The organism is Streptomyces sp. NPDC030165, assembly GCF_055573595.1.
In genome coordinates this window covers 113,393-161,559 of sequence record NZ_JBVIBD010000002.1, presented here as the reverse complement: position 1 = coordinate 161,559, position 48,167 = coordinate 113,393, and the positions used below count along the sequence as shown (strand labels likewise).

Genomic DNA, 48,167 nt, shown 5'->3' with positions numbered 1-48,167 from the left:
CCCCCCCCCTCCCCCCCCCTCCCTCCCCTTCTCTCCCCCCCCCCCCCCCCCCCCCCCCCCCCCCCCCCCCCCCCCCCCCCCGACGCCGTGTGTCCGGGCACGCAAACCCCGGCCGCAACCCGCGCCTACAACGCAGCGAACGTCGCCCCCAGCAACACCGTCCCCATCAGCCCCATCACCCAGGCCGTACGCCGCAGCTTCATGCCGCCCGCGACCACCAGAGCCGCCAGCAGCAGCGACCCCGCGAACGGCACCCACGCATGCAGAACGCCACCCGCACCGATGCGTACAGCCCGGTCCGTACCCGGCTTCACCGTCACCTCGACCTGCTCACCCCGGTCCGGAGCGGCCGCGGCGGCCATCGACACCTGCGTCCGGCGCCGACTGCCCTCCAAAGGCAGATACGGGCCCGAGCACCGGTCCTCATGGCAGGCCGTCACCGTCATCGTCCCGCGCTCCCGCGCCTCCACGAGCATCGCGTACCGCGCCGTGTTCCACGACGTCCAGACACCCGCCACCAGCAGCAGCAGCGCCAGCGCACCCATCAGCCCCATACGGGCGACGAGCAGCAGCCCGTAGGCACTCTCCCCCATCTGGCGGGTACGGCTGCGTTTGACGGGGCGGCTGCGCTTCTTGCTGCTCGTGCGGCTCTTGGGCATGGCGGCGATCCTTGGCCATATGACTGCGCGCGGTCAACCTGGGACGCCGGCCCGTTCAGGAGTTGTACGTACCCTGCGCCCGCTCCAGACCGTCCACGATCAACCCCTCCACCGCATCCGCCGCCCGGTCCACGAAGTAATCCAGCTCCTTGCGCTCCGCACCCGAGAAATCCTTCAGCACGAAATCCGCCACCTGCATACGCCCCGGAGGACGGCCGATACCGAAACGCACCCGGTGGTAATCCGCACCCAGCGACTTCGTGATCGACTTCAGACCGTTGTGCCCGTTGTCACCGCCACCCAGCTTCAGCCGCAGCGCACCGAAATCGATGTCCAGCTCGTCATGCACCGCGATGATGTTCGCCACCGGAACCTTGTAGAAATCCCGCAGCGCCGTCACCGGACCACCCGACAGATTCATGTACGTCATCGGCTTGGCGACCACCACCCGCCGGCTCCCGGGCCCCGGCGGACCGATCCGGCCCTCCACCACCTGCGCCCGCGCCTTGTGCGCCTTGAACCGCCCACGCATCCGCTCCGCGAGCAGATCCGCCACCATGAACCCCACATTGTGGCGATTGGCCGCGTACTCAGGGCCCGGATTACCCAGCCCCGCGACCAGCCAAGGCCCCCCGGCGTCCGTCGTCATCCTCATGTCTCCTTGCAACGACCCACAGCGATCCACAGCCACCCGCCGTGAAACGGCTCAACCGCCGCCCCGCACGAACACGGCGGGGCGGCGGTTGACAGTAACGCGAGTTACGGGAGCGATCAGCCCTCGGCGGACTCGTCGCCCTCGTCCGCCGCCGGCGCCTCGGCCTGCGCCGCGACGACCTGGAGCACCACGGTCTCCTCGTCGATCGCCAGCGTCGAACCCGCCGGCAGGGTGATGTCCTTGGCGTGCACCGAGTCACCGGCGTCCAGGCCCGCCACGGAGACGGTCACCGACTCCGGGATGTGGGTGGCCTCGGCCTCCAGCGGCAGGGTGTTCAGCAGGTGCTCCAGCAGGTTGGCACCCGGCGCCAGGTCGCCCTCGGTGTGGATCGGGATCTCGACGGTGACCTTCTCGCCCTTGCGCACGGCCAGGAAGTCCACGTGGACCAGGAAGCCACGGATGGCCTCACGCTGCACGGCCTTCGGGATGACCAGCATGTTCTCGCCGTCCATCTCCAGACGGATCAGCGCGTTCGGGGTCTTCAGGGCCATCATCAGCGCGTGGTTGTAGATGGCGACGTGCTTCGGGGCGTCACCGTGGCCGTAGATCACGGCGGGAACCATGTCCTCGCGGCGCGAACGGCGGGCGGCACCCTTACCGAAATCGGTACGGATCTTGGCTTCGAGCTTGACCTCGGCCATGTGGCACTCCTCGTAGTCGGCGCGGTCGACGGACGACCGGACGGATCTGTGGGGCGTCACCCGGCCCACGACAGACCTGCTACGAAGAGCGCGTCGATAACGGACCGCCGCACCACAGAAAAGTGCGGCCTCCCTCGCCGAGCAACTCCACGAGTCTACCCGGCGGGGAGGCCGCCCCCAAAGTCGATCTCCGTAAGCCCCCAGAGGCTACGGAATCCGGCTCACTGCTCCTCGAAGAGGCTGGTCACCGAACCGTCCTCGAACACCTCACGGATCGCCCGCGCGATCGTCGGCGCCATCGACAGCACCGTGATCTTGTCCAGCTCCAGCTCGGACGGCGTGGGCAGGGTGTTGGTGAAGACGAACTCACTGACCTTCGAGTTCTTCAGCCGGTCCGCCGCCGGACCGGACAGGATGCCGTGCGTGGCCGTCACGATGACGTCCGCGGCACCGTTGGCGAACAGCGCCTCCGCCGCGGCACAGATCGTGCCACCGGTGTCGATCATGTCGTCGACCAGGACACACACCCGGTCCTTCACGTCACCGACGACCTCATGGACGGTGACCTGGTTCGCCACGTCCTTGTCCCGGCGCTTGTGCACGATCGCCAGCGGCGCGTCCAGCCGGTCGCACCAGCGGTCCGCGACCCGCACCCGGCCCGCGTCCGGCGAGACCACCGTCAGCTTCTCGCGGTCCACCTTGGCGCCCACGTAGTCCGCCAGCACCGGCAGCGCGAACAGGTGGTCCACCGGGCCGTCGAAGAAGCCCTGGATCTGGTCCGTGTGCAGATCGACCGTGACGATCCGGTCCGCACCCGCGCACTTCAGCAGATCCGCGATCAGCCGCGCCGAGATCGGCTCCCGGCCGCGGTGCTTCTTGTCCTGACGGGCGTACCCGTACGACGGGATGACCACGGTGATGCTCCGGGCCGAGGCCCGCTTCAGCGCATCGATCATGATCAACTGTTCCATGATCCACTTATTGATGGGAGCCGTGTGGCTCTGCATCAAAAAGCAGTCCGCACCACGCGCCGACTCCTGATAACGGACATAGATCTCTCCGTTGGCGAAGTCGAACGCCTTGGTCGGGACCAGCCCGACACCCAGCTGGTGGGCGACCTCCTCAGCCAGCTCGGGGTGGGCGCGGCCGGAGAAGAGCATCAGCTTCTTCTCGCCGGTCGTCTTGATCCCGGTCACAGCAAATCTCCTCGAATCCGTTTGCGTGCACTTATCACGGTACGCCCCGCACGACGCACCCGAGCACGATCACTGCTCGCCGTCGGACTCCTGGCCAGCAGCAGACGCAGCCTGCGCGGCGGCGCTTCCGGGACGCTTACGGGCGACCCAACCCTCGATATTCCGCTGCTGGCCGCGCGCGACCGCCAGCGAACCCGGGGGCACATCCTTGGTGATGACCGAGCCGGCCGCGGTGTACGCACCGTCCCCGACCGTGACAGGAGCCACAAACATGTTGTCCGAGCCCGTCTTGCAGTGCGACCCGATCGTGGTGTGGTGCTTCGCCTCACCGTCGTAGTTCACGAAGACGCTCGCCGCGCCGATGTTGGTGAACTCACCGATCGTGGCATCGCCCACATACGACAGGTGCGGCACCTTCGTGCCCTCGCCGATCGTCGCGTTCTTCATCTCCACGTACGTACCGGCCTTCGACTTCGGCCCCAGATCCGTACCCGGACGCAAGTACGCGTACGGCCCCACACTCGCCCCCGGACCGACCTTCGCGCCGTCCGCGACCGTGAACGACACCGACGCGCCCTCGCCGACCGACGTGTCCTTCAGCCGCGCATCCGGACCCACCTCCGCGTGCGCCGCGACATGCGTACCGCCCAGCAGCTGCGTACCCGGGTGCACCGTCGCGTCCGCCTCGAACGTCACCGACACATCCACCCACGTCGTCGCAGGATCCACGACCGTCACACCCGCCAGCATCGCCCGGTGCAGCAACCGCTCGTTCAGCAGCCGGCGCGCCTCCGCCAGCTGCACACGGTTGTTGATCCCCAGAATCTCCCGGTGGTCGTCCGCCACCGCAGCGCCGACCCGGTGACCCGCCTCGCGCAGAATCCCCAGCACGTCCGTGAGGTACTCCTCACCCTGGCTGTTGTCCGTACGCACCTTACCCAGCGCGTCGGTCAGCAGCTGCGCGTCGAACGCGAACACCCCGGAGTTGATCTCCCGGATCGCGCGCTGCGCGTCCGTGGCGTCCTTGTGCTCCACGATCTCGGTCACCGCGCCGGTGTTCTCGTCCCGCACGATCCGGCCGTACCCGGTCGAGTCCGGCACCTCGGCCGACAGCACCGTGACGGCGTTGCCGTCCGCGGCGTGCGTGTCACCGAGCTTCCTGAGGGTCTCGCCGGTCAGCAGCGGAGTGTCGCCGCATACGACGATCACCGTGCCGTCGAGGGTGACACCGCTGTTGCCCAGCTCCTCCAGGCCCATGCGGACGGCGTGGCCGGTGCCGTTCTGCTCGTGCTGGATCGCGGTGCGCACGTCCGGGTCGATCTCGGCGAGATGCCCGCCGACCTGCTCACGGGCGTGACCCACGACCACCACGAGGTGCTCGGGGTCCAGCTCACGGGAGGCGGCGACGACGTGCCCCACGAGGGAGCGACCGCAGATCGCGTGCAGAACCTTCGGGGTCGACGACTTCATGCGGGTGCCCTCACCCGCTGCGAGAACGACGACGGCGGCCGGGCGGTTGGCGCTCACGGGGATGCCCTTCGGCTTCTTCGGGTGGTGGACACCCGAAGGATACCGGTGCGGTTTGCGGCCGAAACGCGGGCGGGTCCCGACCTGGGGGTCAGGACCCGCATTTGGCTTTGCTCCCCCGTCAGGACTCGAACCCGAACAGATGGCACCAAAAGCCACAGTGCTGCCAATTACACCACGGGGGATTATTACGGTCTAAACCGGACATTGCGTCAGGCTGTCGACCGGACTCCCAACACTATGCCGTACCACCAGCCTTCAATGCGACGGTAGAGGTCGGCTCCTTGCCGAACTCGGACCACGAGACAGCCTCGGTAGCCCTCGCCCACGTTCTTGCGCACCGTTTTCGGGTTGTGTTTCTTCAAGGTCGTCTTGCCGAGATCCGCGACATCGGTACCGACCAGGTCTGCCCAGTACCGCTCGGCCGCGGCCGCATCGGCGGACTCGTGGATCATCACGTGGAACCGGAGCCGTTCGGGCTCGACGTCCAGCAGCTTCAACCAGGCGAGGAAGACCTCGATCATGGTTGGGTCGCTGTTGACGAACTCGACGGTCTCCGCCCTGCGGTGTGGCTTGCTCTTCGTCCCCTCGGACCAGTAGAGCCCGACGCCCACCAGCATCAGTTCACGGTCGGAGAGCAGGCCGATCTCGCCCTTGGCCGTGGCCTTGGTGTGCTGCCGTTCCCTGTCCCGGATCTCCAGCTCGTGCTCCCAGCGTTTGCGAGCGGCGAGCTGGGCCTGCTCCGTCCGGGTTCGCCGAGGTGGCGGCTTGGGCAGGTCGCGGACCCACAGGGAGATCGAGCTCTTCGAGCAGCCCAGTTCCACCTGGATCTCGTCGTACGTCTTGCCTTGCGTGCGAAGCTCCCGCGCCCTCCCCCGGAGGTCGTCCTTCGCGTTCGGGCGCCGGGTCCAGTCCGGGGGTGGTTCGCCTTCCAGGAGGCGGTTGAGGATGTCGTTGTTGTGGACGTGTAAGCGGTCGCGGATCTGGCGGCGGCTCAAGCCCGCGCGCCGGAGCGTGACGGCCTGGTCGCGCAGGGACTCGAAGTCCGCTCGTGTGTGGTGGTGCATGCGCTCAGCTTCGGGCCGGACGCTGTACAAAGAGGTCGAAAATGTGGGCGATTCAATAGTTCGAGGGAATACGGGACGGTACTGGTCCGTAACGGTGTACTCGCGTGCAGAGCGCTCGACGGAAAAACGTGTGCGAGCGCCCGTAGGCTGGTTGGTATGACCGCAACGGGGGCAATCGAAGCAACGGGTGCGAGGGACGCGCCCGCCGGGCCGTGGTGGTGGCCGCGGCGGCGCAGCGCCGTGCTGGATGTGTCGCTGGCCGTCGTCTCGACGCTGGAGACCGTGGTCGAGGGGCTGGACTTCGCGCACGACGCGGGGCTGCCGTCGTGGGCGGGTCTGCTGCTCGGGCTGGTCGTGGGTCCGGTGCTGTTGTTCCGGCGCCGCTGGCCGGTGGCCGTGGTGCTGGTGTCGGTGGCGGTGACGCCGACGCAGATGGGTGCGCTGCTGGGTGTGATCGGTCTGTATTCGCTGGCGGTGTCGGACGCGCCGCGGCGGGTGATCGGGCTGCTGGCCGGGATGTCGGTGGCCGGGACGCTGGTCTCCAGCTTTTTCACCATCCGGCAGGACGTGGGGGGTGAGCCGGATTTCCATCCGCCGACGTGGTTCGTGCTGGTGATGGCGGCGGCGGTGGCGCTGGTGGTGTCGGCGCCGCCGGTGTTGTGGGGGCTGTACGTGGGGGCGCGGCGCCGGCTGGTGGAGAGTCTGCGGGAGCGGGCGGACGGACTGGAGCGGGAGCTGTCGTTGCTGGCCGACCGTGCGGAGGAGCGTGCGGAGTGGGCGCGTAACGAGGAGCGGACGCGGATCGCGCGGGAGATGCACGACGTGGTGGCGCACCGGGTGAGTCTGATGGTGGTGCATGCGGCGGCGTTGCAGGCGGTGGCGTTGAAGGATCCGGAGAAGGCGTCGCGGAATGCGGCGTTGGTGGGGGACATGGGGCGGCAGGCGTTGATGGAGTTGCGGGAGATGCTGGGGGTGCTGCGGACGGCGGAGGGGGTGTCGGGGCGGTCGTCGGCGCCGGTGTCGGACGAGCCGGAGCGGTTGGTGGCGGTGGCGTCGAAGGTGAAGAGGAAGGCGGCGGGGGAGGCCGCGGGGGAGGCTGCGGGGTTCGGTGGTTCCGGGGGGCGTTCCGAGGTGTCCGTGCAGGTGGCGGAGGCCGGTGGTGGGGTGCGGGGCGGTGCCGCGGTGGTGACGGTGGAGGCGGAGGGTGAGGGGCCTTCGCTGGCGGAGCTGGGGGATCTGGTGGGGCAGTCGCGGGCGGCCGGGATGGCGGTGGAGCTGTCGGTGGACGGTGTGGCGGGGGAGGGGGGTTATCCGTCGGGTGTGGAGCAGACGGTGTACCGGGTGGTGCAGGAGGCGCTGACGAATGTGCACAAGCACGCGCCGGGTGCTGAGGCGCGGGTGCGGCTGGCGCATCGTGAGGGTGAGGTGGCGGTGCAGGTGGAGAACGGTCCGTCGGAGCGGGGTGCGGCGGATGTGGGGTTGCCGAGTGGGGGTAATGGTCTGGTGGGTATGCGGGAGCGGGTGGCGGGGCTGGGTGGGGTGTTCGTGTCGGGGCCTACGGAGGCGGGTGGTTTCCGGGTGTCGGCGGTGCTGCCGGGGCGCGGGGGCAGGCGGGAGTAGGAGGGCCGGGCGGGCGGTGGGGGCAGGTCAGGGGCGGGGTGGGCGGAGGGGGTGTGGGGGCCGGTTCAGCTGTCCGGTGTCGCCGTGGGGGTGAGGCGGGTGGGGCGGATGCCGAGGACGAGGGTGTTGAGGGCCTGGTCGATGTCGGGGCCGAGGTACCAGTCGCCGGTGTGGTCGAGGCTGTAGACGCGGCCTTCGGTGTCGATGGCGAGGACGGCTTGGCCGCCGGCTTCCTGGCCGAGGGGTGCGACGTGGGTTTCGAGGGCGCGGCCGAGGTCGCCGAGGGTGCGGGCGAGGTGGAGGCCGTGGAGGGGGTCGAGGGTGAAGGGGGTGGGGGCGATGTGGCGTCCGGGGCCGGTGGGGGTGATGTCCAGGCCGCCGAATTCGGCCCAGGCCTCGACGGCGGCGGGGAAGACGGTGTGGCGGTGTCCGGCGGGTGAGGTGTGGGCGCGCAGGGCGTCGGCCCAGTGTTCGGCCTGCTGTATGTCCCAGCGGCCGGTGCGCCAGCCGGCGTCCTGGAGGGCGGCGTCGACGGCGACGGGGAAGCGGGTGGCCGAGGTCCGGTCGTAGGAGTCGTAGACCGGGGCGACGGGTGCGGCGGTGGCCGGGGCGGTGGAGTCCGCGGACGGTGCGGTGGGGGGCATGGTGCTGGTCAGCTCCCTGCGTGCGTACCGATGGGCATGACGCCGAAGAAGGCGAGGAGGGCGTCGCAGGAGCGACAGGGGGGAGCGTAGCTGCCGTGCTGGGGGTCGCCGTCCTCGCGGATGTGGCGGGCGGTGATTTTGGAGTGTTTGAGGGAGCGGCGGGCTTCGCCGTTGGTGAGAGGTTTGCGGGAGGCGCGTTTGCCGCGGTTGGCTTCAACGGCGGTGAGGTGGCGGCTGAGCAGGACCGCTTCGGGGCAGCGGCCGGTGAAGCGTTCGCGTTGGGCGGTGGTGAGGGTGTCGAGGAAGTCCTGGACGAGGTGGTGGAGCACGGGGGGTTGTTCGGCTTTGCTCGCGGTGCAGGTGAGGGTGCGGCCGCGTACGGACAGGGCGGCGCCGACGGTGGGGAGGATGCCGTCGCGGCGGTGGCGGAGGGCGGGCGGACGGTCGTCGTCGGTGGTGCCGCTCCAGCCGACGCGGGGGTCTCCCGCGGTGGCGGTGTTGTGGTGTGCCGTGGTGCGCATGGTCAGTGCTTTTCCCTCCCCGAATCCCCGGGACGCCGAAGGTCCCCCGCAAGGGTAGGGGGAGGGTCAGCCTGCCAAATGCCCCGGGTGTTGGGGAAGTCGGGTGGGCTGTCGGTGATGTCACGGTTGTGTCCGGGTCCGGTACCGGTCCGGTGGGGGGTGGCGGGTGGGTGTGCGGTGGGGGCGTGCGGTGAAGTGGCTGTGTGGCGGGGGGTGTTGGGCCGGGGCTGGTGGGAGGTGGGCCGGCGTGCGCGGGAGGGTGGGTTGCGGCACGGCATAGGCTGTGCCCAGTAGCCGGATTCAGCCAGGGAGCACCGCCATGACGTCAGGTCGGCACGGGCTGGGGGCACCTCCCGGCCCTCAGGTCGCGGGCCACGCCGCGCCACCGAACACGGCCTATTCCGGGCAGGTCGTGCATTTCCCGGATCCGGTGCGCGCTGCGCGGTATCCGAGGGGGGTGCCGGTGGACGGGTCCGGGTTCCCGGATTTCTCGTCGTACGCGCGGGCGGCCGCGGAGATCGCGGAGCCGCCGGAGGGTTTCGGCGTGGACGAGTTGCGGCTGACGGACTATGTGTCGGCGAATGTGGCGTTGCATGCGCAGGGTCATGAGCTGTGGGAGGACGTGCCGCCGGTGGCGACGCCGCACGGCTGGACGTGGCATCACGTGGCGGGGACGCGGCGGATGGAGTTGGTGCCGGTCGAGGTGAAGGCGCTGTTGCGGCATCACGGTGGGCTGGCGACGGCGGCGGTGGATCACGGGAAGCGGGGGACGCGGCCGTTGCAGGACACCCGGCCGGTGCATTTCGGGCTGCCGCACCGGGAGCTGTCGGTGTCGGAGGAGCAGGTGCGGCAGGCGGAGGAGTCGCTGGGGTACCGGCTGCCGGGTGCTTATCGTTCGTTCTTGAAGGCGGCGGGCGGGTGTGCGCCGGTGGGGGTGGGGTTGCACGCGGATCTGGGGCTGCTGGTGGATCAGCCGTTCTTCACGGTGCGGGACGAGGCCGCGATGAATGATCTGGTGTACGTCAACAAGTGTCTGCGTGACCACTTCACCAAGGATTACCTGGGGGTGGGGTTCGTGCAGGGTGGGGTCATGGCGGTCAAGGTGCGGGGTGAGGCGCCGGGGTCGGTGTGGTTCTGTGCGTACGACGATGCCCGGGACCGGGACGGCTGGCCGGTGCAGGAGCGGGTGGAGCATTTGTTGTTGCCGTGCGGTGCGGATTTCGACGATTTTCTGCAGCAGTTGGCGGGGAGCCCGCCGGAGCTGGAGACGGTGGCGGGTCTGATGGTGGACGGCGGCTTCGCGCGTGTCGTTCCGGTGGAGGGGTGAGGCGCGGTGGTGACGTTCGCGCAGGCGCAGGAGCGCGCGGAGCGCTGGGTCAACGGGGATGTGCCGGGTCCGTTCCAGCGTGAGGTGCGGGTGCGGGAGTTCGATCTGGGGTTCGTGGCGTGGGCGGAGGACCGTGAGGGCGGACCGTCCACGGATGGCGGGCGGGCCCGTTTGGTGATCGCGCGGGACAGCGGGGAGACGACGCTGTGGCCGGGGCTGCCGGTGGGTGAGGTGATCCGGCGGTACGAGGAGGAGTACGGCGCGGTGGCGGAGGCCGCTGTGGAGGCTGCGCCGCAGCGGATCGATCTGGAGGCGACGTCGTTCCTGCTGACGCCGCCGGAGTGGCTGCAGGAGGCGGCGGACCAGATCGGGATGGGGGAGCGGCGGGCGTCGGGTGCGGGGGCGGCGGCTTCCGGTGTGCCGGATGCGCCGGATGTCTCCGCCGTGCAGGGCGGGGGCCCTGCTGTTCGGGACGAGGCCCCGGCTGTCCGGGATCAGGTGTCCGAGGTGCGGGACGAGGCGCCGGGGCGGGCTCCGGAGCCCGTCGACGCCACCCCGTGGACGGGTACGGACGTCCGGGCGGACGAGGACGCCGGCGACCGTTCGGTGGGGCTGCCCGCGACGGTCTTCGCGCCGCCGCTCGCCGGGTCCGACGACGAGGGTACGCCGCCGCCGGACGCGCGGGCGGAGGCCAGGACGGAACTGATCGCGGGCGGCAGCCGGTTGCCGCGGACGATGATGGCGCCGGCGGTCGAGGAGCCGGGGCAGGGCGGGCCGGTGGCGCCGCCGATGCCGTCGTCGCCTCCGCCGGGTCCGCCCGTGTCCGGTCAGGACGCGGGGGCCGCGCCGTACGGCGGTCCGGTGCCGTCGGCGGACGCGGCCGGTCCGGATGCGGCCGGTAGGGCCGCGTCCGTGCCGGATACGTCCGGTACGGATGCGGTGGGGCTGTCGGAGCTGCCGCCGCCGTCCGGGCCGCCGATCGCCGATGTGCCGCCGCCCCCTGCGTACGCGGGGCCGGGCGGCGGGTCCGGCGCGCCGGGTGCCGAGGGTCCCGGTGCGCCGCCGCCTCCGCCGTCCGCGCCGCCTGCCGCCGGTCCCGGCGGTGGTGTGCACGCGGCGGCGACGATGCTGGCGGACGGTTCGGCGCTGCCGGGGAGCGCGGGCGGTCCGCCGCCTCCCGGTGTGCCGGGTTCGCGCGCCGGCGACCGTACGGGTACGGGCGCGCCGGACGGTGGTGCGGACGAGGCCGCGCGGCCTTCCGCCTCCGTGCCCGCGCCGTCTTCCGCCGCTCCGGCGGGCGGGTACGTCCCGACGCAGCTCGTCTCGCAGCTCGACGCCGATCAGCTGGACCTGAGTGCGGTGGACGGTCCGGACGCGGCCGCGTCCGAAGGGGAGCAGGGCCCGTCCGCGCCGCCTGCCGCCGGTCCTGGTGGTGTGCACGCGGCGGCGACGATGCTGGCCGGTGGTGCCGCGCTGCCGTCCGACGGGTCCGCTTCCGGTGGTCCGGGCGGCGGTCCCGGTGTGCCGCCGCCCGTGGCGCCTCCGGTCGCGCCGCCCGGCCCGCCCGGTGGCCCGAAGGCTGCTGGTGTGCCGGGCAAGCCGGCCGCGTCCGGTGACGCGGGCGGTCCGCCCCCGCCGCCGTCAGCTCCGCCGTCCGCGCCGCCTTCGGGTGGTCCGGGTGGTGGTGTGCACGCGGCGGCGACGATGCTGGCCGACGGTGCGGGCGGTCCGGCCGTGCCGGGTCCGGGTGCGCCGGGTCCCGGTGTGCCGCCGTCCGCCGTCCCGGGCCCGCCCGGGACCGGCCCGGCCGCGTCCGTTCCGCCCGGCACCGGCTCCGCCGCGCCGCCCGTCTCCGGCTCGTACGGCTGTCCGCAGGCGCCGCCGTCCGGGCAGCCGACCGTCGGCCCCGGTTACATGGCCGTCCTGAGCTACCGTGCGCCGGACGGTTCGGAGCAGAAGATCGTGCGGCGTTCCGCGCCGGGCACCCCGCATCCGGAGTGGCAGCTGCTGCACGAGCTGCGCGGGATGAACGTGCCGCCGCAGCAGGTGCTGGAGCTGCACACGGAGCTGGAGTCGTGCGACCTGCCGGGCGGGTACTGCGCGCGGATGGTCCGTGAGACGTGGCCGCAGGTGCGGATCAGCCACACCGCGCCGTACGGGACGGAGCACGCCTCGCGGCAGCAGGGCATGCGTCATCTGCTGGCGCATCAGGGTGAGTTGCACCAGGTGGCGGACGGTCCGGCGCGGCCGGCTCCGGTGCGGGTGCCGTTGCCGCACCCGTCCCAGGTGCAGCCGGTGCCGCCGGTGCCGCCGCAGGTGTCCGGGCAGGAGCTGGAGCAGGCGTTCGGTCCGCAGGGGGTATTCCGTTTCGACCAGCGGGCGGTCTCGCGGCAGGGGGTGCCGGAGGTGGTGGCGCAGACGCTGGTGTGGGCCGGGCTGCCGGTGGACTTCGGGCCGTTCTTCTGGGCGCAGGCGCAGCCGGGCCGTCCGGTGCCGACGCTGGCGGAGCTGGCGGCGGAGCGGGGGGTGCGGCCGGCTGCCGACGCGGGGTCGTACCTGGTCATGGGCAACGACTTCGGGCGTCAGCTGTGTGTGCAGTACGGGACGGCGCACATTGTGGCGGTGCCGTTGGACGGCGGCGCGCAGGGGCCTGGCGGGCAGCCGGCGGTACCGCAGTTCGTGAACAGCGGGCTGCCGGAGTTCGTGCGCTGTCTGGCGATGCTGGGCCGGATGTGGCGGCTGCGGTACGGGCTGACGCCGGAGCAGGCGGGGCGCTGGACGGTGGACTTCCAGGCGCAGCTGGTGGCGTTGGACGCGCCGGCGCTGGGGTCGCCGGAGACGTGGTGGTCGGTGCTGCTCGAACAGATGTGGGACGGGCTGTTGTAGGGCGCGGTACGGCGGGGCGGGCGGCGCGCCGGTGGCCGGTGTGCCGCCGGTGGCGGCGCTCGACCTGCGGGACGGGCGGGTCACCATGATCCTTCGTATATGGATCAGCCGTCAGGGCCGCCGCAGCCTCCGTCGCCGGAGGGTGCGTCGACGCTGTACCGCGCCGGGCGTGGGGGGCGCTGGGGCCGTCGTACGGGCGGGCGGCGTCGGCTGTCCTGGCCGAAGCGGATCGCGTTGGTGCTGCTGGTCCTGGTGGTGCTGGCGGTGGCGGGTGGGGTGACGCTGTACGTGTGGGCGGGCGGCCAGGTGCGCCGTACCGACGCCGTCGCGGACTACGAGGGCCGGCCGCCGCCGGGCAAGGGCACGAACTGGCTGCTGGTCGGTTCGGACAGCCGTGAGAGCCTGACGCAGGAGCAGCGCGAGCGGCTGCACGTCGGCAACGACGAGGGCCTGAACACCGACACGATCATGGTGCTGCATCACGGGGACAGCGGCCCCTACCTGGTGAGCCTGCCGCGGGACAGCTACGTGGCGGTGCCGGGCCACGGCCGGAACAAGGTGAACGTGGCGTTCGCCGAGGGCGGACCGAAGCTGCTGACGCGCACCGTGGAGCTGGCGACGGGGCTGCGGATCGAACGCTACGCCGAGGTCGATTTCCTCGGCTTCGTGAAGGTGGTGGACGCCCTCGGCGGGGTACGGATGTGCCTGGACAAACCGCTCAAGGATGAGAAGTCGGGTGCCGACTTCCGGGCGGGTTGCCAGGAGATGGACGGAGTGCGGGCACTTGCGTACGTACGGGCGCGTTATACGGACCCGGAAGGCGACCTGGGCCGGGTCAGGCGGCAGCGGCAGCTGATCGGCGCGCTCGGCGACAAGATGCTCGGGGCCGGTGTACTGCTCAACCCGTTCGCACTGGTCCCGGCACTGGACGCGGTGCTGTCGGCGCTGACGGTGGACCGGCGGGCGGGCGTGCCGGACCTGGTGCGCCTGGGCTGGTCGATGAAGAAGATCGCGGACGGGGCGGGTGCGGCGACCACCGTTCCGGTGGCGAATCCCGGGGTGAACCTGGGCGGTCTCGGTGATGTGGTGGAGTGGGACGAGCAGGGAGCGCGGCGGCTCTTCCAGGCTCTCCGCGAAGATGTCCCGATTCCGACTTCTGGCAGCAATTGACGCATCCTTGGACGATGGAAAGGGGCGGAGTGTCGCGTAACGGTCGCTTCGAATCGATCCAGAAAGATGTGCGCGGAATCGCGTCGCACGTCGGAGAGGGGCTTGAGGGATGAGTGCATCGGTTTCGCCTCACGGGTTCGAGATCGTACGAGGACGTGGCTACCGTCCCGAGGATGTCGACCGCCGGGTGGAAGGGCTCTCGGTCGACCGCGACTCCTGCTGGGAGCGCGCGGCGCGGCTGACGGTGCTCGCCAACGAGATGACGGCCGAGCTGGCGGAGCTGCGGGAGTACGTACGGCAGCTGCCGCCGCAGACGTACGAGTCGCTGGGCGACCAGGCGCGGCTGATCCTGACCACGGCGGAGTCCGAGGCGGTGCGGCTGCGCAAGGACGCCGAGGAGGCGGCCGAGCAGGCGCGCGAGGAGGCCGAGGCGTACGCGCGGCAGATCCAGGAGGCCGCGGACCGGGCGGCGCAGGAGCTGCGGGACGAGACCGAGGACCAGGCGCGCCGCACGGTCGAGGCGGCGTGGGCCGAGGCGGACGGCATCGAGGCCGCGGCCGTCAAGGACGCCGAGCAGTGGCGGGCCGCGGCCCAGGAAGCGCTGCACGAGATGGAGCAGCGCACCACCGCGATGCTGCGCGAGCTGGAGCAGGAGCAGACCGAGGAGTGGGAGGCGGCCGGCCGCGATCTCGCCGCGCAGGAGGCCGACCTCGAACTGCGGGTGGCGGAGCTGGAGGAGCTGGGCCGCGCCAAGGTCGCCGAGGCGGAGCGCCTCCTGGCGGAGGCCGAGGAGGCGGCGCGGCACCGCGACGAGGACGCCGAGGCGCGCGCCGCCGACCTGCTGGCGCAGGCCAGGGTCGAGGTCGAACGGATCGAGCGGGCCACCGACCGGATACTGCGTGAGCACACGGAACGGCGCGAGAAGGTGCGCGAGCACATGACGCACGTCCGCAACACCCTGGCGGCGCTGACCGGCAAAGCTCCCGACGAGGACGGGGACGAGCCGGTGGACGGCGCGGCGGCCGAGGGCGCCGGGGACGTCGGGGGCGCGGGGGCCACGACGAGTGTGGACGGCGGCACGGTGCTGCTGGAGAAGGCCGGTGACGCGCCGGGCGACGAGGGCCGGGACCCGGCGGGCGCCGGGACGGGTGAGGCCGGCGTGATCGACGAGAGCGACGTGGAGTCTGTCGCGTCCGGTGCCGGTGCGCCCGCCGCCGACACGCGGGCGCCGGTGGACCCCGACAACGAGGACACGCTGGAGACGAAGCTGCCGCAGGTGCCGGGGGAGCCGCGGTGATACGGGCCGCGAATCCCGCGGGGAAGGCGGCGGGCGCCGGGCGGCGGCCGTCCTTTCCCCGGCGGGCGCCGTAAGAGCCCTCGTCATGGCCCCGGCCCTCCAGCCACCGCTGCGGGGTGCCCCCGGGCGCGCACCCTGATCGTCAGGCGTCGTCCGGCTCACCTCCCGGTCCGCCGCCGGTCTCGCCGTGGACCGGAAAGCGGCGCGGCGCGAGCAGCAGCAGGATCAGGAAGGCGAGCGCGGCGGCGGCCGCGGCGCCGAGGTAGACGTGCTCGACGGTGACGTCCACGGCGCGCCGCAGGTGGTCGGCGGCGCGGTCGGTGAGGGCGCCGGCGCGGGCCAGCGCGTGCGAGACGGAGTCCAGGTCGCCGGGCAGGCCGGGCCGGATGTCCGCGGGGGCGGCGGTCAGCCGGCCGTTGAGGGTGGTGTTGGCGACGGCGCCGAAGAGGGCGGCGCCGACGCTCTGGCCGACCTGGCGGCAGAAGAGGACCGAGGCGGTCGCGGTACCGCGCTCCTCGAAGCCGACCGAGGACTGCACGCCGATGATCAGCGGCAGCTGGAAGATCCCGAGGGCGGCGCCGAGCGCGAACATGACCAGCGCGGGCTGCCAGGCGGCGCCGGGGTAGGGGAGCAGCGGGAAGGCGAGCAGCACCAGCGTGGCGGCGCCGATGCCGGTCATGGCGCAGGCGCGGATGCCGACGCGGTTGTAGACGTGGCTGCTCAGGGCGGCGGACACCGGCCAGCTCAGGGTCATCGCGGAGAGTACGAAGCCGGCCGCGATCGGGCCGAGGCCCAGCACGGCCTGGGCGTAGGTGGGCAGGAAGACGGTCGGGGCGACCATGAGCAGGCCGACGGCCCCGAGCGCCAGGTTGACGGCCGAGATCGCACGGCGGCGCCAGACCCAGCCCGGGATGATCGGTTCGGCGGCGCGGCGTTCGACGACGACGGTGGCGGCAGCGCACACGGCGCTGCCCGCGAAGAGCAGCAGTGAGGGCGCGGAGAGCCAGGGCCAGGCGACGCCGCCCTGGACGAGGGCGGTCAGCAGCAGGCCGCCGCAGGCGAAGATCGCGAGTGCGCCGGGCCAGTCGATGCGGGGGCGCCGGGTGCGTTCCCGCGCGGGCAGCGATTCGCGGAAGTGCCGTACGACGAGCCAGAGGGCGAGGGCGCCCACCGGCAGGTTGACCAGGAAGATCCAGCGCCAGTCGGCGTACGCGGCGAGCAGGCCGCCGAGGGCGGGCCCGGCGACGGAGGAGGTCGCCCAGACGGTGGACAGCCTGGCCTGGATTTTGGGGCGTTCCTTCATCGGGTAGAGGTCGGCGGCGATGGTCTGCACGGTGCCCTGGAGGGCGCCGCCGCCGAGCCCTTGCAGGACGCGGAAGGCGATGAGGGAGGCCATGTTCCAGGCGGCGGCGCACAGCAGCGACCCGGCGAGGAAGATGATCACGCCGGTGACGAGGACGGGCTTGCGGCCGAAGGTGTCGGAGAGTTTGCCGTACACGGGCAGGGTGACGGTGACGGCGAGCAGGTAGCCGGAGAAGAGCCAGGAGAAGACGGCGAAGCCGCCGAGGTCACCGACGATCTGCGGGACGGCGGTCGCGATGATCGTGGCGTCGAGCGCGGCGAGCGCCATACAGAGCATCAGGGCGGCGACGACGCGGCCGCGCTCGGTGGGGGCGGCGGCCGCCGGGAGGGCCGCGGGGCCGGGGGCTTCCGCCCTGGGCGGCGGGCCGCCCGCCTTGCGCGAGGGGGCACCCGCCTCGGGCGCGGGACCGCCCGTCCCGGGTATCGGGCCGTCCGCCTCGGGCGCCGTGCCCGCCTCCGTCCCCGCGCCCTGACCCCTGGTGTCGTGGCTCACGTGCTGCCCCCCTCGGTTACTGCGTGTACGTAACACCCTTCCATGGGGGCGGCGCCACCGGAACGGTGTTTCGCGGCCGGCCGGCCCGGTCGCCGGGGCGAGTGGAACGCGGGTGTCAGCAGGGAGTCGTACTCTTGGGGAAACCCGGCCCGTCACACGTGCCGGGCTGCTCGCGTTGTTCGCCTCACCGGGACGGAAAAGCCATACTCATGAGCCTGACTGGTCTGCTCGACGCCGTCGTCCGGGACCCGGCGCTCGCCGAAGCCGTGCGAGCCGCGGCCGACGGCAACCGTCCCCACGTGGACCTGGTGGGCCCGCCCGCCGCCCGCCCGTTCGCCGTCGCCGCCCTCGCGCGCCGCAGCTCCCGTACGGTCCTGGCGGTGACCGCCACCGGCCGGGAGGCCGAGGACCTGGCCGCCGCGCTGCGCTCGCTGATGCCGGCCGGCGAGGAGAACGCGGTGGTGGAGTACCCCTCCTGGGAGACGCTGCCGCACGAACGGCTCTCGCCGCGCTCGGACACCGTCGGCCGGCGGCTGGCCGTGCTGCGCCGCCTGGCCCACCCCAGCCAGGACGACCCGGCGGCGGGCCCGGTCCAGGTGGTCGTCGCGCCCGTACGGGCCGTGCTCCAGCCGCAGGTCAAGGGCCTGGGTGACCTGGAGCCGGTGAGCCTGCGGTCCGGGCAGACGGCGGACCTGGAAGAGGTCGTGGACGGGCTGGCGGCGGCCGCGTACGCGCGGGTCGAACTGGTCGAGAAGCGCGGCGAGTTCGCGGTGCGCGGCGGCATCCTGGACGTGTTCCCGCCGACCGAGGAACACCCGCTGCGGATCGAGTTCTGGGGCGACGACGTCGAGGAGATCCGCTACTTCAAGGTCGCCGACCAGCGGTCCCTGGAAGTGGCCGAGCACGGCCTGTGGGCGCCGCCGTGCCGTGAGCTGCTGCTGACCGCCCAGGTGCGGGCGCGCGCCGCGGACCTCGCGGAGCAGCACCCGGAGCTGGGCGAGCTGCTGGGCAAGATTTCCGAGGGGATCGCCGTCGAGGGCATGGAGTCGCTGGCGCCGGTGCTGGTGGACGACATGGAGCTGCTGCTGGACGTGCTGCCGCAGGGCAGCATGGCGGTGGTGTGCGACCCGGAGCGGGTGCGGACGCGTGCGGCGGACCTGGTCGCCACCTCGCAGGAGTTCCTCCAGGCGTCGTGGGCGGCTGCCGCGATGTCCAGCACGGACGAAGTCCGTTCCACCAAGGGCGATGGCGGGCGACGGGCGGGCGGGGGAGCGGCCCCCATCGACGTGGGCGCGGCGTCCCTGTGGGGCATCGCGGACGTCCGGGACCGGGCGCGTGAGCTGGGCATGATGTGGTGGACGGTGAGTCCGTTCGCCGCCGACGAGGAGCTGGACGAGGACACCCTCAAGCTGGGCATGCACGCCCCGGAGACGTACCGCGGTGACACCCAGCGCGCGCTGGCCGACACCAAGCGCTGGATCGCGGACGGCTGGCGGTCGGTGTTCATCACCGAGGGGCACGGCCCGGCCGCCCGTACGGTCGAGGTACTGGGCGACGAGGGCATCGCGGCCCGTCTGGACCCGGAGCTGGGCGAGCTGTCCCCGTCGGTCGTGCACGTCTCGTGCGGGTGCCTCGACAACGGGTTCATCGACCCCGGTCTGAAGCTGGCGGTGCTGACCGAGACGGACCTGACGGGCCAGAAGTCGGCCAGCAAGGAACTGGGCCGGATGCCGGCCCGCCGCCGCAAGACCATCGACCCGCTGACCCTCCAGGCGGGCGACTTCATCGTCCACGAGCAGCACGGCGTCGGCCGCTACATCGAGATGGTGCAGCGCACGGTCCAGGGCGCCACCCGCGAGTACCTGCTGGTGGAGTACGCGCCGGCCAAGCGCGGCCAGCCCGGCGACCGCCTGTACATCCCCACCGACCAGCTGGAGCAGGTCACCAAGTACGTGGGCGGCGAGGCGCCGACGCTGCACCGCCTGGGCGGCGCCGACTGGACGAAGACCAAGGCGCGCGCCAAGAAGGCCGTCAAGGAGATCGCCGCCGACCTGATCAAGCTGTACTCGGCGCGGATGGCGGCGCCCGGCCACACCTTCGGCCCGGACACCCCCTGGCAGCGCGAGCTGGAGGACGCGTTCCCGTACGCGGAGACGCCCGACCAGCTCACGACGATCGCCGAGGTCAAGGAGGACATGCAGAAGTCCGTCCCGATGGACCGGCTGGTCTGCGGCGACGTCGGTTACGGCAAGACCGAGATCGCGGTGCGGGCGGCGTTCAAGGCCATCCAGGACGGCAAGCAGGTCGCGGTGCTGGTGCCGACGACGCTGCTGGTGCAGCAGCACTTCGGTACGTTCACCGAGCGGTACGGCCAGTTCCCCGTCGTGGTCAAGGCACTGAGCCGGTTCCAGACGGACACCGAGGCCAAGGCCACCCTCGAAGGCCTCAAGGACGGCTCGGTCGACCTCGTCATCGGCACCCACCGGCTGTTCTCCTCCGAGACCAGGTTCAAGGACCTGGGCCTGGTCATCGTGGACGAGGAGCAGCGCTTCGGCGTCGAGCACAAGGAGCAGCTGAAGAAGCTGCGCGCCAACGTGGACGTGCTGACGATGTCCGCCACGCCCATTCCGCGAACGCTCGAAATGGCGGTGACGGGCATCCGCGAGATGTCGACGATCACCACCCCGCCGGAGGAGCGGCACCCGGTCCTGACGTTCGTCGGGCCGTACGAGCAGAAGCAGATCGGCGCCGCCATCCGGCGTGAACTGCTGCGTGAGGGCCAGGTCTTCTACATCCACAACCGCGTCGAGTCCATCGACCGGGCCGCGGCCCGGCTCCGCGAGATCGTGCCGGAGGCCCGCATCCGGACCGCGCACGGCCAGATGGGCGAGGCGCAGCTCGAACAGGTCGTGGTCGACTTCTGGGAGAAGAAGTTCGACGTGCTGGTCTCCACGACCATCGTCGAGTCCGGCATCGACATCTCCAACGCCAACACCCTCATCGTCGAGCGCGGCGACAACTTCGGCCTGTCCCAGCTGCACCAGCTGCGCGGCCGCGTCGGCCGCGGGCGGGACCGCGGTTACGCCTACTTCCTCTACCCGCCGGAGAAGCCGCTTACCGAGACCGCGCACGAGCGCCTGGCGACCATCGCGCAGCACACGGAGATGGGCGCGGGCATGTACGTCGCCATGAAGGACCTGGAGATCCGCGGCGCGGGCAACCTCCTCGGCGGCGAGCAGTCCGGGCACATCGCGGGCGTCGGCTTCGACCTGTACGTACGGATGGTGGGCGAGGCGGTCGCCGACTACCGGGCGTCGCTGGAAGGCGGCGAGCAGGAGGAGCCGCCGCTGGAGGTGAAGATCGAACTGCCGGTGGACGCGCACGTCCCGCACGACTACGCGCCCGGCGAGCGGCTGCGCCTCCAGGCGTACCGGGCGATCGCCGCCGCCTCCTCGGAGGAGGACATCGCGGCCGTCCGCGAGGAGCTGACCGACCGTTACGGCAAGCTGCCCGAGCCGGTCGAGAACCTCCTGCTGGTCGCCGGCCTGCGCATGCTGGCCCGCTCCTGCGGCGTCACGGACATCACCCTCCAGGGCTCCAACGTCCGCTTCGGCCCGGTCGACCTCCGCGAATCCCAGGAACTGCGCCTCAAGCGCCTGTACCCGCGCACGGTCCTCAAGCCCGCCACCCGCCAGATCCTGGTCCCCCGCCCGTCCACCGGCAAGATCGGCGGCAAGCCGCTGGTCGGGCGGGAGCTGCTGGCGTGGGTGGGGGAGTTCCTGACGACGATCCTGGGGTCGTAGCGGTGCCAGGACGGTCCGGGGGCGTAGCGGCGTGACGGCGCGTCCCTGGGACCGGGCGGCGTGACGATCCCGGGCGCGTAGCGTCGTTTGTGGCGTCTTCTGCCCTATTCAGGCATCTTGGCGGTGACCGGTGGGAGACATCGCTCTATGGTCGGGCTGCCCCGTGTGTCTCGCGGGGCTTCCGACCATCGAGAACTGGACATTCCCACCGTGATAAGACCCCGCCGTGCCGCCCTGTCCGCCGCCTCCCTGATCACCGCGGCCCTGGTCGCCCTCTCCGGCTGCACGCCGGACGGCGGTGCGGACAAGGACGGCGCGGCGAGCCCGTCCGCGAAGGTCTCCGCCTCCGCTTCGCCTTCGCCGTCCGCTTCGCCGTCCGGGAGTTCCAGTCCGTCGCCGTCGGCGACGCCCGAGGCCGCCGAGCCGCCCGCGCCGACGCGGGCCGCGGCGCCGGTGCCGACGCGTAAGACGTACGGGGACGGGTCGGGCGGGTCCCGTTCCGGCGGGACTTCCGGAGGGTCCGGTTCCGGCAGCACTTCCGGAGGGTCGGGGTCCGGTTCCGGCGGGTCCGGCAGTGACGCGGACGGCGGTGTGATCCTCGCGCCGTCCGGCAACCACTACCGCCGCGGCCAGTTCTGCAAGAAGGCCCACCTCGGCCTGACCACGAAGGACTCCCACGGCGCCACGCTGACCTGCGACCTGCAGAGCGGGCGCCCGCACTGGCAGTGATCGCGGTGAGCGGTACGGGCCGGGCCGCCCGCCTCAGACGACGTACGCGGCGATCCGCCGTGCGCAGGTGAGCGGATCGGTGACGGTGGTGTCGACCTCGATGTCGTAGGTGACGCCCTGGTGGACCAGGTCGGCCTGGGACTCGGCCATGCCGGTGACCCGGTCGCCGCGTGCGGCCTCCCGGGCGGCGGCCGTCTCCGGGGCGCAGCGGACGCCGACCCACAGCACCGACAGGCCCTTGAGCGTGCGGCGCCAGCGTTCCTGGCCGGCGCCGCCGCCGAGGAAGACCTCGTCCAGGAGGACGCCGGTGCCCGTGCGGGCGACGGCCGCGACGCCTTCCTGCCAGTCGGCCTGGAGGGCCTGGAAGACCGGCCCGACGGTGATGCTGCCGTCGGGGGCGAGGCCGAGGCCCGGTGCGGTCTCGGACGCCTCCGGGGTGACGAGCGACGGTGGCAGCGCCTGGATGAAGGAGTCGACGCCGAACGTCAGCCAGGGCCGGGGCAGTATGTCCTGGAGCTGCCGGATGAGGGTCGAAGTGCCGGAGCTGGAGCCGCCGTTCAGGACGACGACGTCGGTGCGCGGGTGCGGGTGGCCGGTGGTCATCGGGACACCGTAAGCAGCAGGGGCCGGCCTGTGCGCGGCAATTGTGCGGCCGGAGCCACCGCGCTGCGCGGCCGGAGCCGCCCGGTCACGCGGTCAGAGCCGTCCCGTCCGCTGGAACACCGCCACGTCACCGGCGGCGCCGAGGATGCCGTACACGGCCTTCGGGTGGCGTTTGCGGGCGTCCTCCAGGGCCTGTTCGGGTTTGCGGCCGTCGTGCAGTTCCACGGCGACGTAGTCGGGGGCGATGCCCTGGGTGTCCCCTATCCAGAAAACCCGGGTGCGGTCGGTCAGTCGGGAGATGGGCCGTATGTCGGCCTCGACCGTGGCGCCGTTGGGGATACGTTCCAGCAGGTGTTCCGCGGCCGTCACGGACGGCGGTTTGCGGTAGGTGCCGGTCTCGGTCAGGCGGGCGAGCGGCAGCGTGGTGGTCAGGGCCAGCGCGGCGGCCAGTACGGCGGCGGGCAGGTGGTGGGCGTAGGAGCGGAGCCAGGGGCGCGCGGAGACCAGCGTCCGCGGCAGCGCGTCGGCCAGGGCCAGGAAGACCACCGGCATCAGGACGGCGTTGTAGTGCCAGTCGATGCCCCAGTAGTGCGGCTCGTGGGAGATGAACCGCCAGCCGAGGGTGGGCAGTGCGGCCAGCAGCAGGGGGGAACGCAGCGCGAGCAGGCCGGTGGTCGGCAGCAGGATCCACAGCAGGGTGCGTACGGCGGTGTCCAGCGGGATGCGGGGGGCCGGACCGCCGTCGCCGCTGAGCTTGTTCCAGTAGTCGTACGAGCCGGAGCCGTTGAAGCCGGGGATGACCACGCCGAGGGTGACGGCGGTGGCGGCGAGGCCGAAGGCGACCAGTCCGACGGCGAGCGGCACGGCGCGCCGCGCGCGTACCAGGACCAGCGCGCCGACGGCGGCGGCTGTCACCCCCAGGTCCTCCTTGACCAGGACGAGCGGCGCCGCCCAGCACACCGCCGCGGTCCAGCGGCCGCGCAGCACCGCTTCGAGCGCGAAGGCGAGCAGCGGTACGGCGAAGGCGATCTCGTGGAAGTCGAAGTCGACGGCCTTCTGCAGCCCCCAGGACAGTCCGTACGCGACGCCCACGGCCAGGCCCCGGCCCTGCCCCAGGAACCGGACGGCGGTCCGGGCCACCGGTACGGCGGAGAGCGCGAAGAGGAAGGCCTGCGCGAACAGGAGCGTCAGGGCGGTGGGGAAGATCCGGTAGAGCGGGGCGAGCAGGACCAGCACGGGGCTGAAGTGGTCGCCGAGGATGTTGGTGCCCGGGCCCTTGAGGTCGGCGACGGGGGCCCGCAGGTGCGCGTAGGCCCGTACGGCCTGCTCGAATATGCCGAGGTCCCAGGAGGACGTCGCCATCGAGCGGTAGCGCAGCGCGGAGACCGTGGCGAAGAGGACGAAGAAGGCCGCGGCGGTCCAGTAGGGGAGCAGGCGCGGGCCGAGCAGGGTGGCGGTCCGGGTGCGGAGCCGGCCGGAGGCGGGGGCGGGGATGAGCCCGGCCCCGGTCCCGGTGACGGGCACGGGCGACGTGCTGCCGCTGGCCGCGGTTGCTGTGGCCGTGTCCATGGGCGTCCTTACTCTCAACTTCCGAAAAGATATCCGAGGCCGTTGAACCGGCCGGTATTGTCGCCTGTTTTGAGATGGGATGTCCCTCTTGCTCCGGATACGGACCGCGTCGTCGCCCCGCGTCAGGACCCTGCCCAGCACCCGCCGCGGCGGTGCCGTCGCCGCGGCCGGACTGGCCGCGCTGCTCGCTCTCACCGGCTGCACCCCCGGCTGCACCCCCGGCGGGGAAGGCAGCAGCGGTACGGGAGAAGACGGCGGCGCGGCGCCGTCCGTTCCCGCCGCCGGCGGCACCGCGCTGCACGCCGTCGGGACGCTCACCGTCAAGGGCCGCGCCCCCAGGACCGGTTACGCCCGCGCCCGCATCGGCACGGCCTGTGCCGACACGGACGGCAACCACTGCGGCACGCGCGTCATCTCGGTGCTTCGCGCCGTGACGGATCTGTTCTCGCAGCGTATGCAGGGCGTGGTCGGCTGTGCGTAGTGAGAGGCACAGGGGTTGCAGGCCGCTGCGTACTCGCGGGGGAAGGGCCGCGCTCACGGTCGCCGTTGCCACCGCGCTCGTCGCGGGCTGTGCTGACCTGGAGCCGGGCGGAAGCTCCGCAGGGTCGGGACCGGACACCGCTGCCGGGCGGGCGGTGAGCCCCCTGGCGAATCCCGACGGAACGAAGCCCGGGCTCGCCGCGCTCACGTCGGAGGCGGACAAGACCGACGCACGCAAGCTCATCGGAGAACTCGCCACGAAGGGCCGTGGGCCGAAGACGGGCTACGACCGGTCTGAGTACGGCTCTGCGTGGACGGACACGGCGGACGGAGTACCGCTGGCGAGGAACGGCTGTGACACGCGCAACGACTTGCTGAAGCTCCATGGTCGCAACGTCCGGTTCCGAGCTGGTTCCGACTGCGTGGTCGTTTCGATGGACCTCCACGACCCCTACACCGGCAAGGACATCGCCTGGAAGAAGGCGAAGGCGGCCGAGGTGCAGATCGACCATGTGGTCCCGCTGTCCTACAGCTGGCAGATGGGCGCCGCCCGATGGCCGGAGAGCAAACGCAAGCGACTGGCGAACGACGTGCTCAACCTGCTTCCTGTCGAAGGGCGCGCCAACTCGGCGAAGCGGGACTCGGGGCCCGCGTCCTGGCTGCCACCGGACAAGCGGATCCGGTGCTCGTACGCGGTGCGGTTCGCGCAGGTCGCCGACAAGTACGAACTTCCGGTGACGACGGCGGACAAGGCGATGATGCTGAAGCAGTGCGAAGGCTGATCGAGCCCCGGTGGCCTGGGAAAACGCCATCGCTTCCGGACTGTGGGACACCTACGCTGCCTACCGTGGCTGACCACATACAGAAGATCGTGACGGAGCTGCCGGGCCTGAAGAGTGTCACCGGCGTGTGGAAGACGGCTGACCGCAGGCTGGCGCTGGGGGACGCTGCCTTCCTTGCGGACCTCGGCATCGCTCTCGCCGGGGCTCACGGCCCTGACGCCGTGCGGACAGGGCAGTACTGGAGCGTCTTCGACCACCTGCTCCGGCTGCTGGCCACCACGCCCGGCCCCGGACATGTCGCCGAGGCGCTGCGGCTGGTTTCCTCGACGGAGACTGCCGACAGGAAGCTGGACCGTTATGCGGCCTCCCTGCTGGCCTCCGGCCAACCGGTGGAGGAACTGGCCGTGGCGTTCACCGGGAATGCCTCGGAGGAGCTGCGCGCTTGCCTCGTCCACGAACTGGTACTCAGGGGCACCGACGTCAAGGAGACTCCGGGGATCGCGGGGTGGGCGACGTCACCGCACTGGAGGCACCACCCGCTGGGGTGGTTGCCGTTGGCGCTGTCCGATGTGGAAGGGCGGCCGGACCTGCCGAGCTACAGCGCTCGTGGCAGCAGCCACTCGATGCCGTTCGGTCCGGCGACGAACGGCGAGATGCGCACCGGTGCCGAGGCACCCGTGCCGTCTGCCGAGGAAACGACGACCGGAGCCGCAGCCAAGAGCATCGTCGCGGCCGTGGCTGACTGGGCCGAGGAGTCGAACGGCCGGAACGAGGCGCGAGTCTTCAACCTGACAGCTCCCCTGGAGGCTGAGTCGGTGCCGAGCATGTTGCTGGGACTGGGATTGGAATGCCTGAAGGACGCGGGGGAGAAGACCGCCTTCTCGGTCGCGGCATGCCCGCCGGATCAGGCATGGCGGGTCCTCTTCGCCGCCGCGTCCACAGGAGGTGCCTACAACTCCGGCGCGCGCGGTGCTTACGGACGGCTGGCTGCGTGGCAGTCCCTGGCCGGCCTCTCCGGAACGGCAGAGGGCGCCCCTGCGGAGGAGGTCGAGGCATGTGCACGGGAGTGCTCCTGGTACGGCTTCAGCGCCGACGTCACGTGGTTCGAGCGCGTGGCCTGGGACATCGGCCTGGCCTCGGTCTCTCCGGAACGTCGACGACTGGCGGTGTTGGCCGCGACGGACACCGACTGAGCATGCCCGCACCTGCGTCGGCGAAGCACTGACCATGGGGACGACATCCCTTGTGGCTGTCCGGCCGGTGGAAGCCGGACGGCCACAGGGTGTCGCCATGCAGCACGGGTCATGGGGCCGGAACGGCCCGCACGGCACGACGGAGACCGGCTCGCGCGGGCGGTGAGACCGGCTTGCGCCGCAAGCAATTGGCTCTTCAGGGCGGCGATCCGATTCCTGACGGGCACTGCAAGGTCGCCTCCGGGACGCCGGCGAAGGACCCGTACACCGGCAATGCGGTCCAGTACGAGCGCGGGCGCAGCAAGGTGGGCATGGACCACCTCGTGGTGCTGTCGCTGTGTACGACAGGCCGCCGGCCCGGTTCCGCGTGCTGCGGTTCCGGGCCGGCGGCCTGTCGGTGTGTGGGTGAGCCGGGCTCGGCCGGTCAGAGGCTGAGCTGCCAGTGGGTGGCCTTGTGGTCGAAGCCCGGCCGGACCTCGACGTCCAGGTTCTTCGCGCCGGCCGGTACGTCGAAGGCGAAGTCCGCGGTGGCGGTCTTGCCGGCCGTCAGGGTGCCGCTGAAGCCGGAGCCGGTCTTGCCGTCGTAGATCCGCTCGGCGGTCTTGCCGTCCTTGCCGGCCCGCGCCTCGATCATCACCAGGTCGGCGGCGACGTCCTTGCTGCCCTTGTTCTCCAGCCGGACGGTGACTTTGTAGGACTTGTTGCTCTTCTGGTGCCCCACCGCGAACTCGTCGGCGGTGTACGGGCCGGGCTTGGAGACGGTCACGTTCAGGCCGGTGCTGTAGACGGCGGTGGCGCCGCCCTTGTAGCTCTTCGCGGACCCGTCCCCGGGCTTGGCCTCCGCGCCCTCCAGGGCCTTGTTGACCTCCTTCACCGCGCTGTCGACCGCGGTCACCGTGATCACCACGCCGACGACCGACAGGATCAGCGCGATGGCGCCGAAGACCGTCCCGGCGGTGGCCATGCCCTTGTTGGTGGCCTGACCGCGCTTGGCGCGGCCGCGGCCCACCAGGCCGAAGACCAGGGCGAGCAGGCCGAGGATGCCGGCCAGCCAGAAGAGCAGCGGGATCAGGCCGCTCAGCGCGCCGATGAGACCGAGGATGAGCGCGGCGACACCCAGCCCGTTGCGGGCGGCCTGCTGCGGCGGCATGCCCATCGGGGCCTGCGGCGCGTGCGGGTGGTGCATCTGGTGCGACATGGAGATACGGCCCCTTCCGGGCGCTGGATCGGTGGATCGGTGGGTCGGCGAATCGGTGTGCAGAGGCGCACCGCGTGCCGGAGTGAACCGGCGCCGCCGTGTGAACCGGTGGTGCGGTGGGTCAATAACAACACTAGCTGTGAACCGAGTCAACACGGTTCACGGGTTGGGCTCAATTCACGCCGTGAAGGAGGTGATGCCGCATTCGTGGGTATGCTCGGCGTCACAGGCAGGTACCGGCAGGTGCCGGCAGGTACAGGCGGGTCAGGGGCGAGCGGACAGGAGCCGGCCAGGTGGCGGAGCAAGCAGCAGCGACAGGGAACGCGACCGAGGTGACCGCCGCCGGTATCGCCCGGCTGGCCGGAGTGGGCCGCGCCGCGGTCAGCAACTGGCGCCGTCGGCACCCCGGCTTCCCCAAGCCCGTCGGCGGTACCGAGACCAGCCCCACCTTCGCCCTCGCCGACGTCGAGCACTGGCTGCGCGACCAGGGCAAACTCGCCGAGGTACCGCTGCGCGAACGGGTCTGGCAGCAGCTCGTCTCACACCCGGCCGGCGCCGCCACCGCCCTGCGGCACGCCGGCGCCGTCCTGCTCTTCGTCCGCGACCGGCCCTCCGCCTGGCGCCAGCTGGACCACGCCGCCGACGACATCGAGCTGGCCGGCATGCTGCCCGCCATCCTCGAATCCGTCCTCGCCGCCCACCTGGGCCGCCATCACCCCGTGCACGGCCTGACCCGCGACGCCCTCCTGCCGTCCGCCGCCCTCGTACGGGCCGCCGCCGAACTGGCCGCCGACGAGGACGGCGCCGTCCCCGCGTTCGAGTTCCTGCTCGGCCGCCACCTGGACGCCAACCCCCGGCAGTACACCCTCACCCCGCCCGGGCCGGCCGGTCTCATGGCCGCGCTGGCCGGCCCGGCCCGTACCGTCCTGGACCCGGCGAGCGGCACCGGCAGCCTGCTCGACGCCGCCGGGGACGCCGAGGAGCTGTACGGGCAGGAGGCCGACCCGGACCTGGCCGCGCTCACCGCGCTCCGCCTGGCGCTGCACGCCCCCGCCGCCCAGGTGCGCGTACACGCCGCCGACACCCTGCGCGCCGACGCCTTCCCGCAGCTCGCCGCCGACGCCGTCCTCGCCCACCCGCCGTTCAACGAACGCAACTGGGGCCACGACGAACTGGCCTACGACCCGCGCTGGGAGTACGGCTTCCCGGCCCGTACCGAATCCGAACTGGCCTGGGTGCAGCACGCGCTGGCCCGGCTGCGCGAGGGCGGCACCGCCGTCCTGCTGATGCCGCCCGCCGCCGCCTCCCGCCGCTCCGGCCGCCGCATCCGCGCCGACCTGCTGCGCCGCGGCGCCCTGCGCGCGGTCATCGCCCTGCCCGCCGGGGCGGCACCGCCGTACGGCATCCCGCTGCACCTGTGGGTCCTGCGCAGGCCGGGCGCGGCCGCGCAGCCCTCGCCGCACCTGCTCGTCGTCGACACCGCGGCGCTCACCGCGGGCGGCGCCCCCGGCCGGGACCGGCTGGACTGGCAGGCCGTACGGACCGCCGCGCTGGACGCCTGGGAAGCGTTCGACCGGGACGGCGGCGTCGAGGAAGTGCCCGGCGTACGGCGGTCGCTGGCCGCCATCGACCTGCTCGGCGACGACGTGGACCTGGCCCCGGCCCGCCACCTGCCGCCCCCGTCGGCCGCCGGCGGCCTCGCCGAACTGGCCGACGTACGCCAACGGCTGGCCACCACCCTGGCCCGTACGGCCGAACTGACCCCGGAGACGGCGGGCGGCCCCGAGCCCGCGCCCGCCCGCTGGCCGCTGACGACCGTCGGGGAACTCGCCCGCGCCGGCGCCCTCGTGCTGCGCGCCGGCGGCCCCGGCACCGCGGCCGCGGACGCCGCGCCCGCCGTCCTCACCGAGCACGACGTCATCGGCGGCACGGCACCCAGCGGCGCACTGCCCGACAGCGCCGGGCCCGCCGAGGAGCCCGTCCTCGTGGCGGCCGGCGACGTCGTCGTGCCCGTCCTCGGCGGCGGCGCCGTCGCCCGCGTCGTCGACGAGGCCACCGCGGGCGCCGCCCTCGGCCGCAACCTCTTCCTCCTGCGGCCCGACCCGGCCGCCCTCGACCCGTGGTTCCTCGCCGGATTCCTGCGCGGCACCGCCAACACCCGGCAGGCCAGCAGCTACGCGTCCACCGCCACCCGCCTGGACGTCCGCCGCCTCCAGCTCCCGCGGCTTCCGCTGGCCGACCAGCTCCGCTACGGACGGCGCTTTTGCGAACTGGCCGCCTTCGAGGAGACCCTGCGCCTCGCCGCCCGCCTGGGCGAACAGCTCGTCCAGGGGCTCCACGACGGCCTGACGGACGGTTCGGTGACGCCCGGCTGATTTCCTACAACCCCGGCGGCCCCAGCGGTGTCGTATATACGCTCGATCACACGCATCCGAGCATGTCCCGGCACCGCATCCCACCGCACCACGCCGGGCCTCGATCCGTCAGGAGCAGCAATGCACGGCCCCGTCACGGCACCACCGCCGCACCGTCCCGCGTCGCACAGGACGGTCGTCCTGCTGCGGGTGGTCTTCGTGGCGCTGGCCGTGCTCAGCCTCGGCTTCCTGGCCTGGGCGACGATGCTGCGCGCCGCGCTCGTGCAGCGCCGGCCGCTGGGCTGGTGGCTCTTCGGCGCCGACCTGGCCCTCGTCTTCACCGCGATCGTGATCGGCGGAGGCCGGGACGAGAACTCCTGGCAGTCGAACGTCTGTGTGGCGCTGATCCTCGTTCAGATGGCCGCGGCCGTCACGTATTTCCTCGTCGTCGACGGGCGCGCGCAGCGCGTCGCACCCGAGTGGCCCGCGTACGAGGCGCCGGGTGCGGGCCCGGCGTACGGCTCTCCCGGACCGGCCACCGCACCTGCCACCGCACCGGCGTACGGCTATCCGGGGCCGGGCGGTGCGGGGTACGGCTATCCCGGACCGGCCGTACCCCAGGCATCCGCCGCGGCCGCCATGCCGCCCGCCCCGCCGCCGTACGCCGGAGCGCAGCCGCCGCACCAGTCGCCTGGGCAGGCCCCGGAGCCGCTGCCCCAGGACTGGCCCTACGCCCAGACGCACACCCAGGGCGCCTTCCCGCACCAGCCCCCGGCGCAGCCCACGGCGCCCCAGCCGCAGCGCATCGACCGGGTGCGCGCCGAACTGGACGAGCTGAGCGACTACCTCCGCAAGGAGGAGGGGCGTTGAACGGACGCGTCGTCGCCGAGCGCTACGAACTCTCCGCGCTGCTCGGCCAGGGGGGCATGGGCCAGGTCTGGATCGCCTACGACCGCCGTCTCGACCGCCGCGTCGGCGTCAAACTGCTGCGCCCCGACCGGGTGTCCGGCACGCCGGACGCGGAGGAGATGCGCCGCCGCTTCGTCCGTGAGTGCCGCGTCACCGCCCAGGTCGACCATCCCGGGCTGGTCACGGTGCACGACGCGGGCAGCGACGGCGACGACCTCTACCTGGTCATGCAGTACGTGGAGGGCGCCGACCTCGCCGACCACCTGGCCGAGCACGACCCGTACCCGTGGCAGTGGGCGGTCAGCGTCGCCGCCCAGCTCTGCGCGGTCCTGGCGTCCGTGCACGCCGTGCCGATCGTCCACCGCGACCTGAAACCGCGGAACGTGATGGTCAAGCCGGACGGCACCCTCACCGTCCTCGACCTCGGCATCGCCGCCGCCCTGGACACCGACACCACCCGCCTGACCCACACCGGCTCGCCCATCGGCAGCCCCGCTTACATGGCGCCCGAGCAGGCGATGGGCGGCACGGTCGGCCCGTACACGGACCTGTACGCGCTCGGTGTGCTGCTGCACGAGCTGCTCAGCGGCGAGGTGCCGTTCGCCGGTTCCACCGCCCTGGGCGTGCTCCACCGCCACCTGTACGAGCCGCCCGTGCCGGTGCGCCGCCTCCGGGCGGACGTGCCCGAACAGCTGGAGGCGCTCGTCCTGCGGCTGCTCGGCAAGGACCCGCAGGAGCGTCCCGCCGACGCGCAGGAGGTCTACCAGGCACTGGTTCCGCTGCTGCCCGCCGCGTCCCAGGGGCGGTCCGGTTCGGGCGCGCCGATGGACCCGACCCGGCCGTTCCTGCACCCGCACGCGCCGTGGCCCGCCCGCGCGGCGGCGCCCGTCGCCCCACAGCCGGTCGCGGCGCCTGTCGCACCCCAGCCGGGCGCACCCCAGTCCGTCACCTCCCGGCCAGTCGCCGCGCCGTCCGTCGCCGCGCAGCCCGTGGCCGCGCACGCCGTGCCGCGGCAGGCCGCCGCCGCGCCCGCGGGCGCCCCCGTTCCGCCGCCCCCGTTCCCGCCCGCGGCCGCCGACCCGCGGATGTCCGCAGGGACCGCCGGCCCCCGGATGCCCGCGGGAGCCGCCGACCCCCGGACCTCCGGAACCGGCGGCCCCGACGTCGCCGCCGCCGTCGACGAGGTCAAACGCCTCCTGGACCAGGGCCGCATCACCCACGCCGTGGACATCCTCGGCGGCATCCTGCCGGCCGCCGCCGCCCGCCACGGCGCGCACTCCCCGGTCGTACGGACCCTGCGCAAGCAGTACGCGGCCACGCTCATGGACGACGGCCAGTACCGCCGGGCCCTGCCGGAACTGCGCGCACTGGCGGAGGAGTTCGCGCGGGACACCGGCCCCGGATCGGCCCGGCAGGTGCTCCAGTTCCACTTCGAGGCCGCGCAGTGCCTGGAGCAGCTGGGCGAGGTGACGCAGGCACTGGACGAGTACCGGGCCCTGCTGCCGCACTTCGAGCGCTACCCGGACGACCCCGTGCGGCCCCTGGAGATCCGCCGTTCCATCGGCCACCTGCTGCTCGCCCTCGGGGAGCGCGGTGCCGCCCAGGAGGCGCTGTCCCGCCTCCTGCACGACGCGGAACGGCTGCACGGCCCGCACGGCGCCTTCCCGGCGGAGATCCGCCGCACCCTGTACTGGCTGGGGCAGGTACGCGGCTGATCCCGGGCCGACGGGCAGGACACCGGAAGAGAACCGGAAGAGAATCCGGAAGAGAATCCGGAAGAGAAACCGCCTTCCGGGCAACTCGTTGGTCGAATCAGTGGCCCGGGCCACGCGGACTCTTTAGCATCGGCATCGATCACCGCCAGGTTGGAAGAGCCGCACGTCGCCGCACCGTTGTCGCACCCGCCAGGAGGCCTGATGTTCCGCCGTAGGTCCGCGCTTCCCCTTTCCGCCGCTGCCGCCCTGCTGGCCGCCCCTGTGCTCACGGCCTGCGGCACGGACGCGCACCCCGGCGCCGCGGCCGTCGTGGAGGGGCAGAGGATCACCGTCTCCGAGCTCCAGTCGCGGGTACGGGACGTCCGTACCGCCCAGGAGAAGTCCCCGCAGGCCGCCCAACTGATCGAGAACACCGGGAAGCTGAGCCCCGCCACCCTCAACGGCATGATCTTCGACCGGGTGCTGGAGCGCGGCGCGCGGGACGCCGGGGTCACCGTCTCCCGGCGCGACGTGCAGCAGTGGCGCGCGGCCGCCGAGCGCAGCGCGGGAGGCGCCGACCGGCTCAAGGAGATGTGGCTCCAGCAGGCCATCGCGCCCGGCGAGATCGACGCCGTGGCCCGCAACCAGCTCCTGCTGGACGGCGTCGCCAAGCGCATCGGCGCCGACCGCGGGCAGCCGCAGGGCCAGCAGCGGCTCGCCGAGTCGCTCGCCAAGACGTCCCGGAAGATGAACATCGACGTCAACCCGCGCTACGGGACGTGGGACGACAGCCAGATCGTCCTCGGCGGGACGAAGGAGCCGTGGGTCAAGAACGTGTCGGGGACGGGGCAGCAGCAGACCTGAGCCGCCGCGCTGCCGGTGCCGTGCGTTACGTTCGTCGGGTGAACGCTGACGCCACCGACGCCGCACCCGCCCCCGGCCGCCTGGTCCTGCTCACGACCAGCCACCGGGTCGCGCCCGGCCTGCTGTCCTGGCCCGCGTGGCAGACGCTGCGCGCCGCCGACCGCGTGCTGTGCGCCGACGACGCCCATCCGCAGCTCCCGTATCTGCGGGAGGCGGGCATCGCGGTCGGGGCGGGTGTGCCCGGCGCCCGGGAGCTGGTGGAGTTCTGCCGGGCCGGGGACCGTACGGCGGTCGTGATCACCTCGGCCGACGGCGACACGGAGCTGACCGACGGGCTGGCCCGGATGGCCGGCTCGGGCCGGGAGACCATGCCGGACCTGGAGCTGCTGCCCGGCTCGTACGACCTGCCGGGCGCCCGCCTGCTCGACCTCGTCCAGATCATGGACCGGATCCGCCGGGAGTGCCCGTGGAGCGGGGCGCGCACCCACGAGGACCTGGCGAAGTACGGCATCGAGGAGATGTACGAGCTGGTCGAGGCGATCGAGGAGGGCGACCGGGAGGCGCTGCGCGAGGAGCTGGGCGACGTGCTCCTCCAGGTCGTCTTCCACGCCCGGATCGCCCAGGACGATCCGGACGAGCCGTTCTCCGTCGACGACGTGGCGGGCGTGATCGTGGAGAAGCTGGTCAACCGCCACCCGCACATCTTCGGCGAGGACGAGGCGCACACCCCCGAGGACGTCAAGGCGCACTGGATGCGGACGAAGGCGGCCGAGAAGCGGCGCACCTCGGTCACCGAAGGCATCCCGCTCGGCCAGCCCGCGCTGGCACTCGCCGGCAAGCTGGCCTCCCGGGCGCGTACGGCCGGCCTCGACGCCCTCCCGGCGGGCGAGGGCGTCGGGTACGAGCTGCTCGCTCTCGCCGTACGGGCCGAAGCCGCGGGCACGGACCCGGAGACCGCGCTGCGCGCCGCCGCCCGTACCTACCGGGACGCCATCCGGTCCGCCGAGGAGGCCGCCTCCGGCGCCGCGGACTGAGCGCGTGTGCGCCGGTTCCGCAGCCGTTCGGCCGTCCAGACGGCGGCCACGGCCGCGCCCAGCGCCGCGCCCACGGCGCACACCCCGCCCCAGCCGGCCGCGCCCCACACCGCCGAGGTGAGCGCCGAGCCGGCCGCGCCGCCGACGAAGTAGCTCGTCATGTAGGCGGAATTGAGGCGGTTACGGGCCTCCGGGCGCACCGCGTAGACCAGATTCTGGTTGCTGATGTGCACCGCCTGCACCGCCGCGTCCAGCACGATCACCCCGGCCAGCAGGGCCGCCAGCGCCCAGGCGCCGCCCGCGCCGCCGGCCGCCAGCAGCGCCCACGAGCCGAACAGCAGGAACCCGCCGACGCCGGTGACCCGGTGGGCCAGCCCCCGGTCGGCCAGCCGCCCGCCGACCGAGGCGGACAGCGAACCGGCCGCGCCCACCAGGCCCAGCAGTCCGATCGCCGATTCCGACCACCCGTAGGACGGGCCGGACATCAGGAAGGCGACCGCCGTCCACAGCACGCTGAACGCGGCGAAGGACAGCGCGCCGAGCGCGGCTCGCCAGCGCAGCACCGGCTCCTGGACGAAGAGGGCGAGCGTGGAGCGGATCAGCGCGGGGTAGCGCAGTCCGGCGCCGGTGTGCAGCGCGGGCAGCCGCAGCCGCAGCAGGACGGCCATCAGCAGCATCAGGCCGGCGTTGACCCAGTAGACGGTGCGCCAGCCGCCGAGGTCGGCCAGCAGCCCGGCCGCCGTACGGGCCAGCAGGATGCCCAGCAGCAGCCCGGTCATGACGGTGCCGACCGTACGGCCGCGCTCGGCGGGTGGCGCCAGGGAGGCCGCGTACGGGACGACGACCTGGGCGGCGACGGAGGACAGGCCGGTCAGCGCGGTGCCGGCCAGCAGCAGCGTCCCGTTGGGCGCGCTCGCCGTCACGGTCAGGAAGACCGCGGTGGCCGCGCACAGGCCCACCGCCAGCCGCCGCCGCTCCAGCAGGTCACCGAGCGGTACGAGCAGCAGCAGCCCGAGCCCGTAGCCGACCTGTGCGACGGTCACCACCAGTGCCGTGGTGGCCGCCCCCAGGTGCAGGTCGCGGCCTATGACGTCCAGCAGCGGCTGGGCGAAGTAGTTGCCCGCGACCGACAGTCCGGTCGCCACGGACATCAGCAGCAGCGTGCCGCGGCCCAGCCCGCGCCGCTGCTCTTCCTGGGAAGCCATCAGCTCTCTTTCCGTACGACGCGCCACCCCGTCGGTGTTGCTCCGTCCCTCAGCTTCCGGCGCCCCGCTCGATGAGTCCAACGCATGATTGTCATCCCACCCATCACGAAACGCGATCGATGACCGCCGCCACCGGCTGGCTACGCTCGCCGCATGGAGCTGCAACAGATGCGGTACGTGGTCGCGGTCGCCGAGACCGGCGGCTTCACCCGCGCCGCCGAACGCTGCCACGTCGTGCAGTCCGCGCTCAGCCACCAGGTCGCCCGCCTGGAGAAGGAGCTCGGCGCCCGGCTCTTCCACCGTACGAGCCGCAGCGTGCGGCTGACGGCCGCGGGCGAGGCGTTCGTGCCGGTCGCCCGGCAGGCGCTGGAAGCGGCCGAGCGGGCCCGGGCCGAGGTGGAGGCGGCGGCCGGCGAGGTCCGCGGCCGGCTGGCCATCGGAGCCATCTCCACCGTCGCGGCCGTCGACCTGGCCCGCGAGCTGGGCGCCTACCGCGCCCGCTACCCGCAGGTACGCATCAGCCTGCGCATGGAGATGAGCGAGCAGCTGGTCGAGCAGGTCCGGCAGGGCACGCTGGACGTCGCCTTCATCGGGCTGGTGCCGGGCGCCCGCAGCCAGGGCGTACGGGAACGGACGCTGGCCCACGGGGAGCTGGTGGCCGTCGTGGCGCCGGACCACCCGCTGGCGGGCCGGGAGTGGACGGACCTGCGGCGGCTGGCCGAGGAGACCTTCGTGGACTTCACGGCCGGGTCGGCGGCGCGCCGCCAGCGGGACGACGCGTTCCGGGCGGCGGGCCTGACGACCGAGGTGGCCTTCGAGGTGACCACCGTGGAGTTCCTGGCCAAGCTGGTACGGGCCGGGCTCGGCATCGGCATGGTGCCGCAGGCGTTCGCCACCGAACTGACCGGGCTGAGCGTGGTACGCGTCCCCGACGCCCCCGCCCGGGCCGAACGCGTCATCTGGAGCGCGCGGGGCCCTTCCCCGGCGGCCGCGGCCTTCCTGGACGCGCTGGGCGTGCACCCCTCCGAGCCGGACCCGGGCCCCGCCACCCGAGGGGCATGAGCCCCGCTTCCCGCCGTTGACCTGCGCTTTCACCTCCGTACCCGGCCTTCGGGCCGGTGCCGGGGCCCGCCCGCGCATCGTCCCCGCCGACCCGGGTACCCGGAGCGAATGACAGCAACGATCGCTTCGACCACACCGGCCCAGGACGGCACCGCCGTCCAGCAGGCCGTGGACCTCACGCGGGACATGGTCGTCGGCACCGGTCCGCTGATCGCCGGGATCGTCATCGTCGCGGGACTGATCCTCGCCGTGGTCTACGGCAGGCGCCGCCGGGACCGGGAGCCCGACCCGCCCGAGCCGGAGACCCAGCCGACCCCGCCCAAGGACCCGACCGGGTACGAGAGCGAACTGCGCGACCCGAACGAGGTGCCGCGCGGCGGCGACCACCGGCTGACCCCGCACGAACTGTCCGATTACGGCAACGCCCCCACCCGCCACGGCGACGACCAGGACCGGGAGCGCAAGCGCTGGCAGGACGGGCACAGCGGGTCCTTCGGCAGCGGTTAACGTCGAGGGGTGCGACCGCAGACCCCCTTCCCCTCCGACGAGCGGCCCGCCGACCCTTCAGGGGCCGGGCCCGCCTGCCCCGTGACCGGCCGCGGCCCGACGGCCGTCCCGCCCTGCCCCGAGCTGTTCACGTGGGAGTTCGCCTCCGACCCGTACCCGGCCTACGCCTGGCTGCGCGAGCACGCGCCGGTGCACCGTACGCGGCTGCCCAGCGGCGTCGAGGCCTGGCTGGTGACCCGGTACGCGGACGCCCGGCAGGCGCTCGCCGACACCCGGCTGTCGAAGAACCCGGTGCACCACAGCGAGGCCGCGCACGGCAAGGGCAAGGTCGGCATCCCCGGCGAGCGCGGCGCGAACCTGATGACGCACCTGCTCAACATCGACCCGCCGGACCACACGCGGCTGCGCCGGCTGGTCTCCAAGGCGTTCACCCCGCGCCGCATCGCCCGGTTCGCGCCGCGCGTACAGGAACTGACCGACGCGTTCATCGACTCCTTCGCGGAGCGCGGCGAGGCCGACCTGATCCACGAGTTCGCCTTCCCGCTGCCCATCCACGCCATCTGCGACCTGCTCGGCGTCCCGCGCGAGGACCAGGACGACTTCCGGGACTGGGCCGGGATGATGATCCGGCACGGCCAGGGGCCGCGCGGCGGCGTCGCCCGGTCGGTGAAGAAGATGCGCGGCTATCTCGCCGAGCTGATCCACCGCAAGCGCGAGACCCTCGGCGACGAGGGCGCCGACGACCTGATCTCCGGCCTGATCCGCGCCTCCGACCACGGCGAGCACCTGACCGAGAACGAGGCCGCAGCGATGGCCTTCATCCTGCTCTTCGCGGGCTTCGAGACCACCGTCAACCTCATCGGCAACGGCGTCTACCAGCTGCTGCGCCACCCCGCCCAGCGGGAACAGCTCCAGAAGGCGGCCGCCGCCGGGGACACGGAGCTGCTCGCCACCGGCGTGGAGGAGCTGCTGCGCTACGACGGCCCGGTCGAGCTGGCCACCTGGCGCTTCGCCACCCAGGACCTCACCATCGGCGGGCAGCGGATCGCCGAGGGCGACCCGGTCCTGGTCGTGCTGGCCGCCGCCGACCGGGACCCGGAGCGCTTCCCCGGCCCCGACGTCCTGGACCTGTCCCGCCGCGACAACCAGCACCTCGGCTACGGCCACGGCATCCACTACTGCCTGGGCGCGCCGCTGGCCCGCCTCGAAGGGCAGACCGCGATCGCCACCCTGCTGACCCGGCTGCCGGACCTGCGGCTGGGCGCGGAACCGGACGACCTGCGGTGGCGCGGCGGGCTGATCATGCGGGGGCTGCGGGCGCTGCCGGTGGAGTTCACGCCCGTACGGAAGTGACGCCGCGCCCGTACGGAAGCGGTGTACCGACCGTACACACGGGGCCTCGCGCCCGTACGGAAGTGACGTCACGTCAGGCCGTGACCTGCGCGTGATCTCCGCTACACCGGCTTGTGACGAGCGGGTGGCCCCGCTACTTTCATCCGTCTGAAAGGCCGGGGCGGGCGGCGCGGCAGGCGCAAGGGCCACGCAGCCGACGGTTCCGGCCTCTCGACGACAACTCAACCGCCGCTCGAAAGGCAACCGCATGCGCTCCGGGAACGGCCGTCACCGACGCCCCCGTCAGGCTCCGGCCATCTTCGTCACGGCGGGAGTCGCCGGCGGCGCCCTCGCCATGCCGCTGCTCGCCGCGAGCAGCGCCGACGCCGCCGACGCGGCCACCTGGGACCGCGTCGCGCAGTGCGAGAGCAGCGGGATGTGGAGCGCCAACAGCGGCAACGGCTTCTACGGCGGGCTCCAGCTGACCCAGGAGATGTGGGACCGCTACGGCGGCCCGGCGTACGCCTCGCGCCCCGATCTGGCCAGCCGCTCGCAGCAGATAGCCGTCGCCGAGTCGATCCTCGCCGCGCGCGGCCCCGACACGTGGCCGAGCTGCGCGGTGAACGCGGGGCTCAAGCAGGGCGGCAGCGGGCCGGACGTCGACCCGGGCAGCACGGCGACGCCGACCCCGGAGTTCTCCTCGCCGTCCCCCTCCTCTCCCGCCACCCCGCCGCCCTCCTCCAAACCGTCCGGGCCGTCCGGGACCCCGGAGCCCGGCGGTGCGCGCACTCCGGAGCCGGAGCCGTCGTCCACCGGCCCGGCCGGGACGCCGGAGCCGTCCCGCACGCCGGAGCCGTCCGGTGCGGGGCGTACGGAAGACCCGTCGCACCCGGCCGACCCGGGCACCCCGGGCGACGGCGCCTCCACGGGCCCCACCGCGCCCCCGTCACAGGGCAAGCACCGCGGGCAGCCCGAGGAGGAGCCCGGAGCGGGCGCAGGTACGGGCACGGACGCAGGTACGGGTACGGGTACCGGTTCAGGCTCCGGTGACGCGGGCCGGTCCGGCGGGGAACGCCCCTCGCGGGGCGGCGACGCGCACCGTACGGACCCGGGGTCGCCAGGTGACTACACCGTGCGGCCCGGTGACAACCTGTCAGCCATCGCGGAGGACCGCGGGGTCTCCGGGGGCTGGCCGGCGCTCTACGCGGCCAACAAAGGTGTCATCGGGGGCGATCCGGACCTTATCCACCCTGGTCAGCGCCTTGACCTGGCTCCTGAACAGGGATAGTTCGCGGTGGTTTGCCCGCTTTGGCGAAAGTGAGACATGGATCTCGTTCGGGGGCGTGGTGACCGTCCCGTCCGTTGTTTCCAAACCTGCGACGACCTGCGGAAATGTGATGATCCTGTGATGTCTGGGGGTCAACTGGCCTCAGATGTAGGGGTTTGAACCAGCGGGGTGTTCGTGTTTACCGTCTTCATCGCTCGCCAAAGCGGGCCCTTCGATCACACGCCGAATCCTGCCGGTGGTCGGAGGTCACTCGACGCGAGAGCGCCGAAGGCAGGAGCGGGGGACCCAAGGTAAGTGCCGGCCCCGCCCGCGGAAGCGGGTCCCGACCGGCTTGGGGTGAAGCCATGTGTGAAGCACACACGGCCGGGCAACTCACATGGCCCGAACCCGACAGCTCACCTCGCAGGCGTCGGTGAGGAACAACCATGCTGAACTCCAAGGGCAAGCACCGTCGTCCCTCCAAGGCCGTCCGCGTCGCCACCCTGGCGGGCGTCGCCGGTGCCGCCGTGGCCGTCCCGCTGATGGGCGCCACCTCCGCCTCCGCCGCGGGCAACAACTGGGACGCCGTCGCCCAGTGCGAGTCCGGTGGCAACTGGTCGATCAACACCGGCAACGGCTACTACGGCGGCCTGCAGTTCTCGAACTCCAGCTGGGCCGCCGCCGGCGGTACCCAGTACGCCCCGCGCGCCGACCAGGCCAGCAAGAGCCAGCAGATCGCCGCGGCCGAGCGCCTGCTCGCCATCCAGGGCCCGGGCGCCTGGACCTGCGCCGGCGGCCACCTCGGCCAGGGCAACGCGAACGCCAAGGCCGACGGCGGCTCGTCGCAGGGCAGCTCGCACAAGTCCTACAAGTCCAAGCGCTCCTACTCCGCCCCGCAGGGCACCTCGCGCTCCGAGGCCCGCAAGCAGGGCGAGGAGCTGGCCCGCAAGACCCCGGCCCCGACCCACAAGTCGACGCCGAAGTCGAACCCCGAGGGCAACTACACCGTCAAGTCCGGTGACACCCTCGCCAAGATCGCCGCTTCCCACGGCAAGAACTGGAAGTCGGTCTACGCGAACAACAAGTCCGTCATCGGCGGCAACCCCAACCTGATCTTCCCGGGCCAGAAGCTGGCCGTCTGAGCCGGCTGAAGCCCTGAGGGACCCCGGGTGACCGTGGCGCTCCGTACGTACGGCGGTACGTACGGGCCGCACGGCACCCCGGGGGCCGCTCGACCCGGGAATCCGCTCTTCCCGTGAGACCGCCCCGCCACGGCGCCTGTCCCCCGCACGCGCCGCGGCGGGGCTTCTCCATTTCCCCCGCCCGGCCCCGGGGGCCGGGCCGCCCCGTCCGCCGGGCCCGCCCGGCCGTACCCGCCCCGTCCGCCGACTTCCCCGTTCAGCGAACATTGCGCCCATACCTCCCCTGAACAGGGGCTTTGCGGGTGTATTCAGCCCAAGGGCCGGGCTGGCGGCGAGCGGAACCCCCCGAGGCCGTTAGGCTCGTGCTGCAGAACTCCAGACACCCATGAAGGAGACAACGTGCCGTCCATCGACGTCGTCGTAGCTCGCGAGATTCTCGACTCGCGAGGCAATCCCACGGTCGAGGTCGAGGTCGGCCTCGACGACGGCAGCACCGGCCGTGCCGCCGTCCCGTCCGGCGCCTCGACCGGCGCCTTCGAGGCCATCGAGCTGCGCGACGGTGACCCGGCGCGCTACCTGGGCAAGGGCGTGGAGAAGGCCGTCCTCGCGGTCATCGAGCAGATCGGCCCGGAGCTGGTCGGCTACGACGCCACCGAGCAGCGCCTGATCGACCAGGCCATGTTCGACCTGGACGCCACCGACAACAAGGGCTCGCTCGGCGCCAACGCCATCCTCGGCGTCTCCCTGGCCGTCGCGCACGCCGCCTCCGAGGCCAGCGACCTGCCGCTGTTCCGCTACCTGGGCGGCCCCAACGCCCACGTGCTGCCGGTCCCGATGATGAACATCCTGAACGGCGGCTCGCACGCCGACTCCAACGTGGACATCCAGGAGTTCATGATCGCCCCGATCGGCGCGGAGTCCTTCTCCGAGGCCCTGCGCTGGGGTGCCGAGGTCTACCACACTCTCAAGAAGGTCCTGAAGAACAAGGGCCTGGCCACCGGCCTGGGCGACGAGGGCGGCTTCGCCCCGAACCTGGGCTCCAACCGCGAGGCCCTGGACCTGATCCTCGAAGCGATCAAGGAAGCCGGTTACACCCCCGGCCAGGACATCGCGCTCGCGCTCGACGTCGCCGCCTCCGAGTTCTACAAGGACGGCGTCTACGAATTCGAGGGCCAGCAGCGCACCGCCGAGCAGATGACCTCGTACTACGAGGAGCTCGTCGCCGCCTACCCGCTGGTCTCCATCGAGGACCCGCTGTTCGAGGACGACTGGGCCGGCTGGAACGTCATCACCGAGCGCCTGGGCGCCAAGGTGCAGCTGGTCGGTGACGACCTGTTCGTCACCAACCCGGAGCGCCTGGCCCGCGGCATCGAGGAGAACTCGGCCAACGCCCTGCTGGTCAAGGTCAACCAGATCGGCTCGCTGACCGAGACCCTGGACGCCGTCGAGCTGGCCCAGCGCAACGGCTTCAAGTGCATGATGTCGCACCGCTCCGGCGAGACCGAGGACGTCACCATCGCCGACCTGGCCGTCGCCACCAACTGCGGTCAGATCAAGACCGGCGCCCCGGCCCGCTCCGAGCGCGTCGCCAAGTACAACCAGCTGCTGCGCATCGAGGAGATTCTCGACGACGCGGCGGTCTACGCGGGCCGCTCCGCCTTCCCGCGGTTCCGCTTCGCGGACTGACAAGCCCGGCAAGGGCTGATCCCCGGGGCCGCGAAAGGCCCCGGAAGCCGTGAATACCTACGTCCCCGGCGGCGGTCCCGTACCGTTGCCGGGGACGTACGTGCTGCGGGCCGCGCCGGCCCGGCCCGGTGACGAAGGGGAGGCGAGGTGTCCGCGGAACGGTTCTCCACCGCGACCCGGCTCAAGGCGCTCGGCGAACAGGCCGCCGCCCGCGTCCAGCGTTCCGGCCGCCCCCGGCGGGGCCGCCTGACCGGCCGCGCGGCGCTGCTCGCGCTGGTGCTGTGCTCCCTGGTCGTCGCCCTCGCGTACCCCACCCGGCAGTACATCTCCCAGCGCTCCGAGATCGCCGACCAGCGCCGCCAGGCGGAGCAGGCCGCGCGGCGCGCCGACGAACTGCGCGACGAGAAGGCCCGCTGGCAGGACCCGGAGTACGTACGGCAGCAGGCGCGGCAGCACCTGCACTACGTCCGGCCCGGCGAGACCGGCTTCATCGTCCAGGACGGCTCCGGTGCCGGAAAGCGGCGCACCGGCCAGGCCGCAGCGGAACGCCCCTGGTACGACAACATCTGGAACGGCCTGGACGCCGCCGACCAGTAGCCTGTCCGGGGCACGCGCCCGGCCACGCCCGCCGTACGGCCACCGTCCCCTTCACCACCGCCACGACCGAAAGCACCCACGTCCGTGTCTGAACACCTCATGCCCCCGCCGCAGACCGAGCGCACCGAGCCCACCGATGCGGACATCGCGGCCTTCAAGGAACAGCTCGGCCGCCCGCCGCGCGGCCTGCGCGCCATCGCGCACCGCTGCCCCTGCGGACAGCCGGACGTCGTCGAGACGGCCCCGCGCCTGGAGGACGGCACCCCCTTCCCCACGCTGTACTACCTCACCTGCCCGCGCGCCGCCTCCGCGATCGGCACGCTGGAGGCCAACGGCGTGATGAAGGAGATGACCGAGCGGCTGGAGCGGGACCCGGAGCTGGCCGCCAAGTACCGCGCCGCCCACGAGGACTACATCCGGCGCCGGGACGCCATCGAGGTCCTCCAGGGCTTCCCGAGCGCGGGCGGCATGCCCGACCGGGTCAAGTGCCTGCACGTCCTGGTCGGCCACTCGCTCGCGGCCGGCCCCGGCGTCAACCCGCTCGGTGACGAGGCGCTCGCGATGCTGCCGCAGTGGTGGCGCAAGGGCCCCTGCGTGACTCCCTGCCAGGAGCCGGACGAAGGAGCGGGCGAGTGAAGCGCGTAGCGGCCGTCGACTGCGGCACCAACTCCATCCGGCTGCTCGTCGCCGACCTCGACCCGGCGACCGGCGAGCTGAAGGACCTGGACCGCCGGATGCGGATCGTGCGCCTGGGCCAGGGCGTGGACCGTACGGGACGCCTCGCCCCCGAGGCCCTGGAGCGCACCTTCGCGGCCTGCCGCGAGTACGCCGCGATCATCGAGGACCTGGGCGCGGAGACCGTCCGCTTCGTCGCCACCTCCGCCTCCCGCGACGCCGGGAACCGCGACGACTTCGTACGCGGCGTCGTGGACATCCTCGGCGTCGAGCCCGAGGTGATCACCGGTGACCAGGAGGCGGAGTTCTCCTTCACCGGCGCCACCAAGGAGCTGACCGGCCGCACCGACCTCGCCAGGCCCTATCTGGTCGTCGACATCGGCGGCGGCTCCACCGAGTTCGTCCTCGGCTCCGGGACCGTAGGCGCCGCCCGCTCCGTGGACATCGGCTGCGTACGGATGACCGAGCGCCACCTCGTACGGGACGGCGAGATCGTCGCCGACCCGCCCGGCGACGAGCAGATCGGCGCCATGAAGGCGGACATCGGCCGTGCCCTGGACCAGGCGGCGCGGACCGTCCCGCTGTCCGAGGCCCGCACCCTGGTCGGCCTGGCCGGCTCGGTCACCACGGTCGCCGCCATCGCCCTGGGCCTCCCCGAGTACGACTCCGCCGCCATCCACCACGCGCGCATCCCCCTGTCCGATGTCCGCGAGATCACCAACCGCCTCCTGAGCGCCACCCACGAGGAGCGCGCCGCCATCCCGTCCATGCACCCGGGCCGTGTCGACGTCATCGCGGCGGGCGCCCTGGTCCTCCTGTCGATCATGGAGCGGGTGGGTGCGCAGGAGGTCGTCGTCTCGGAGCACGACATCCTGGACGGGATCGCCTGGAGCTGCGCGTAGCGTGCTCACAGGGCGGGAGCGGAGGCAGCGGCAAGGGCCGGAAGGGTCCCTTCCAGGGGGCTCTTGGGCCCTGCCGCGAAGAAAGTTCGTGAAACTCTTCACATGAAAAAAGGGCTCGTTGACCGCACAAACCGGGCAGCGGGCCCTACTTCTTGGGCCGTAGGTCCCCGGCGCCGCAAGAATGTGCGGTTTTCAGGGGTGTTAAAGAGATGCTTACGCGGGGTGTGGTCCAGTCGCCCCGGAGGCCACAATCCCTGATCAACGGGGGTGTCCAACGCTCCGGACGGTGCCTTGGTTCCCCTGCGGGGCTATGGCGTCGATCACGGAGCGGCGGAGTGTAGCAGACCCCTTCCGCAACCTTGTGAAGGGGCTCACGAGGGGTGCTCCGTATGGGGGTGGATACTCGATTGCATGAGCACCACGGAGCGTCCCAGGATCCTCGTTGTAGGCGGTGGGTACGTAGGTTTGTACGCGGCACGCCGCATCCTCAAGAAGATGCGGTACGGCGAGGCGACGGTCACGGTCGTCGACCCGCGCTCGTACATGACGTACCAGCCCTTCCTCCCTGAAGCTGCTGCCGGCAGCATCTCTCCCCGCCACGTCGTGGTGCCGCTGCGACGCGTGCTCCCGAAGGCGGAGGTCCTCACCGGCCGCGTCACCACCATCGACCAGGACCGCAAGGTCGCCACGATCGCCCCGCTGGTGGGCGAGGCGTACGAGCTGCCCTTCGACTACCTGGTCATCGCGATGGGCGCGGTCTCCCGAACCTTCCCGATCCCGGGCCTGGCCGAGAACGGCATCGGCATGAAGGGCGTCGAGGAGGCCATCGGCCTGCGCAACCACGTGCTGGAGCAGCTGGACAAGGCCGACTCCACGACCGACGAGGAGGTCCGCCGCAAGGCGCTGACCTTCGTCTTCGTCGGCGGCGGCTTCGCCGGTGCGGAGACCGTCGGCGAGGTCGAGGACATGGCCCGCGACGCCGCGAAGTACTACAAGAACGTCAAGCGCGAGGACATGCGCTTCATCCTCGTCGACGTCGCGGACAAGATCCTGCCCGAGGTCGGCCCCAAGCTCGGCGCGTACGGCAAGGAGCACCTGGAGAGCCGCGGGGTCGAGATCTACCTCGGCACCAGCACCAAGTCCTGCGTCGACGGCCACGTGGTGCTCAGCAACGACCTCGAGGTCGACTCCAACACCATCGTGTGGACCGCCGGCGTCAAGCCGAACCCGGCGCTCGCGCGCTTCGGCCTGCCGCTGGGCCCGCGCGGCCACGTCGACACCCAGGCCACCCTCCAGGTGCAGGGCAGCGACTACATCTGGGCCGCCGGCGACAACGCCCAGGTCCCGGACCTGGTCGGCCGCAAGGCGGGCAACGAGAACGCCTGGTGCCCGCCGAACGCCCAGCACGCGCTGCGCCAGGCCAAGGTCCTCGGCGACAACGTGATCTCCGGTATGCGGGGCTTCCCGCAGAAGGAGTACAGCCACGCCAACAAGGGCGCGGTCGCGGGCCTGGGTCTGCACAAGGGCGTCGCGATGATCGTCCTGGGCAAGACCAAGATCAAGCTGAAGGGCCGGCTGGCCTGGTACATGCACCGCGCGTACCACGGCATGGCGATGCCGACCTTCAACCGCAAGATCCGCGTCTTCGCCGACTGGACCCTCGGCATGTTCCTCAAGCGCGAGATCACCTCGCTCGGCGCGATGGAGAACCCGCGCGAGGAGTTCTACGAGGCCGCCAAGCCGGCCCCGGCGCCCGCCGCCGCGGCCGACGACAAGGCCAAGAGTGACGACAAGGCCAAGAACGACGACAAGGCTGAGGCCAAGGCTTCCTGACCTTTCGTCGGGAGCGGCGTCCGGCAGCGGACGCCGCCCGTACACCACCGCCGAAGGGGCGGCCGCCATCCGTGGTGCGGCCGCCCCTTCGGCGTATTCGTGGTGGCGCTCCGCGGCCGTTTTGCTGTTCCCTTACGAACGAACGGGACTACCGGGTGCCCGGACGGCGTTTACGTGGTGGGTGAAACTTTCTTCGCCCTTCTCGTCAACACGGAGGTGTGCGACATGGCCGACGCCGCTGGACGGCTCTCCAAGCTCGCCGAGGAGGTGCTGGGAGCCCCGCTCCCGGTCCGCATCCGCGCCTGGGACCGCAGCGAGTACGGCCCGCCGGGGGCGCCCACTCTCATCATCCGCAACCGCCGCGCCCTGCGCCGCCTCCTGTTCAAGCCCGGGGAGTTGGGCCTCGCGCGCGCTTGGGTGGCCGGTGACGTCGATATCGAGGGCGATCTGTACGAAGCGCTGGACCTGCTGTCGGGGCTGATCTGGGAACGCGGTACGGCGGCCGAAAAGCCACAGCGTGCCCCCGTCCTGCGCGCCCTGGCCAAGCCGGAGATCCGTGCGGCCGCCCGCGACCTGGTGGCTCTGGCAGGTCTCCCCGTACCGCCCAGGCCGCCCGCCGAGGAAGCCCCCAAGAGCCACGGCCCGCTGCACACCCTGCGCCGGGACAAGGAAGCCATCAGCCACCACTACGACGTCGGCAACGACTTCTACGAGCTGGTGCTCGGCCCGTCCATGGTCTACTCCTGTGCCTACTGGGAGGGCCCGGACGCCACCCTGGAGGACGCCCAGCGCGACAAGCTGGACCTGATCTGCCGCAAGCTCGGCCTGAAGGAGGGCGAGCGGCTGCTGGACGTCGGCTGCGGCTGGGGCTCGATGGCCCTGCACGCCGCCCGCGAATACGGCGTACGGGTCGTCGGCATCACCCTCTCCGAGGAGCAGGCCGCGTACGGGCGCAAGCGCGTCGCCGAGGCGGGTCTCGCGGACCGGGTCGAGATCCGCGTCCAGGACTACCGCGAGGTCCACGACGAGCCGTTCGACGCGATCTCCTCGATCGGCATGGCCGAGCACGTCGGCCGCGCCCGCTACGCCGAGTACGCCGCCGACCTGTACGCGCTCCTCAAGCCCGGCGGGCGGCTGCTCAACCACCAGATCGCCCGCCGCCCGCTGGCGGACGAGGACGCGTACCACGTCGACGAGTTCATCGACCGGTACGTCTTCCCGGACGGCGAGCTGGCCCCGGTCGGCCGCACGGTCGGGCAGCTGGAGGACGCCGGGTTCGAGGTGCGCGACGTGGAGGCGATCCGCGAGCACTACGCGCTGACGCTGCGCGCCTGGGTGGCCAACCTGGAGGCGCGCTGGAAGGAGGCGGTGCGGCTGACGACGCCGGGCCGGGCCCGGGTGTGGCGGCTGTACATGGCCGCCTCCGCACTGTCCTTCGAGCGCAACCGCATCGGCGTCAACCAGGTCCTGGCGGTCCGCACGCCGGAGTCCGGCGCCTCCGGGCTGCCGCTGCGCAGCCGCGACTGGCGCGGCTGACCCCCGTACGGAACCGGACGGCCCCGGGGGGCTGGGCGCAGAGGGGGGGGAGAGGGACGGGGGGGGGGGGTAGATGGGAGGGGTGT

Annotated in this window: 39 protein-coding genes, 1 tRNA gene and 1 riboswitch; of the genes, 26 read left to right on the top strand and 14 right to left on the bottom strand. The window is 72.4% G+C overall.

From position 1 onward, the window contains the following. Window positions 1-125: 125 nt before the first annotated feature. From ACZ4Z1_RS03915 to ACZ4Z1_RS03885, 7 genes are all read right to left on the bottom strand, one after another. Complete coding sequence (locus ACZ4Z1_RS03915) at window positions 126-659, bottom strand: hypothetical protein (protein WP_468484981.1); 534 nt, start codon at window positions 657-659, stop codon at window positions 126-128. Window positions 660-714: 55 nt separating this feature from the next. Next, a complete protein-coding gene (gene pth / locus ACZ4Z1_RS03910) occupies window positions 715-1,308 on the bottom strand; it encodes an aminoacyl-tRNA hydrolase (RefSeq protein WP_468484980.1) in 594 nt (197 codons plus the stop codon). A 122-nt stretch (window positions 1,309-1,430) separates the two neighbouring features. Further along, the gene (locus ACZ4Z1_RS03905) at window positions 1,431-2,015 is read right to left on the bottom strand and encodes a 50S ribosomal protein L25/general stress protein Ctc (RefSeq protein ID WP_468485399.1); all 585 of its coding nucleotides are present in this window, start codon (window positions 2,013-2,015) and stop codon (window positions 1,431-1,433) included. Between the two features lie 221 nt (window positions 2,016-2,236). Then, a complete protein-coding gene (locus ACZ4Z1_RS03900) occupies window positions 2,237-3,211 on the bottom strand; it encodes a ribose-phosphate diphosphokinase (protein WP_030374403.1) in 975 nt (324 codons plus the stop codon). A gap of 69 nt (window positions 3,212-3,280) precedes the next feature. Beyond that, entirely contained in the window at window positions 3,281-4,738 is a 1,458-nt protein-coding gene (glmU, locus tag ACZ4Z1_RS03895) for a bifunctional UDP-N-acetylglucosamine diphosphorylase/glucosamine-1-phosphate N-acetyltransferase GlmU (RefSeq protein WP_468484979.1), read from the bottom strand. 113 nt (window positions 4,739-4,851) lie between these two features. Next, a tRNA-Gln gene (locus ACZ4Z1_RS03890) sits at window positions 4,852-4,923 on the bottom strand. A gap of 27 nt (window positions 4,924-4,950) precedes the next feature. Continuing rightward, the gene (locus tag ACZ4Z1_RS03885) at window positions 4,951-5,805 is read right to left on the bottom strand and encodes a hypothetical protein (RefSeq protein WP_468484978.1); all 855 of its coding nucleotides are present in this window, start codon (window positions 5,803-5,805) and stop codon (window positions 4,951-4,953) included. A gap of 156 nt (window positions 5,806-5,961) precedes the next feature. Between ACZ4Z1_RS03885 and ACZ4Z1_RS03880 the strand changes: the two genes are divergently transcribed. Further along, a complete protein-coding gene (locus ACZ4Z1_RS03880) occupies window positions 5,962-7,425 on the top strand; it encodes a sensor histidine kinase (RefSeq protein WP_468484977.1) in 1,464 nt (487 codons plus the stop codon). Window positions 7,426-7,490: 65 nt separating this feature from the next. Here the strand turns inward: ACZ4Z1_RS03880 and ACZ4Z1_RS03875 are convergent, their stop codons facing one another. Beyond that, on the bottom strand, window positions 7,491-8,069 hold the full coding sequence (locus tag ACZ4Z1_RS03875; RefSeq protein WP_468484976.1) for an SUKH-3 domain-containing protein: 579 nt from the start codon (window positions 8,067-8,069) through the stop codon (window positions 7,491-7,493). An 8-nt stretch (window positions 8,070-8,077) separates the two neighbouring features. Further along, window positions 8,078-8,590 carry a YwqJ-related putative deaminase gene (locus ACZ4Z1_RS03870; protein ID WP_468484975.1) on the bottom strand — a complete coding sequence of 171 codons (513 nt, stop codon included), beginning with the start codon at window positions 8,588-8,590 and terminating at the stop codon, window positions 8,078-8,080. A gap of 319 nt (window positions 8,591-8,909) precedes the next feature. Here ACZ4Z1_RS03870 and ACZ4Z1_RS03865 point away from each other — a divergent pair, with 319 nt between their 5' ends. From ACZ4Z1_RS03865 to ACZ4Z1_RS03850, 4 genes are all read left to right on the top strand, one after another. Further along, complete coding sequence (locus tag ACZ4Z1_RS03865) at window positions 8,910-9,917, top strand: SMI1/KNR4 family protein (RefSeq protein ID WP_468484974.1); 1,008 nt, start codon at window positions 8,910-8,912, stop codon at window positions 9,915-9,917. Window positions 9,918-9,923: 6 nt separating this feature from the next. After that, entirely contained in the window at window positions 9,924-12,803 is a 2,880-nt protein-coding gene (locus tag ACZ4Z1_RS03860; protein ID WP_468484973.1) for an SUKH-4 family immunity protein, read from the top strand. 234 nt (window positions 12,804-13,037) lie between these two features. Continuing rightward, window positions 13,038-13,973 carry an LCP family protein gene (locus ACZ4Z1_RS03855; RefSeq protein WP_468485398.1) on the top strand — a complete coding sequence of 312 codons (936 nt, stop codon included), beginning with the start codon at window positions 13,038-13,040 and terminating at the stop codon, window positions 13,971-13,973. A gap of 109 nt (window positions 13,974-14,082) precedes the next feature. Continuing rightward, a complete protein-coding gene (locus tag ACZ4Z1_RS03850; protein ID WP_468484972.1) occupies window positions 14,083-15,270 on the top strand; it encodes a cellulose-binding protein in 1,188 nt (395 codons plus the stop codon). A gap of 142 nt (window positions 15,271-15,412) precedes the next feature. Here the strand turns inward: ACZ4Z1_RS03850 and ACZ4Z1_RS03845 are convergent, their stop codons facing one another. After that, window positions 15,413-17,056: an MFS transporter gene (locus ACZ4Z1_RS03845; protein WP_468485397.1), complete on the bottom strand. Its 1,644-nt coding sequence runs from the start codon at window positions 17,054-17,056 to the stop codon at window positions 15,413-15,415. A gap of 278 nt (window positions 17,057-17,334) precedes the next feature. On the opposite strand from ACZ4Z1_RS03845, the gene mfd reads away from it, so the two are divergent. After that, window positions 17,335-20,928 carry a transcription-repair coupling factor gene (gene mfd / locus ACZ4Z1_RS03840; RefSeq protein ID WP_468484971.1) on the top strand — a complete coding sequence of 1,198 codons (3,594 nt, stop codon included), beginning with the start codon at window positions 17,335-17,337 and terminating at the stop codon, window positions 20,926-20,928. A 210-nt stretch (window positions 20,929-21,138) separates the two neighbouring features. Further along, window positions 21,139-21,657, top strand: a complete 519-nt coding sequence (locus ACZ4Z1_RS03835) for a hypothetical protein (RefSeq protein WP_468484970.1) — start codon at window positions 21,139-21,141, stop codon at window positions 21,655-21,657. Window positions 21,658-21,690: 33 nt separating this feature from the next. Here the strand turns inward: ACZ4Z1_RS03835 and ACZ4Z1_RS03830 are convergent, their stop codons facing one another. Both ACZ4Z1_RS03830 and ACZ4Z1_RS03825 read right to left on the bottom strand, forming a co-directional pair. Continuing rightward, window positions 21,691-22,260, bottom strand: a complete 570-nt coding sequence (locus tag ACZ4Z1_RS03830) for a chloramphenicol phosphotransferase CPT family protein (protein WP_468484969.1) — start codon at window positions 22,258-22,260, stop codon at window positions 21,691-21,693. Window positions 22,261-22,353: 93 nt separating this feature from the next. Further along, the gene (locus tag ACZ4Z1_RS03825) at window positions 22,354-23,829 is read right to left on the bottom strand and encodes a DUF2079 domain-containing protein (protein ID WP_468484968.1); all 1,476 of its coding nucleotides are present in this window, start codon (window positions 23,827-23,829) and stop codon (window positions 22,354-22,356) included. Window positions 23,830-23,908: 79 nt separating this feature from the next. On the opposite strand from ACZ4Z1_RS03825, the gene ACZ4Z1_RS03820 reads away from it, so the two are divergent. The 3 genes from ACZ4Z1_RS03820 (at window position 23,909) to ACZ4Z1_RS03810 (ending at window position 26,284) form a co-directional block, all read left to right on the top strand. Then, entirely contained in the window at window positions 23,909-24,310 is a 402-nt protein-coding gene (locus tag ACZ4Z1_RS03820; RefSeq protein ID WP_468484967.1) for a hypothetical protein, read from the top strand. Between the two features lie 25 nt (window positions 24,311-24,335). Further along, on the top strand, window positions 24,336-25,091 hold the full coding sequence (locus tag ACZ4Z1_RS03815; protein WP_468485396.1) for an HNH endonuclease family protein: 756 nt from the start codon (window positions 24,336-24,338) through the stop codon (window positions 25,089-25,091). Between the two features lie 65 nt (window positions 25,092-25,156). After that, window positions 25,157-26,284: a DUF6183 family protein gene (locus tag ACZ4Z1_RS03810; protein ID WP_468484966.1), complete on the top strand. Its 1,128-nt coding sequence runs from the start codon at window positions 25,157-25,159 to the stop codon at window positions 26,282-26,284. 424 nt (window positions 26,285-26,708) lie between these two features. Here the strand turns inward: ACZ4Z1_RS03810 and ACZ4Z1_RS03805 are convergent, their stop codons facing one another. Next, the gene (locus ACZ4Z1_RS03805; RefSeq protein ID WP_468484965.1) at window positions 26,709-27,482 is read right to left on the bottom strand and encodes a DUF4190 domain-containing protein; all 774 of its coding nucleotides are present in this window, start codon (window positions 27,480-27,482) and stop codon (window positions 26,709-26,711) included. 332 nt (window positions 27,483-27,814) lie between these two features. Here ACZ4Z1_RS03805 and ACZ4Z1_RS03800 point away from each other — a divergent pair, with 332 nt between their 5' ends. From ACZ4Z1_RS03800 to ACZ4Z1_RS03780, 5 genes are all read left to right on the top strand, one after another. Continuing rightward, on the top strand, window positions 27,815-29,857 hold the full coding sequence (locus ACZ4Z1_RS03800; protein ID WP_468485395.1) for an N-6 DNA methylase: 2,043 nt from the start codon (window positions 27,815-27,817) through the stop codon (window positions 29,855-29,857). A 120-nt stretch (window positions 29,858-29,977) separates the two neighbouring features. Continuing rightward, window positions 29,978-30,706: a hypothetical protein gene (locus ACZ4Z1_RS03795; RefSeq protein ID WP_468484964.1), complete on the top strand. Its 729-nt coding sequence runs from the start codon at window positions 29,978-29,980 to the stop codon at window positions 30,704-30,706. After that, complete coding sequence (locus tag ACZ4Z1_RS03790) at window positions 30,703-32,460, top strand: protein kinase domain-containing protein (RefSeq protein WP_468484963.1); 1,758 nt, start codon at window positions 30,703-30,705, stop codon at window positions 32,458-32,460. Before ACZ4Z1_RS03795 ends, ACZ4Z1_RS03790 begins: the two co-directional genes overlap by 4 nt. 201 nt (window positions 32,461-32,661) lie before the next feature. Then, complete coding sequence (locus tag ACZ4Z1_RS03785) at window positions 32,662-33,303, top strand: SurA N-terminal domain-containing protein (RefSeq protein ID WP_468484962.1); 642 nt, start codon at window positions 32,662-32,664, stop codon at window positions 33,301-33,303. Window positions 33,304-33,341: 38 nt separating this feature from the next. Next, window positions 33,342-34,337 carry a nucleoside triphosphate pyrophosphohydrolase gene (locus ACZ4Z1_RS03780; protein ID WP_468484961.1) on the top strand — a complete coding sequence of 332 codons (996 nt, stop codon included), beginning with the start codon at window positions 33,342-33,344 and terminating at the stop codon, window positions 34,335-34,337. Here the strand turns inward: ACZ4Z1_RS03780 and ACZ4Z1_RS03775 are convergent. Then, window positions 34,283-35,542 carry an MFS transporter gene (locus ACZ4Z1_RS03775; protein WP_468484960.1) on the bottom strand — a complete coding sequence of 420 codons (1,260 nt, stop codon included), beginning with the start codon at window positions 35,540-35,542 and terminating at the stop codon, window positions 34,283-34,285. The genes ACZ4Z1_RS03780 and ACZ4Z1_RS03775 overlap by 55 nt on opposite strands. Before the next feature lie 153 nt (window positions 35,543-35,695). On the opposite strand from ACZ4Z1_RS03775, the gene ACZ4Z1_RS03770 reads away from it, so the two are divergent. The 11 genes from ACZ4Z1_RS03770 (at window position 35,696) to ACZ4Z1_RS03720 (ending at window position 48,081) form a co-directional block, all read left to right on the top strand. Then, complete coding sequence (locus ACZ4Z1_RS03770) at window positions 35,696-36,604, top strand: LysR family transcriptional regulator (RefSeq protein ID WP_468484959.1); 909 nt, start codon at window positions 35,696-35,698, stop codon at window positions 36,602-36,604. Between the two features lie 108 nt (window positions 36,605-36,712). Continuing rightward, complete coding sequence (locus ACZ4Z1_RS03765; protein WP_468484958.1) at window positions 36,713-37,111, top strand: DUF6479 family protein; 399 nt, start codon at window positions 36,713-36,715, stop codon at window positions 37,109-37,111. 81 nt (window positions 37,112-37,192) lie between these two features. After that, window positions 37,193-38,464: a cytochrome P450 family protein gene (locus ACZ4Z1_RS03760; RefSeq protein WP_468485394.1), complete on the top strand. Its 1,272-nt coding sequence runs from the start codon at window positions 37,193-37,195 to the stop codon at window positions 38,462-38,464. A gap of 247 nt (window positions 38,465-38,711) precedes the next feature. Next, window positions 38,712-39,731: a transglycosylase family protein gene (locus tag ACZ4Z1_RS03755; protein WP_468484957.1), complete on the top strand. Its 1,020-nt coding sequence runs from the start codon at window positions 38,712-38,714 to the stop codon at window positions 39,729-39,731. 252 nt (window positions 39,732-39,983) lie between these two features. Further along, window positions 39,984-40,155: riboswitch (cyclic di-AMP (ydaO/yuaA leader) on the top strand. Between the two features lies 1 nt (window position 40,156). Beyond that, the gene (locus tag ACZ4Z1_RS03750; RefSeq protein ID WP_468484956.1) at window positions 40,157-40,852 is read left to right on the top strand and encodes a transglycosylase family protein; all 696 of its coding nucleotides are present in this window, start codon (window positions 40,157-40,159) and stop codon (window positions 40,850-40,852) included. A gap of 399 nt (window positions 40,853-41,251) precedes the next feature. Further along, window positions 41,252-42,538 carry a phosphopyruvate hydratase gene (gene eno / locus ACZ4Z1_RS03745; protein ID WP_468484955.1) on the top strand — a complete coding sequence of 429 codons (1,287 nt, stop codon included), beginning with the start codon at window positions 41,252-41,254 and terminating at the stop codon, window positions 42,536-42,538. Between the two features lie 147 nt (window positions 42,539-42,685). Further along, the gene (locus ACZ4Z1_RS03740) at window positions 42,686-43,135 is read left to right on the top strand and encodes an FtsB family cell division protein (protein ID WP_468484954.1); all 450 of its coding nucleotides are present in this window, start codon (window positions 42,686-42,688) and stop codon (window positions 43,133-43,135) included. A 99-nt stretch (window positions 43,136-43,234) separates the two neighbouring features. Beyond that, window positions 43,235-43,771 carry a DUF501 domain-containing protein gene (locus tag ACZ4Z1_RS03735; RefSeq protein ID WP_468485393.1) on the top strand — a complete coding sequence of 179 codons (537 nt, stop codon included), beginning with the start codon at window positions 43,235-43,237 and terminating at the stop codon, window positions 43,769-43,771. Further along, window positions 43,768-44,712, top strand: coding sequence for a Ppx/GppA phosphatase family protein (locus ACZ4Z1_RS03730; protein ID WP_468484953.1), 945 nt, complete (start codon window positions 43,768-43,770; stop codon window positions 44,710-44,712). The genes ACZ4Z1_RS03735 and ACZ4Z1_RS03730 overlap by 4 nt, the downstream gene beginning before the upstream one ends. A gap of 411 nt (window positions 44,713-45,123) precedes the next feature. Continuing rightward, window positions 45,124-46,545: an NAD(P)/FAD-dependent oxidoreductase gene (locus ACZ4Z1_RS03725; protein WP_468484952.1), complete on the top strand. Its 1,422-nt coding sequence runs from the start codon at window positions 45,124-45,126 to the stop codon at window positions 46,543-46,545. A 225-nt stretch (window positions 46,546-46,770) separates the two neighbouring features. Next, entirely contained in the window at window positions 46,771-48,081 is a 1,311-nt protein-coding gene (locus tag ACZ4Z1_RS03720; RefSeq protein WP_468484951.1) for a class I SAM-dependent methyltransferase, read from the top strand. The last annotated feature ends 86 nt before the right edge of the window (window positions 48,082-48,167 follow it).

Bases quoted from the DNA above. Each gene is read 5' to 3' on its own strand.
- ACZ4Z1_RS03915 (WP_468484981.1), bottom strand. From the start codon at position 659: ATGCCCAAGAGCCGCACGAGCAGCAAGAAGCGCAGCCGCCCCGTCAAA.
- pth (WP_468484980.1), bottom strand. From the start codon at position 1,308: ATGACGACGGACGCCGGGGGGCCTTGGCTGGTCGCGGGGCTGGGTAAT.
- ACZ4Z1_RS03905 (WP_468485399.1), bottom strand. From the start codon at position 2,015: ATGGCCGAGGTCAAGCTCGAAGCCAAGATCCGTACCGATTTCGGTAAG.
- ACZ4Z1_RS03885 (WP_468484978.1), bottom strand. From the start codon at position 5,805: ATGCACCACCACACACGAGCGGACTTCGAGTCCCTGCGCGACCAGGCC.
- ACZ4Z1_RS03880 (WP_468484977.1), top strand. From the start codon at position 5,962: ATGACCGCAACGGGGGCAATCGAAGCAACGGGTGCGAGGGACGCGCCC.
- ACZ4Z1_RS03875 (WP_468484976.1), bottom strand. From the start codon at position 8,069: ATGCCCCCCACCGCACCGTCCGCGGACTCCACCGCCCCGGCCACCGCC.
- ACZ4Z1_RS03870 (WP_468484975.1), bottom strand. From the start codon at position 8,590: ATGCGCACCACGGCACACCACAACACCGCCACCGCGGGAGACCCCCGC.
- ACZ4Z1_RS03865 (WP_468484974.1), top strand. From the start codon at position 8,910: ATGACGTCAGGTCGGCACGGGCTGGGGGCACCTCCCGGCCCTCAGGTC.
- ACZ4Z1_RS03850 (WP_468484972.1), top strand. From the start codon at position 14,083: ATGAGTGCATCGGTTTCGCCTCACGGGTTCGAGATCGTACGAGGACGT.
- mfd (WP_468484971.1), top strand. From the start codon at position 17,335: ATGAGCCTGACTGGTCTGCTCGACGCCGTCGTCCGGGACCCGGCGCTC.
- ACZ4Z1_RS03830 (WP_468484969.1), bottom strand. From the start codon at position 22,260: ATGACCACCGGCCACCCGCACCCGCGCACCGACGTCGTCGTCCTGAAC.
- ACZ4Z1_RS03825 (WP_468484968.1), bottom strand. From the start codon at position 23,829: ATGGACACGGCCACAGCAACCGCGGCCAGCGGCAGCACGTCGCCCGTG.
- ACZ4Z1_RS03820 (WP_468484967.1), top strand. From the start codon at position 23,909: ATGTCCCTCTTGCTCCGGATACGGACCGCGTCGTCGCCCCGCGTCAGG.
- ACZ4Z1_RS03805 (WP_468484965.1), bottom strand. From the start codon at position 27,482: ATGTCGCACCAGATGCACCACCCGCACGCGCCGCAGGCCCCGATGGGC.
- ACZ4Z1_RS03795 (WP_468484964.1), top strand. From the start codon at position 29,978: ATGCACGGCCCCGTCACGGCACCACCGCCGCACCGTCCCGCGTCGCAC.
- ACZ4Z1_RS03785 (WP_468484962.1), top strand. From the start codon at position 32,662: ATGTTCCGCCGTAGGTCCGCGCTTCCCCTTTCCGCCGCTGCCGCCCTG.
- ACZ4Z1_RS03775 (WP_468484960.1), bottom strand. From the start codon at position 35,542: ATGGCTTCCCAGGAAGAGCAGCGGCGCGGGCTGGGCCGCGGCACGCTG.
- ACZ4Z1_RS03770 (WP_468484959.1), top strand. From the start codon at position 35,696: ATGGAGCTGCAACAGATGCGGTACGTGGTCGCGGTCGCCGAGACCGGC.
- ACZ4Z1_RS03765 (WP_468484958.1), top strand. From the start codon at position 36,713: ATGACAGCAACGATCGCTTCGACCACACCGGCCCAGGACGGCACCGCC.
- ACZ4Z1_RS03755 (WP_468484957.1), top strand. From the start codon at position 38,712: ATGCGCTCCGGGAACGGCCGTCACCGACGCCCCCGTCAGGCTCCGGCC.
- ACZ4Z1_RS03750 (WP_468484956.1), top strand. From the start codon at position 40,157: ATGCTGAACTCCAAGGGCAAGCACCGTCGTCCCTCCAAGGCCGTCCGC.
- ACZ4Z1_RS03735 (WP_468485393.1), top strand. From the start codon at position 43,235: ATGCCCCCGCCGCAGACCGAGCGCACCGAGCCCACCGATGCGGACATC.
- ACZ4Z1_RS03725 (WP_468484952.1), top strand. From the start codon at position 45,124: ATGAGCACCACGGAGCGTCCCAGGATCCTCGTTGTAGGCGGTGGGTAC.
- ACZ4Z1_RS03720 (WP_468484951.1), top strand. From the start codon at position 46,771: ATGGCCGACGCCGCTGGACGGCTCTCCAAGCTCGCCGAGGAGGTGCTG.